Genomic DNA, 57,105 nt, shown 5'->3' with positions numbered 1-57,105 from the left:
CGAAGATGGACGAGGCCGACGACAGCTCGAAACTCAGCCAGGTCAGCGCATAATGCACAAAACCGGCCATCAGAGCCGCGGCCAGAAGCAGACGCGGAATGCGGGTCAGCAGCGGAATATCCACATGCCAGTGACCGCGCCACAAAAGCATGCCGAACAGCAAGGCGGCATTGACCCAGCCGGCAGTGATCTCGGCAATCGCAATGCCTGGGCCGCCGAGACGCGGAAACAGCGTCAGTGCCAGGGAGACATTCACAACCACGGAAACCGCCGCGAAGATCATCGGCGTGCGCGTGTCCTCGCGGGCGAAAAAGCCCGGAATGAAGGCCTTGATCAGCACGAAAGCCGGCAAACCCAGACCATAGATACCGAGGATCTGCGCGACGGTGATGGTAGCCGAAGGTGAGAAGTTGCCGCGTTCATAAAGAAAACGAACGATGGGCTCGGCCATGACAAGAAGAGCCGCCGCCGCAGGCAAGGTCAGGAATAATACGAATTCGACCGAGCGGTTCTGCAGACTTCCCGCCTCCACCATGTGCCCGCCGCGCAAAGCGCGTGCAAGTTCCGGCAAAAGCACGGTGGCCACGGCAATGCCGACAACGCCCAGCGGCAGCTGGTAAATCCGGTCGGCATAAGCAAGCGAGGAGATCACGCCCTCGCCGGCTGACGCAATATTGGTGTTGATCAGAAGGTTGATCTGGGTGATGCCGCCGGTGATTGCCGCCGGCAGGGCAAGAACCAGCAGCCGCTGCACATTTTTCGTTAGCCGCGGCCTACGGAGACCGATCCGCATGCCGGCGTTGCGCACGGCGATCCAGACGATGGCGAGTTGCACCAGACCCGCTGCCATCACCCCCCACGAGAGCGCATAACCCACCTGCAGGGGATCGTAATTCTTCCACCATGCCAAGGCGAGCACGCCGATGAGGATGATATTGAGGAAGACAGGTGCGATTGCCGCCGCAAAATAACGGTGCAGCGAATTCAGCATGCCGCCCATCATCGCCGCGAGCGACATGCAGGCGAGATAAGGGAACATGATGGTGGCGAGGCGGACGGTGTTGTCGAACTTCACCGGGTCTTCCAGAAAGCCCGGCGCGATTACCGTGCGCACGATGAACGGCATCGACAATTCCATCAAAATTGTCAGGGCCAGAAGCACGGTGAAGAGAACGCCGAAAACCTCTTCGGAAAAGCGCCTTGCACCCTCCATGCCGTTCGCCTCGATTTCCTTGGCGAAAAGCGGCACGAAAGCCGAGTTAAAGGCGCCTTCGGCAAAAAGCCGCCGGAAGGTGTTGGGAAATCGGAACGCGGCATTGAAGGCGTCAGCCACCGGACCAGTACCGACGGCAGCGGCCATCAGCGTTTCGCGCAGAAAGCCAAAAATGCGGCTGCCGAGCGTGGCGGTGCCAACGGTGGCGAACTTGCCGATCAGACTCATGGGGATATCAAGCCTTTGCCGTGCGCGCGGCCGGCAGCGCCGCCACGTCTGGATGGGCGATGATGCCGTTCGGCATGCGGTCACGCAATTCGTCTTCCTGCTCGCTCATCACGGCCTTCAGGCGCTGCGCAATGCTGGCCTGCCGGTTGTCATTCGTCACCTTCTGGCCGAACAGATCCGTCACGTAGAAGGTGTCGATGACCTTCTCGCCGAAGGTGGTGATGCGGGCGGAGTGAATATCAAGTGACAGGTCGGCGATGACAGCCGTCATATCGGCCAGAAGCCCCGGCCGGTCGAGGCATTCGACTTCGATGACGGTGAACTTGTTCGACAGACCATTCGAGATGGTGACGGAAGGCGGAATGGTGAAGGCGCTTTTTTTCCTGCGGCTCTTCGTACGCGTGGCGATCATTTCCGGCAGGCGCTGCTTACCGGAGAGGACTTCCTCGATGAGCTTGCCGACATTGGCACCGCGCCGCGTCTCATCTTCGTCGATCGGGAATTCGCGGTTGATGAGGATCGTATCCAGCGCCCGCCCGTCAGAGGTGGTGAAGATCTGCGCATCCGCAATGTTTGCGCCGGCAGCTGCACAGGCACCGGTGATGATCGACAACAGGCGCGGATGGTCCGGCGCCAGCACGGTGATTTCCGTGATGGCGTGGAAGGAATGGGTGCGCACCATTGTTGACAGCGCCTTTTCCTGCTTGTCCGCCTCGCGCATGAAGCGGGTGTGGCGCACCTGGTCTTCCAGCGCCACCGTCAGCAGATAGGGCTCGTAATGCAGCTTGGTATATTTGCGCCGCGCCTTCTGACCCCAGTCTTCGAGAGCATCGTAGAGCGCCTGGCGGGCAATCTGCGCACGCTCCTTGCGCGAGACTTCCGAGAAGCCGCCTGACAGAAGCAGTTCAGTCTCGTAATACAGCGAACGCAGCAACTGCCCCTTCCAGCCGTTCCACACGCCCGGACCAACGGCGCGGATATCGCACACCGTCAGGATCAGCAGCATCTTCAGCCGCTCCATGGACTGCACCTTGTCGGCGAAATCGGTGATGGTCTTGCGATCGTGCAGGTCGCGCGTCTGGGCGACCATCGACATCAGAAGATGCTGTTCGATCAGCCAGACGACGGTCTCGGTCTGCTTGCCGGTGAGGCGGAAACGCTGGCAGAGCTTGCGGGCGACGCGTGCGCCGGCAATGGAATGATCCTCCTGCCGGCCCTTTGCCACATCGTGCAGCAGCACGGCGACATAAAGCGCCTCACGCTCCTCGACGCCCGGCATCAATTGATTGGCGAGCGGATGGGCATCCACGGCGGTTCCCTTGTCCACTTCCGACAGAACGCCGACCGAGCGGATCAGGTGCTCATCCACGGTATAATGATGATACATATTGAACTGCATCATCGCGACAATCTTGCCGAATTCGGGAATGAACTTGCCGAGTACGCCTGCCTCGTTCATACGGCGCAGCGTCAGGGCCGGGTCGCGACGGGAGGTGAGGATCGACAGGAAAAGCCGGTTCGCTTCCTCGTTTTCGCGAAGCTCGTCATTGATGAGCGAGAGAGAGCGGGTGACGACACGCAGCGCATCCGGATGCAGTTCGAGATTGTTGATATCGGCGATGTGGAAGAGCCGGATCAGATTGACCGGGTCGTTCTTGAAAACATCCGGTCTTGCCAGCGCGATGCGGCCCCGGTCTTCCACGAACTCCACCGAGCCCGGAATCTTGCGAACGCGGTGGGCAAAACGGCTGAGAACGCCTGACAGACCCGGCACATCCTTCGCCTGCCGGTCTTCCAGCGCGGCGCAGACGATGCGGGTCAGATCGCCCACGTCCTTAGCCACGAGAAAATAATGCTTCATGAAGCGCTCGACGGCGGAGAGGCCCGGGCGCGGCTGATAATTCAGCGCATCGGCGATTTCGCGCTGAATATCGAAGGAAAGACGCTCTTCCGCCTTGCCGGTGATGAAATGCATCTGGCAGCGGACGGCCCAGAGAAAATCATCGGCCTTTTCGAAAAGCTTCAGTTCGGACCTCGACAAAACACCGAGTTTCACCAGATCGGCCGTATCGCGGACGTGGTAATAATATTTGGCGATCCAGAACAGCGTGTGCAGGTCACGCAGACCGCCCTTGCCTTCCTTGACGTTCGGTTCCACCAGATAACGCGTGTCGCCCGCCTTGCGGTGGCGCTGGTCACGCTCGGCGAGCTTGGCGGCGATGAATTCCGGGCCGGTTCCGGTGACGACTTCCGACTCGAAGCGTTTTTCGAGGTCGTCGGTCAGGGATTTTCTGCCGCAGATCGCCCGCACTTCCAGAATCGCGGTTCGGATGGTCATATCGGATTTGGAGAGGCGAATGCACTCATCCACCGTGCGGGTGGCGTGCCCAACCTTGAAGCCGAGATCCCATAGCAGATAAAGCACGAACTCCACGGCCTTGTGCATATCAGGCGTATTCTTGGCCGGCAGCAGGAACAGGAGATCGATATCCGACCCCGGCGCCAGCGTGCCGCGGCCATAACCGCCGACCGCCGCGACCGCGATCTGCGGCGCATCCTTGGGATAGACATGTTGGCAGGCGAGATCATAGAGCGTTTCGATCAGCCGGTCCTGAAGCCAGGAGATGCGCCGGGCGCAATCAATGCCGCTGCCATCGGCTTTCAGCAGCTCTCTCGCCTTTTCCCGCCCTTCCGTGCTGGCCCTGCGGAAGATCGGCAGCAGATCCGACTTGATATCGGCGATGCGTTTGCTGTCTTCCTTGAAGATAACGTCGCAATCGCGCTTCAGCGCCGATACATCGAGAATGTCGGAAAAATCCAGGTCCTTGATGGCCATCTATGCCGGTATCCATGTCCTGTGGGATAACCCCACCGCTGCGATGGGACTGTCCTATAAAGAATTTTAAAGGCGATGGACAGGCACTGTATCTCTTCAAGCCTTGCCAAGTTCTTTCTTCAACGCATAGAGCGCGTCCAATGCCTCACGCGGCGTCATTTCGTCCGGGTTGAAGCTCTTCAGGGCCTCCTCCACTTTCGATGGCCCCGCCTTGCGGGTTTCCTCGCGGCGGACGGCAATCTGGAACAGCGGCAGATCGTCGATCAGCTGGCTGGCCGGGTTCTTGCGGTCGGCATCCTCGAGCTTCGTCAGCACCTCACGGGCACGCTCCACCACTGAGGCAGGCAGGCCCGCAAGTCGCGCGACCTGAATACCATAGGAACGATCCGCAGCGCCCGGCCCGACCTCATGCAGGAAGATGACATCACCTTCCCACTCCTTCACCCGCATCGTGGCATTGGAAAGGCGGCCGAGTTTTTCCGACAGTACCGTCAGTTCGTGGAAGTGCGTGGCGAAGAGGCCGCGACAACGATTGACCTCATGCAGATGCTCGACGGCCGCCCAGGCGATCGAAAGCCCGTCAAAAGTTGCGGTGCCACGGCCGATCTCGTCGAGGATCACCAGCGAGCGATCCGTCGCCTGATTGAGAATGGCGGCGGTTTCGACCATCTCCACCATGAAGGTCGAGCGTCCACGGGCCAGATCGTCGGAGGCGCCGACGCGCGAAAACAGCCGGTCTACGACGCCGATATGGGCAGCCTCCGCCGGAACGAAGGAACCGATCTGCGCGAGGATGGCGATCAGCGCATTCTGGCGCAGGAAGGTCGATTTACCGCCCATGTTCGGGCCGGTGAGCAGCCAGATTGCACCGTTCTTGCCACCATTGACGGCGGAGAGATCGCAATTATTCGCAATGAACGGCCCGGCAGACTGCCGCCGCAGCGCTTGCTCAACAACCGGGTGCCGGCCGCCCTTGATTGAAAAGGTCATGGAGGCATCGACGATCGGACGGCAATAGGCCTGTTCGGTCGCAAGATAGGCGAGGCTTGAGGCGACATCGATCACCGCAAGCGCCAGAGCCCCGGCCTTGATCGCCTCCGCCTGCTGCACCACGGCCTCGACCATGCGCTCGAAGGCTTCCAGCTCCATGGTCAGAGCCTCGGCCGCGGCATTGGCGATGCGGCTTTCGAGATCGGCAAGCTCCGTGGTTGTGAAGCGCATGGCGCCCGCCATGGTCTGCCGATGGATAAAGCGCGCTTTGGCCTCATCCGTTGCCATCATCACATCGGCATTGCCCGCCGTCACCTCGATAAAATAACCCAGCACGTTGTTATGCTTGATCTTGAGCGACTTGATGCCGGTCTCATCGGCATATTGCAGCTGCAACCCGGCGATCACCCGGCGTGACTGGTCGCGCAGTGCGCGAACTTCGTCGAGTTCGGGATTGGCGCCCTCACGCAGGAAACCACCATCGCGTTTCAGAAGCGGCAGATCGTCGGCCAGCATCGAGCCGAGCATGGCTTCAAGAGCGCCGGGCAGGGCTTTCAAATCCCTGAGAGCTTTCGCCAGCTCATCCGGCAGCAGCCCACCGTCGAGAATGACCGCAATTTTTTCGGCCGAAACCAGACCCTGCCGGATGGCGCCAAGATCGCGCGGGCCGCCACGTTCCAGCGCAAGGCGGGAAAGCGCACGAGGCATATCCGCGACATGTTTCAGCGCGTCACGCAGACCATCGCACAGGGAGACGTCATCGATGAGATAGGCCACGGCATCAAGACGGGCATTGATCCTTTCCGGATCGGTCAATGGCGACATCAGTCGTTCGGCCAGAAGTCGCGCACCGCCGCCAGTGACAGTGCGGTTAAGCGCGTGCAGGAGCGATCCATCCCGGTCGCCGGATAGTGTTTTCACCAGTTCCAGATTGGCGCGGGTGGCGGGATCAATGAAGAGCGTCGATGCCGCACTTTCGCGTTCCGGCGCGCCGAGCGGCGGACGCTCGGCAATCTGGGTCTTTTCGACATAGGCCACGGCTGCTGCTGCGGCTGCCATTTCCACCCGTGAAAACGTTCCGAAACCATCCAGCGTCGAGACGTTGAAATAACGCGCAATACGGCCTTCTGCCACCGCACTGTCGAAGAGGATGGCCGGCTGCGGCACCGCGACACGGCCCAGCACATCGAAAACCGGCCGTAGTTCCTCGTCGTGGAACAGGCTGTCGGCAACGATCAGCTCACGCGGATCGATACGCCAGATATCGGCGAGAAGCCGCGTCAGCGTGGTTTCCGCCAGACGGAAGACGCCGGTGGAAATATCGATCCAGGCCAGCGCGAACTGCGCCTCCGCACTGCCGCGAATACGGGCAAGCGCCATCAGATAGTTGGATTCCGTCGGCGACAGCAGCTTTTCTTCAGTGAGCGTTCCGGGCGTGACGAGCCGCACCACATCACGCTTGACCACGGATTTCGATCCGCGCTTCTTCGCTTCAGCCGGGTCTTCAATCTGTTCGCAGACGGCGACACGGTAGCCGCGCAGGATGAGCTTCTGGAGATAGTCATCGGCAGCGTGAACGGGAACGCCGCACATGGGAATATCGTGCCCCATATGCTGGCCGCGTTTCGTCAGCGTGATACCGAGCGCGCGGGAGGCTTCGACCGCATCGTCAAAGAACAATTCGTAAAAATCGCCCATGCGGTAAAACAGCAGCGAACCGGGATTGTTCGCCTTGATCTCGATATATTGCTCCATCATCGGAGTGGCCGTCGCGCGGCTCTCTTCCGAGATCAGGGAAGCGGTTGTCAGAACGTCCGTCAATGGCCTGCCGATGTCATATCGCGTTGCGGAAAAGGAGCGCCGACACTAGCGGCATTGCCCGCCCCAACACAACACACGCGGCACCGCTGCCCACAGGAACATCCTGATGGCCTCGATCAAAACCCGGTCAGCCGTTGATGCGTTCGGCCTCGCCGCCATAATAGCTGATATAGCGGCCGGCGATGGACGATACCGGCAAAACCACCAGGACGTCGGTGGTGTTGAAAGCATGATCAACGACCGCGCCGGAGCCGAACATGGCGCCAAGACGCATATAACCCTTGATCAGCGGCGGCATGGCATTCAATGCCTTGCGGGTATTGAGCGCCTCGACCGGCACGAGGTCCATTTCATGATAGAGTTCGGGCAAAGCGACCGCTTCCCACTCGCCCTTTGCAAGGCAATTATGGTGCAGGAAGGACAGCGCCAGCGCATGTGCTTCCGGCTGCACGCCGGGGAAGGAAGCGCAGCCGATCATGGCGTCCATGCGGTGTTTTACGGCATAAGCCCAGTTGCCCTGCCACAGAAGCTCGACGGTACGCTTGGTGCGATATTCCGGCAGCACACAGGAACGGCCAAGTTCCATGAAGCGCTTGCCCGGATGGCGCGCGACAAGCCCGGCAATATCGAACTCGCTGGCAGAATAGAAACCATTATTGGCAAGCGCCGTTTCCTGTCGCAGCAGACGATAGGTGCCGACGATCTGGTCCTCGCTATCGCCTTCAATCGACTTGTCGAGCACAAGAAGGTGGTCGCAGACGCTGTCCCAGGCGTCGAAGTCGCGCTTGCGGCGCATCGCTTCGGCAGGAAGGCGCGCCTTCATTTCCTCGACAAAGACCCGGTAGCGCACGGATTGCGCGGCATCGATTTCACGTTCATTTCTGGCAAGCCGTGTTTCCAGCGTGCCGATACGGCCGAAAAGACCCTCATTGTCCTGAGCTGTCTCGGAACGAGGACTAATGACAACATTGTTTTCACAAATGTCGTGATTGAAGATTTCGGCAACCATGGGGAATCGCTCCGCCACCAAAGAGTTTTCCTGTCATAAATCACTAATTCGCGACAGAATAGTGACAAAATGCCGCCAACGCGAGTCTGTCAAGTTATGATGACAACACGCGTTTCGCCTCCAATAGGCGACGGATTTCCTCAACCAGCCGGCGCGGGTCGGCGGGCTTGGCCAAAACAGCACCTGCACCGGCCTTCAGCAGTATCTCGGCGGTCCCGGCACCGGCGTCCCCGCTGAGAATGATGACGGGAATATTTCTTTCATCTTTCAGCTTGCCGAGGAGGTCCGGCAACACGTCGAGGCCCTCACCGCCCGGCATATTAAGATCGGAGACGATGAGATTTGGCAGGCGGGACGCACCCGACGCCACCGATTGCTGGAGGGCCTGAAAATTGTCCACGGCGCGGACGATATAGCCGCTTTTTTCCAGGACAGCCCGGATGATGCGCGCATTGACCGCATCGTCTTCGGCCACGAGTATCTCCACGCCGCTCGCTCTCTCCACCACCCTTGACGAAAACCCCACATCCGGGTGGTTATCGTTGATCGCGTCGCGCCGCTCTATGCCGCGCAGGCGGCCACACAGCACATCGATCAGGGATTTTTCGCGAAGGGGCCGGATCAGCCAGGCGTCGAAGGACGCATGGGTGGTCGAAGCCCGCTCTTCGGGACTGACGAGCAGCGTGCGACGGATCGTCTGCTGCGGCCAATCCCGCAGGGCATCCCTGAATAGTGCCGAGATACGCAGATCGACGATGATGTCGGTGAGATCAGCGGTCCGGCTGACAGGTTCATTCCTCAGCCTGTCCAGATCCTCCGGCTGATGGATGAGAATACACTTGCCACCGAAAGCCTCGATGGCTTCCATCGTCACCGCCGCCGCCACACCCTCCGGCGCAATCAGCAGGACATTGGTGTGCTGCAGGCAATGGCTCCGGCCGGAATCCGGCATCTCGGCGGGAGCCCTGCCCGGGCGGAACACCAGCTTGAAGGTGCTGCCCTCACCCCTGCGGCTCGAAACCGTGAGGTTGCCGCCGAATTCCCGCACGATGCGGGCGGAGATCGCAAGTCCCAGCCCCGTGCCGGCGCTTCGTTGCGACAGCGGGCCGGCCTGCTCGAACTCCCCGAAGATACGCGCCTGCTCCGCCTCACTCATGCCGGGGCCGGTATCTTCGACGGTGATCTGCAATTCGCCGTCGACCATGCGCGCCCGGATAACGACCCCGCCCACCTGCGTGAATTTCACGGCATTGCCGATGAGATTGAACAGGACCTGGCGCAGCCTTGCCGGATCAAAATCGAGATAATCGGGCACGTCAGGCGTGACGAAGGAGGCGATTTCGATGCCCTTTTCATGGGCGCGATGGGCAAGCATCTCCACGATGCTCTCGATCAGCCGCCGCAGGTTTTCCGCGCGCGGGTTGAGCCTGAAGCGGCCGGCTTCCATGGTCGAATAATCCAGGAGATCCTCGACAAGCTGCACCAGCGACTGACCGGACTGTTTCATGCCATCCAGATAATTACGCTGTTCCTGATTGAGCTTCGTCTGCGACAGAAGGTGGTTCATGCCGAGCATGCCGGAGAGCGGCAGGCGGATTTCATGGCTGACCGTGGCAAGCAACCGCGCCTTTTCGGCATCGGCCTTTTCGGCGCGCAGGCGGGCATCTTCCCGTTCGGCAAGCGCAAGCCGTTCTTCGGTCACGTCTCTTGCGATACTGCTGATCATGAGACGGCTGCTTGCGAGATCGCGGGTTACCACATCGTGCCAGGAGAAGATGCGCTGACCGAACGGAGTCGCGATCTCCACATCATAGGCATGGACCCTGTCACCCGGGCGGAAAGCAATGCCGATCTCCTCGCAGCTCAAGCCTTCCGGCGACGTGCAGCCGGTCATTTCGCGAAAGACGCGGTTCGCCTCGACGATGCGCCGGTTCATGTTGCGGATCACGACGATATCGCCCATGGACTCCTGCATTTCGGCAATCAGCGACCGGTTTTGCGTTTGCCGCAGCCGGACATCCGAATAATCTGCGGGCAGCGTGCCGGGAAGCGGGAAAGATTTGCCGAAGAGCGCATAAAACAGGGCACCCATAAGCACCGCGCCAAAAAAACAGGCGAGCACGACGGTGACGGCATAGGGCACCGCAAGTGCGATCAGGGCGGCAGCGAAGGCCCCCACCGATAGCGAAATGGCGACATAAAGCGCAACCGCCCTGACATCGCTGGCATGTTCCTCGTTCGCAAGGCGCGTTGTCTTATCGGCAGGATCCGCCGCTGGGGTGGCCAGACCGAGACCATCTGAAACTTTTTGCCGAAGTCGTGCAAGTTCGCTCATACATAACCGCTACCACGGCAGCGGTTTTGATATGTTTGGCTGAAACGCTAAAATTTTACTTTTTGGCCGCCCGGGCATGCAGAAATTCATCGAGAATGACGCAGGCTGCACCGATGGTTATGAAACTATCAGCCAGATTGAATACCGCGAACGACCATGTCTGCGTGTGGAACAGGATATAGTCGATGACGTGACCGTAAAAAAAGCGGTCGAGAAGATTGCCGGCCGCTCCCGCGATGATGAAGGCAAAACCGAGATGGGCGAAGGTCCGGTCGGCCGCCGTCTTGCGCCAGAGCCATAGAACGAAGACCACGATGACGAGGCGCATGCTGACGATGAACCAGCCGTGCATGTCTTCCAGCATCGAAAAGGCGACACCGAGATTGTAGGTGCGATAAAGCGCCAGAAACGGCGCTACCGGAACCATCTCCTGCAGCGGCAGATAGGCCTCGACCAGCTGCTTGACGATCTGATCCAGCACCAGTGCGGCGGCGATCAGCGTAAAAGCCGGTGCGAATTTCGAGAACAATGCCGCTTTGGCCATTACGTCACCGGTGCCAGTTCGAGGAGATGTCGCCGTGCTTCAAACAGCATGACGGCGGTTGCGATGGCAAGGTTGAGACTATCGGCGCGGCCCTGCTGGGGAATGCGCGCCAGCTGGTCCGCCTTGCCGGCCAGTTCCGGCGGCAGGCCAGACTGTTCGTTGCCCATCAAAATCACGACCGGTTTGCCGGCGTAGTCGATCTTCCGATAATCCACGGAACCGGCAAGATGTGTGGCAACGACGCTGACATGGGCCGATTTTTTCCAGGAGAGGAATTCCTCAACCGACGCGCGGGCGACGGGCGTGGCAAAGACCGAGCCCATGGTGGCACGCACCGTCTCCAGCGAGAAGGGATCGGTGCAATCGCCCACCAGAATGACGCCCGAGGCACCGGCCGCATCCGCCGTGCGGATGATGGTGCCGAGATTGCCGGGATCGCGTACGCGGTCGAGCGCGATATAGGTCTCGCCCTTTTCAGGGCGGATATCCTTCAGCGGCTTCCATTTCTGTTCGAAAATACCGACGACCATCTGCGGATTGTCGCGGCGGGTGATCGAGGCGATGACCTTCTCGCTGACTTCGAGCACCAGACCACCTGACGCAACGGTCTTGACCGCCGCCTGCTCCACCAGCGGCTTACCCTTGGCGGCCTTGGCGTAAACCAGCGTCTTGATCGTCCAGCCGAGTTCGAGCGCGTCGATGACCAGCTTCAGGCCTTCGGCCATGAAGGTGCCGGTCTCTTCCCTGCCCTTTTTCTGGGTGAGCGCCTTGATGTCCTTGATGATGGGATTGGCAAGGCTCGTCACTTCCTTGACCTGGCCAACCCGGCGCGTGATGTTTTCGCGCATGTCCTTCGTCATTTCGGCTCCCAACGGCTGAATAGCGATGTGGAAAGCACGCGGCCCGGCGTCTTGCCGTCAAGCCCCGCCTCGCGAATGACCAGTTCACCGGATGCGACAACACCGCCGGCACCGCGCATGGTTTCGCGCATCAGCTCATGCATCGAATAGAAGCTGGCCCGGATGGAATAGGCCGTCAGCACCAGACCGAGCGCCTTGGGCGACAGGATTTCCCGGCAGATATCAAGCATCAGCGGCAGATGGTCGAACAATTGCCAGACCTCACCGTGAGTGCCGCGGCCGAATTTCGGCGGGTCGGTGAGAATGATGTCGTAAGTGCTGCCACGACGTTCTTCCCGCTGGATGAACTTCATGGCGTCTTCACAAATCCAGCGGATCGGCGCCTGTTCCAGCCCGGCGAGCACCTGGTTCTCCTTCGCCCAGCCGATCGCCTTCTTGGAGGCGTCGACATGGGTGACTTCAGCACCAGCAGCCGCCGCAACCAGCGAGGCGACGCCGGTGTAACCGAAGAGGTTCAGCACTTTCAGCGGCCGGTCGGCAGTCTCCACGGCATTTTTCAGCCATTCCCAATGCACGATCTGCTCCGGAAAGACGCCGACATGCCGGAACGCCGTGAAACGACCGAGAAATTCAACCCCCAGCAGGGAGAGAGGCCAGGTTTCGCCAAGCGCTTCCTTCGGAAAACGCCAGCGGCCCATGCCGTCCTCATCCGTATCGCCGGTAAAAATGGCGTCGGCATTCTGCCATACGCGGTCGGGAACCAACGGCCGCCACAGCGCCTGCGCCTCGGGACGAACGACGCGGTAATCGCCATATTGTTCAAGCTTCAGGCCGTTACCACTGTCGATCAGGTGAAAATCACCCGCGCCGCTCGATTCCAGAATGACAGGGACGTGTTCTGCGGGCAGTTCACCGGTGCGCTGCATAATTGCGCGCGCGGGGACTTGCTCAACGGCAGCCGCTACGACGGTTTTTTCCTTCGGCGCGGCTTTCTGCACGGTGCGCACCGCATCGGGCTCGCGCTTTTTCGGCGCGGCATCCGCGCGGCGCGCCGGCCTTGCGGCATGGACCTGTTTTTTCTCGCTCCCGGCACGCGCACGATTGCCCGGCCGGCTGTCTTTTTTCTTCAATGGAAATCTTTCCGCTTCTGCCCGCGTCTTATTGCGCCAGCAAATAGCATTCCGCGCGCCGCTCGACTAGAGCCGGAACGGCTGTCGCCACCATCACTTTGCCGGGAGTTGTCCCGCATGCGGCAGCTGCCCGGTGGCGGCCGCCTTCTGGCGGTTCGCCTCGTCGTGCCAGCGAACGGCCTCTTTCGCTTCGATACGGGCACGTTTGCGATGTTTGCCCTGCGCGAACCATGTGGCCGCCGAGCCCATGAGAACGCCAAAAATGACCGCCAGAAACAGAAAAACGAAAAACGGCGCGGTGAAGGACAGAACGCCATCGTCCGGTCGGAACGGATTGAGCGCCAGCGTCACGGACTGACGATTGGCCACGCACAGGATGACGAGGATGATCGCCAGCGGAAGCAGGATGATGAGGTTGATGATTTTTTTCGACATCCGACAATACTCCATCGCTGCGGGTGTTCCGCCGGCTCCTTTGCAGTCGCCAGGCGTCAAGAACGATCAATCGTCCTCTTCGTCGCCCATACCCGGGTTCAGGCGCTCGCGCAGTTCCTTGCCCGTCTTGAAGAAAGGCACCCATTTTTCCTCGACGAAAACCGACTCACCCGTACGCGGGTTCCGGCCCGAACGGGACGGACGGTTCTTCACCGAAAAGGCGCCGAAACCGCGAAGCTCGACACGATTTCCCGCCGCCAGCGCATCGGTGATTTCATCCAGCACCGCATTGACGATGTTTTCCACGTCGCGGTGATAAAGGTGCGGGTTACGCGCAGCAACGATCTGCACCAGTTCAGACTTGATCACGGTTGCCCCCTGAAAGAATTGGATTTTTAACGCGGCTCAACCTGCCAAACGGAAACAAGACCGTCAAGAAACAACTTGTCCGCACCGAGCTGGCTGGGGCCTGCGAAGGGAATTAAATCGTCATATCCCAGAAGTTTCGCTATTTGCGCAACACTGAAAAGCGCAAAAGGCGAATTGGAGGACGGCGCGCGCCATTCGACGATCGGCAAATCCTTGGCCACACCACGGGTTTCGAAATAGGCGCGAACTTCCTTTTCGCCGCCGAGCGTGTCGACCAGCTTGTTGGCAAGCGCCTGCCGACCAGTGAAGATCGATCCATCAGCCAGTTTCAACACCTCTTCGCGCGGCAATTTGCGGCGATCGGCGACGAGGTCGACGAACCAGCCGTAGCTGTCCATCACCATGGCGCGGATCATGGTCTTTGCCTCTTCCGGCGCTTCGTGGAAAGGAGAAGGCTCCGCCTTCATCGGTGACGACTTGATTTCCTGAAGCGAAACGCCGAGTTTTTCCATCAGCTGGCCAAGCTGGGGGTACTGGAAGATCACGCCGATCGAGCCGGTGATAGAGGTTTCGCCGGCAACGATGACGTCGCCTGCCGATGCGATCATATAACCTGCGGAAGCGGCGAGCGTGCGTACATCCGAGACAACCGGCTTCTTTTCCGCGACGCTTCGAATAACCTTGAAGATGCGCTCCCCGCCGTAGGTGGTGCCGCCGGGTGAGGAAATCGAGACGATCAGGCCTTTGACATTATCGCTCTTGGCGATCTTGTCGAGCCGCTCGAGAAGTTCGGTATTGTCGGTGATCAGGCCGGAAACCTCGATGCGGGCGATATGGGGTTTTGCGCTTTGCTGCGGGCCTTGCCAGAAAAACCGGTAAAGACCGAAGGCGCCGACGACGAGCAGGAGAACGGCGGCAACCCGCCAGAAAGTCAGCTTGCGGCGCAACCGCCTGCGATCAGCTATCGCCATATTATCCATAGAAACCTCTGTCGTCCGCCCGTGCGTTTCAGGCCATATGGTTCTTCTAACGCGAAGCCGCAAGGAAACAATAAAGAAACCAGAATTACGATAAAATTCGCATTTCCCTTGCACCTCTCCAGACAAAAACCATATTGGCAGGACAAAGCACTCGTGCCAAACACATTTAGATAGAGACACAAGCTTCGATTGTGCGCCTGAATGGCGCCGGGGAAGCATTCGGACCCACTCCTATGCTCGAACGACTCCGTGAACCCGCGCCAGCATTTTCGCTGCCCAATGACCAGAACGGCGCCTATGACACAGCGCTGCGGCATTCCGCGCGTGTAAAGCGGCTGAAGATCATTCTGCCGCTCAGCGCGGCCATCATCTCGCTCGCCTTCATCGCCGTTTCGGTCATCCGCACCTGGGCGCCCGAAAAGGTTTCGCTGGAAAGCGCGCGGATAGAAGACGGCAAGATCGTGATGGAAAAGCCCGCCGTCGCGGGCCGCAACGAAAAGGGTATAGATTATTCCATGAACGCCGACCGCGCGTTGCAGGACATCGCCAACCCCAACCTGATGACGCTCGAAAAGGTGCTGGCCGCCGTGCCTGTCAATGACAGCGTCGCGCAGGTTATCGCCCAGGAAGGCATTTTCGACCGCTCCACCAACACGCTGAAGATGACTGCGCCTTTTGACATCAATCTCAGCAATGGCATACAAGCGAAGTTCCAGTCTGCGGATGTCGATCTGAAGGCCGGCAAAATGAGCAGCAAAGAGCCGGTTTCAATCAAAACAAACGACGGCTCCATTGTTGCGCAATCGATTGACATCGCAGATAATGGCAAGACAATTACATTTTCGGGGCAGGTACGCGCACGTATCGCTGCATCCAATATCAAGAATGAAGGCAAGTGAGAGCCCGGTCCAGATGATGCAAATTTCCCGTCCCGTTTCCCTTGGCAGAACCGCAGGCCTTACAGCCGCAGGTCTCTTTTTTTCCTGTCTTGCAACTGTGGCTTTCGCCCAGAACACGACCAGCAGCATGCAGGGCGTCAAGCTCTCCGGCGACCAGCCGATCGCCATTGAAAGCGATCAGCTCGAGATTCGCGACCAGGAGCGTAAGGCCTATTTTACCGGCAACGTAAAGGTTGTGCAGGGCACGACCACCCTTCAGGCCGGCAAGATGACGGTGAACTACAAGGGTCAGGGCTCTTCGCTCACCAGTGGCGATGCCAATATCGAGAAGATCTTCGTCGACAACAATGTCTACCTGACCTCCGAGACCCAGAAGGCCACGGCCGACCACGGCGAATTCGACATGGCGGCGCAGACCTTCATTCTGACCGGCAAGCAGGTGGTCCTGTCCGAAGGCACTAACGTCTTCACCGGCTGCAAGCTCACCGTTCTGATGAATACGGGGCAGGCAAAGCTCGAAAGCTGCGGCGGCCCTGTTCGGATCATGCTTGATCCGAAATCCCAGAAAAAACAGTAGTCTTTCCTCGTGAAGATACCTTCGATCTCAAAAATTCTCGGCGGCGGACGCAACCGTTCCGCAGACGCCGCCTCACCCGCCGACAAGACCCCTTACCAGGGCACCTTGATCGCACATGGCCTGACGAAAACCTATGATACCCGTCGTGTCGTCAACGGTGTTTCACTGGTCGTGCGCCGTGGAGAGGCCGTGGGGCTGCTTGGCCCGAACGGCGCCGGCAAGACCACCTGTTTTTACATGATCACGGGCCTGGTGCCTGTCGATAGCGGCAAGATCGCCATCAATGGCAATGATGTGACCGGCATGCCGATGTACAGGCGTGCCAGGCTCGGTGTCGGTTATCTGCCGCAGGAAGCGTCGATTTTCCGCGGCCTGACGGTCGAGGAAAACATTCGCGCCGTGCTGGAAGTGCATGAACCGGATGCCGCCAAACGCAATCGCAAGCTCGATGAACTCCTGGAAGAGTTTCATATTGCGCAACTGCGCAAATCGCCTGCTGTGGCGCTTTCGGGCGGTGAGCGGCGGCGTCTGGAAATTGCGCGCGCTCTCGCGACCGACCCGACTTTCATGCTGCTGGATGAGCCCTTCGCGGGCGTCGATCCGATTTCGGTCAGCGACATCCAGAATCTGGTCAGGCATCTGACCGCGCGCGGCATCGGCGTTCTCGTCACGGACCATAATGTCCGCGAAACGCTCGGCCTCATCGACCGCGCCTATATCATCCATGCCGGCGAAGTGCTGACGCATGGACGTCCTGACGACATCGTCAACAATCCGGACGTGCGCCGTCTCTATCTCGGCAATAATTTCAGCCTTTAACGATAGGGCGCGAAAGATTCTTCATCGCGCCCCACCCTGACGCTTGACCAAACAAGATAAAAAAGCAATTTTTGGGCCAAGTTCTGTCTCCTCCGCAAAATTTATGAAAACTGTGGCTATGGAGAAGCTGTAAGGGGAGTTTCGCGTCCGCCATGGCATTGTCTGCCAGCCTTTTGCTGCGTCAAAACCAGTCTCTCGTGATGACACCGCAACTGATGCAGTCCATCCAGCTGCTTCAGATGACGCATTTCGAGCTGACGCAGTTTATCGCGCAGGAGGTGGAGCGCAATCCATTGCTGGAAATTGCAGCAAACGATGGCGATTTGGGCAGCGATACGCCTGTCGACGTCGATAATTTCGGCGACGCTGAAGCTTCGGATGCGGCCGTCAGGGTGACGCCCGACAGCGATGACTGGTACGGGGAGCGCGCCGCAAATCTTGGCGAGCAGCTGGACACGAGCTTCGAAAACGTCTTTCCCGACGATGGCGAACCGAGAAAAGCCGATGCGCCCGAACTCGCAAGCCAATGGAAATCCATGCCCGGGCAGGAGTCCGGAGAAAGCTACGACCTCGACGACTTCGTGGCCGCCCGACAAAGCCTCAGCGACCACCTCAATCAGCAACTGCCGCTCGCCATCTCCGCCGCCGAGGACAGGATGATCGCCGATGCGCTGATCGGCCAGCTCGATGAGACCGGTTATATCGCCGCGGATGCCGTCGACGACGTTGCAGAACGGCTTGGTGCCACACCATCGGCGGTCGAGTACGTTCTGAAGACGCTTCAGGGTTTTGATCCGCCGGGCATCTTTTCCCGTTCCTTGAGCGAATGTCTGGCAACCCAGCTCGCACAGAAGGACCGGCTCGACCCGGCCATGCGAGCTTTTGTCGATAATCTCGAGCTTCTGGCGAAACGCGATTTTGCCTCCTTAAAAAAACTCTGCGGCGTCGATGAAGAAGACCTTCTCGACATGCTGGCGGAAATCCGCACGCTCAATCCGCGCCCCGGCGCGGGTTACGATTCGATGGTTTCGGAAACAATCGTTCCTGATATCATCGTCCGCCCCTCCTCCACCGGTGGCTGGCTGGTGGAGATCAATCCCGACACCCTGCCGCGTGTGCTCATCAACCAGAGCTACTTTGCGGAGGTTTCAAAACATAAGGCGCGCGCAGGAGAGGATCAGGATTTCCTGTCCGAATGCATGCAGACAGCCCATTGGCTGACCCGCAGCCTCGATCAGCGCGCCCGGACGATCATGAAGGTGGCGAGCGAAATCGTACGCCAGCAGGATGCCTTCCTCATCAACGGCGTCGACCAGCTGCGCCCGCTGAACCTCAAGACGGTGGCCGACGCCATCAAGATGCATGAATCCACCGTCAGCCGCGTGACGTCGAAGAAATACATGCTGACGCCGCGCGGACTTTTCGAGCTCAAATATTTCTTCAGCGTGTCGATCAGCGCCGTGGAGGGCGGTGATAGCCATTCGGCGGAAGCGGTACGTCACCGCATCAAGGCGATGATCGCGCAGGAAGCCGCTGAGGCCGTCCTTTCCGACGACGATATCGTCGACAATCTGAAAAAGACCGGCATCGATATCGCACGCCGCACCGTCGCCAAATATCGCGAGGCGATGAATATTCCCTCCTCCGTGCAGAGGCGCCGGGAGAAGAAAGCGATGGCGAAGCTTTCCGCCTTCTGAGCAACGCGGCGATCACGTTTGCGGCGGTTTTTTGCCGCACCATTGACTCTTGTCACGGCAGGGGCTAGAAGCCCGCCGCACACGTCAGCAAGGTCATTTGTAACGGAATAATCTCCTCCGTCCATGGGCGTAAAATTCGAATGAAGGCTTTTTAAGGCCTTCGAAACGCTTGGATGCGCGCGCGGCTTGACGTAAGCTGGTACTCGCAAATCACTACAAAAAGGAAAATTTCCATGAGTGTGCGTGTATCTGGTAAACATATGGAGATCGGTGAATCTTTCCGTCAGCGGATTGAGGACAATATAGGTCTGGCAGTTACCAAATACTTCGATGGGGGGTATTCAGGCCAGGTAACCGTGGAGAAGTCCGGATCGCGTTTTGCGGCCGATTGCAAGCTGCATCTCGATACCGGCGTCGTATTGCATGCGGCGGGTCAGGCGAACGATCCGCAAGCCAGCTTCGATGCTGCCGCTGAGCGGATCGAGAAGCGCCTGCGTCGTTACAAGCGCAAACTGAAGGACCATCACAGTGGTTCGAACGGCGCGCTCCCGGAAATCGCCTATACGGTGATGGATGCTGTTCCCGATGAGGACCACGAGGTCCCCGAGGATTATGCACCCACCATTGTGGCGGAGAGCTCGAAACAGATTAAGACAATGTCAGTCGCCAGCGCCGTGATGGCGCTCGACATGACCGACGAGCCGGTTCTGCTGTTCCGCAGCCCGGGCAAGGAATATCTCAACATCGTTTACCGACGTCATGACGGCAATATTGGCTGGATCGACGCGGAAACGATCAAGAGCTGAACAGTCTGACAAGACGTGGGAGGCAGAGCGCCAAGGCGCATCTGCCTCCTGCATCGTCTCGATGGCATGAAGGAAAAAGAGAATGGCGTTGGCAGATTTGCTGCAACAAGATGCGATTATTCCCGCCCTCAAGGTGAATTCCAAAAAGCAGTTGCTTCAGGAGCTGGCCGCAAAGGCAGCCAGAATTACCGGGGTCTCGGAACGGGAAGTTTTCGACGTCATCCTCCAGCGTGAGAAACTCGGCTCCACCGGTGTGGGTCATGGCATTGCCATTCCGCATGGCAAGCTCAACAGCATTCATCAGATTACCGGCGTCTTCGCACGTCTTGAAACCCCGGTCGATTTCGAAGCTTTGGACGACCAGCCGGTCGATCTGGTTTTCCTGCTGCTCGCGCCAGAAGGCGCTGGCGCGGATCACCTGAAGGCGCTGTCGCGCATTGCGCGGGCGCTACGCGATCCTGAACTGGTGACCAAGCTGCGCGCCACCGATTCCGACACGGCGATCTACGCCTTCCTCAATCAGGAACAGGCGACGGCGGCCTGATCGCGGGCCTATCCTGTCAGTTTAACGACAATAAAAAACGCGCCCTGAAGGCGCGTTTTTTATGACGGAAGGATAAATGCCTCACGCGTCCTTTTCATTAAGAGACGACGTGCCCGGCTCGGCCGATGCGGAGGGTTCAGCCTTCGGGCCGCCCTTGGCGACACCCACCATCGCGGGGCGCAGAACGCGGTCACCGATGGTGAAACCGGCCTGAATGACCTGAAGTACGGTATTGTTGGGAACCGCCGTGTTCGGAACTTCGAACATGGCCTGATGGAAATTCGGGTCGAATTTCTGGCCTTCGGCATCGATCTTCTTCACACCGTGGCGCTCCAGCGTCGACAGCATCGAGCGCTCGGTCATTTCCACGCCTTCGATCAGGCCGTTGAGACCGGCTTCGCCATTGGTCTTGAGTTCGTCCGGAATGGCTTCCAGCGCGCGGCGAAGATTATCGGAAACGGCAAGCATGTCGCGGGCAAAACCGGCCAGCGAATAGGCCTTGGCATCCTTGACGTCACGCTCGGTGCGGCGGCGAAGATTGTCCATCTCGGCTGCAAGGCGGAGGAATTTATCGCGCAGATCGGCGTTCTCAGCCTTGAGCAGTTCCACCGGATCGGGCTCTGCCGTTTCGGCCTGTTCTTCACCTGCCTGGGCAGGATCGACAAACTCTTCCGCGACGTCCGCGTCAGGTCCGGGCTTTTTTGTATCGTCGGTCATGACGTTCTCCAGATTAGACTGTTATTGGGTTGGGCCCGATATCGAGCTTTGACGGGCAAAAATCAAGGCTTGCGGCAAAAAGCTTGCCGCATTCTCTGATCTTGCTGATGTGTCCTATCTCTGTTTGCGGGAAAGGCGCGCCATGATCTGCGCGGTATAATCGACCATCGGTACGATACGGGCATAGTTCAGCCTGGTAGGCCCGATGACGCCGACAGCACCCACGACACGATTTTCCTCATCGCGATAGGGCGCGACGATGAGAGAGGAACCGGAGAGCGAAAACAGCTTGTTTTCAGAGCCGATGAAAATCCTGACCCCTGAACCGCTTTCCGCCAGATTGAGAATCTCGATCAGATTTTCCTTACGCTCGAGATCGTCGAACAACATGCGTACCCGATCGATATCTTCCTCACCAGCGAGGCCCTCGAGCAGGTTGGAGCGGCCGCGAACGATGAGCCGGCCGAGCTTGCCTTCCTCATTGTCGCCCGCCCATATAGCGAGACCACGCTCCACGAGATCCTGCGCCAGCATGCCGAGTTCCGACTGCAACTCCGTACGCTGGGTCTGGAACTGCCCGCGTAACTCCTGCAGCGTCTGTCCGGACAGGTGGGCATTGATGAAATTCGCCGCCTCGGTCAATTGCGAAGAGGAGATGCCGGCCGGCAATTCGATGATACGGTTTTCGACCTGATTGTGATCGCCGACCAGCACCGCGAGCGCCTTGGTGGGCTCGAGCCTGATGAATTCGACATGTTTGAGGATGACATCATTCTTGGCCGTCAGCACGAGGCCAGCCCCGCGCGACATGCCTGACAGCATGCGGCTCGCTTCCGTCAGCAAACCTTCCAGCGATTGTTCGTGGCCGGCAACCGGCCCGATCTGACGGTCGATATTCGCCCGCTCATCGGCAGGAAGATCGCCCACCTGCATGAAGGCATCCACGAAGAAGCGCAGCCCCGTCTGCGTGGGCAGGCGTCCGGCGCTGATATGCGGCGAATAGATGAGACCAAGCTCCTCCAGGTCGCTCATGACGTTGCGGACGGAGGCCGGGGAAAGCGACATCGGCAGAAGCCGCGACAGGCTGCGCGATCCGAGCGGCTCGCCCGTATCGAGATAACCTTCGACGATGCGCCGGAAAATTTCCCGCGACCGCTCATCGAGCAGCGATGCCTGATCTTTTGAAAGCGGTGCTGAAAAACCCATCTTGTCCGTTCTTTATCGTCCAAATCTACTTTACGCCAATATAATGCGTTGCAACGCCGGGGCAAAACGGAAATTGGCTTTGCAAAAGCCCGGAGCGCACCTTAGAAGGCAGGAACCAACATGGAGAGTGGATCATATGCGGCCTTCAGGCAGAAAAACCGACCAGATGCGCAAGGTTTCCTTCGAGCGCAATTTCTCGAAGCATGCCGAAGGCTCCTGTCTCGTGAAATTCGGCGACACGCATGTGCTCGTCACCGCAAGCCTTGAAGAAAAGACGCCGCCGTGGCTGCGCAACAGCGGCAAGGGCTGGGTCACCGCTGAATACGGCATGCTGCCACGCTCTACCAATGAACGCATGAAGCGTGAGGCTGCTTCCGGCAAGCAGGGCGGCCGCACGCAGGAAATCCAGCGCCTCATCGGCCGCTCGCTGCGCGCCGTCGTTGACCTGCAGGCCCTTGGCGAACGCCAGATCAGCATCGACTGCGATGTCATCCAGGCCGATGGCGGCACCCGCACCGCCTCCATTACCGGTGCATGGATTGCCCTGCATGACTGCCTGAAGTGGATGGAAACCCGTAACATGATCAAGGTCGAGAAGGTTCTGAAGGACCATATCGCCGCGATCTCCTGCGGTATCTTCGCCAAGCAGCCGGTGATCGATCTCGATTATCTGGAAGACTCTTCCGCCGAGACCGACGCGAATTTCGTGATTACCGGTTCCGGCGGCATCGTCGAGGTTCAGGGAACGGCGGAAGGTGCGCCCTTCTCGGAGGAAGAGTTCCTGACGCTGCTCGGTCTTGCCAAGGCCGGTTGCAGCGAACTGGTTGCCCTTCAGAAACAGGCAATCGCCTGAGCCGACAGGAAAACGTCATGCGCAAGCTCGATACCAGAACGATCGTCGTCGCCAGCCACAACAAGGGCAAGATCGCCGAGATCGCCGATCTGATCGGGCCTTTCGGTTTCTCCGCCAAATCGGCGGCGGAGCTGAACTTCTCCGAGCCGGAAGAGACGGGTACTACCTTCGAGGAAAATGCCGCCATCAAGGCGCTCGCGTCTGCGAAGGCGTCCGGCCTGCCGGCATTGTCCGACGATTCCGGCCTCGTGATTGACGCGCTCGATGGTGCACCCGGTGTCTATACCGCCAATTGGGCGGAAACGGCCGATGGCACGCGCGATTTCGCCATGGCGATGCAGAAGGTCGAGGATGCGCTGGCCGAGCGCGGAGCCTCCAAGCCGGAAGATCGCACGGCCCGCTTTGTCAGCGTGCTGTGCCTGGCCTGGCCGGATGGGCATGTCGAATATTTCCGTGGCGAGGTCGAAGGCACCGTGGTGTGGCCGCCGCGCGGTACGAGCGGTTTCGGTTATGATCCCATCTTTAAACCCGATGGATATGACACCACATTCGGCGAAATGAGCGCGGATGAAAAACACGGCTGGAAACATGGCGACGCTTTCGCACTTTCTCACCGCGCCCGGGCGTTCAAAAAATTCGTAGAAACCTGCCTGGAGGCATGAACCCGATGGTCGGGGAGCACCAACTTTCTGCCCCCGGCGCATCGCTTCTGCCGGATACGGGCGATCCCGGTTTCGGGATCTATCTGCACTGGCCCTTCTGCGCGGCCAAATGCCCCTATTGCGATTTCAACAGCCATGTCCGCCACCGGCCGGTGGATCAGGAACGGTTTACGGCGGCTTTCCTGCGTGAAATGGAACATATGCGGACGCTGAGCGGCCCGCGCGTCGTCACCAGCATTTTCATGGGCGGCGGTACGCCTTCGCTGATGGACCCACAGACGGTCGGTGCGCTACTGGATGGCATCTCGCGTTTCTGGCATGTGCCTGATGGTATCGAGATCACCATGGAGGCTAATCCTTCCAGCGTCGAGGCAGAACGGTTTCGGGGTTATCGGGCGGCAGGCGTCAATCGTGTCTCGCTCGGCGTGCAGGCACTGAATGACCGCGACCTGAAATTCCTCGGCCGCCTGCATGATGTCGCCGATGCCTTGAAAGCCATTCGGTTGGCGCGGGAGATTTTTCCGCGTATGTCCTTCGATCTCATCTATGCCCGCCCGAACCAGACGGTGGCCGAATGGGACGCCGAACTGAAGGAGGCTGTCTCCTATGCCGTCGACCATCTGTCGCTCTATCAGCTGACGATCGAGGAAGGCACACCCTTTTATGGCCTGCACAAGGCCGGCAAGCTCATCGTTCCGGATGGCGAACATTCGGCCGTGCTTTATGAGGCGACGCAGGAAATCACCGAGCGTTACGGCATGCCGGCCTATGAGGTTTCCAATCACGCCCGGCCCGGCGCCGAAAGCCGCCATAACCTCACCTACTGGCGATATGGCGATTATGCCGGCATCGGCCCCGGTGCGCATGGACGCCTGACGCGTGGCGCTTCCAAGCTCGCCACCGCTACCGAGCGGCACCCCGAGACCTGGCTCGAAACCGTTGAGCGGGAAGGCCATGGCATGGTCGACCAGGAATTGCTCGGTGTCGATGAACAGGCTGATGAATTGCTGCTGATGGGCCTTCGCCTGCGCGAAGGCATCGATCTCGCCCGTTGGAGCGATCTCTCCGGCCGCGACCTCGACCCGGAAAAGGAGGAGTTTCTCCTTCAGCACGGTTTCGTGGAAAGGCTCGGCAATTCCCGCCTGCGCTGCACACCCTCCGGCATGCTTATTCTGGATGCCGTGGTGGCCGATCTCGCCTGCTGAGGCCAGCGCCACCCGGCTGAACCCGATAACGAGAATTCAATAAAAAAGCGGCCCGAAGGCCGCTTTTTTTCATGCGTTGTTTTCGTTGATCAGGCGTTTCAGTAGCTCAACCTCGTGGCCGAGCTTTGTATCGCCGGAAATCAGATCCTCGATCTTGCGCACCGCGTGAAGAACCGTGGTGTGGTCGCGACCGCCGAAACGACGACCGATCTCGGGAAATGAGCGCGGCGTCAACATCTTGGCCAGATACATGGCGATCTGGCGCGGTTTGACGATGACGCGGGTGCGACGGTTGGACACCAGTTCCTGCCGCGACACATTATAGTGCCTGGCGACGATGCGCTGAATATCCTCGATACGGACACGCTTGGCCTCACCGCTGCCAACGAGGTGCGACAGCAGTTCATCGACACGGTCAACCGAGAGGTTCGGCTCGAAAGAGCGTCGGAACATCAGCTGGTTGAAGGCGCCTTCAAGCTCGCGACCGCTCGCCGTCACGCTTTTGGCCACATGGGTCAGAATTTCGTCCGAAATTTCGAAAGACGGATCATCCTGACGCGCAGAGCCCATGCGACGGTTGAGCATTTCGTAGCGCATGTCGTAATCAGGGCCTTCGATCTCGATCGCCATACCGCCCTGAAGACGGGAACGGACACGCGGATCGAGCGACTCCAGCTCCCAGGGCGCACGGTCAGCCGCAACCACGACCTGCTTGGCGCTGTCGAGCAGCATGTTCAGCAGGTGGCAGAATTCGTGCTGGATCATCTTGCCCTGCAGGAACTGCATGTCGTCGATGACGAGAAGGTCGATATTGCGCAGCGTGTCCTTCAGCGTCAGCGCGTCATTGTCGCGGATCGCAGTCGCAAAACGCCACATGAAATATTCGGCCGTCAGATAGACCACGCGCGGATTGCGCGGGCTGTCGATGGCTGCATTGGCAATGGCCTGCAGAAGATGCGTCTTACCGAGGCCGACCCCCGCATGAATGAACAGCGGATTGAAGCGCACGGCGCCAGCGCCAGCTTCGGCGATCGTTTTTGCCGCCGCAAGGGCGACACGGTTGGACGACCCTTCAACAAAGGTATCAAAGGTAAAGCGTGTATCGAGCGGCGAGCCGAACAGCGGCCCGGAACCACCCTGACGCAGGGTCGCCTGCGCCGCCATAGGCTGAGCCGCAGGCGCTGTCGCGGACTGCGACGGAATGAAGGACTTGTTACGCGGAGCCGCACCAACCTCCTGAACGGGCTGCGCCCGTTCTTCGGTCTGCGCCGGGCGAACCGGACGGCTGGCCGAGCGGACAAGAATCTCCACCTTCAGCACATCCGGATCCTCGCTCTGAACGAGGCTGGTGATCAGATCCATGTAACGGTTGTTGATCCAGGACTTCAGAAAGGTCGTCGGAACGGTAAAGCGGACGACGCTTTTCGAAACGGTATGGAGTTTGAGCCGTGCAAACCAGCTTGCATAGACCTCGGGACCAACCTGTGCCTTGAGCCGCGCGCTAAAACGTTCAAACAGCGCATCATGCATCATTGCCGATTTATCCCCTGCCGCTTCTGAGCAAGCTGCATCACATGCCTTTGGTGCGCGGTCCCCATCAGCCACCGCACCCATCGCCAAATTCAATTGCATATTGCCGCCTTTCAAATTGCCAATCATAGCCTGACGATCAAATATCGACCGCCAGGGATCCCCCTCGTTTATTTTGCCCCCAGCGTTCCCCTCGAAAGAACGACAAAGGCGACTACTCGTTTGCGAGTCGGTTATCCCATTTCACTCCCCCTCATGGAGAGACCTGCGACACGCTAAAAACGCTCCTTTCGTTACAACCTTAAGGCGCATTTTTGAGGACAAAAAGCTCCTTCCCGTTCCGAGACCGAAACGGCACAAAAAGCTCCATGACCTGAAAAAACGGATCTCGAAAGATCCGCTAGCAAGAAGGTGAATATCGTCGATATGATCATCGAGATAATCTGTGGACTGAGCTCCGCACCCCTTGTTGGAATGCATTTAGGCAGGATCGTGGGGAGAGATCAATGGCGTTTTTTCTGCAAAAACTCAGATCGGCCATTGACTCACAAAGGCCGTTTTGCATCACCGACGAGGTACGAAGCAGAATCGCTTATGAATCAATGAGATTCAATTTTGGCAATTTTTGAGAGCCGATTTTACCAAAAAAATAAAAATCTGCTTGACTCAAAACTAGCCGCGACTTCCGTAGAGAAAGCTTCCCACCTTCAGGGAGACCTCCAGTAAATGATTGTTTTTATTATGCTTTTCCTGTCGTCCATCTGACATGCATTTGTCACGTTACGGCAGCAATGGTTAATGGGCAGTTAGAATCACAAAAAGCCCGGTCAAAAGACCAGGCTTTTTGAATAGTTAATTGTGATTAGCCGGATTAGGCGGAAAGAGCCTTAACGCGCTGGGCAAGACGCGACACCTTGCGGGATGCGGTGTTGCCGTGCAGAACGCCACGCGTTGCTGCGCGCTGGATCTCAGGCTGAGCTGCCTTCAGAGCTTCGGTGGCGACTGCCAGATCGCCGGTAGCGATTGCTTCCTCGACCTTGCGGATGAAGCCGCGAACGCGCGAACGGCGAGCCTTGTTGACTGCGGTACGGCGAGCGATCTTGCGGGTCGCCTTTTTCGCCGAAGTTGTATTGGCCATGTATGCCTCTCTTCGAATTCAAACCAAATTCCGCAACCAGAGGATCGGGTCGTTCGACGACCTCACGTAACCCAAGAATGCGGGAGTAATTTCGGACAAGCCGGATGGCTTTCCTTAACCGTGGGCGGGCATATACCGCTAAAGCGCACCCCCGTCAACGCGCAAAACGCTTAAAAGCGCCGATATTCCGAATCCTTAGCGATTCCGGAAAGCGGGTTTGCGCTTTTCAACGAAGGCCGCCATGCCCTCCTTCTGATCCTCCGTCGCAAAGAGCGACTGGAAGGCACGCCGTTCATATCTCAGCCCCTCGGCGAGCGGCACCTCGAAGGAGCGGTTGACGCTTTCCTTGGCCATGAGCACGGAAGCACGCGACAGCGAGGCAATGCGGGTCGCAGCTTCCACCGCCACCTCCATGAGATCTGCAGCCGGCACGATACGCGATACGAGGCCGGCGCGCTCGGCTTCCGCCGCATCCATCATGCGGCCGGTCAGAACGAGGTCCATGGCCTTCGCCTTGCCCACCGCCCGCGTCAGCCGCTGCGATCCGCCCATGCCGGGAATGACGCCGAGGGTGATTTCCGGCTGGCCGAACTTCGCCGTGTCCGAAGCGATAATGAAATCGCACATCATCGCCAGCTCGCAGCCGCCGCCGAGCGCAAAACCGGAAACAGCGGCAATAACAGGCTTGCGTGTGGCCGCAACCTCATCCCAGCCACCCAGGAAATCGCCCACATAGGCATCGACGAAATCCAGCCCCTGCATTTCCTTGATGTCGGCGCCGGCCGCAAATGCCTTTTCCGAGCCGGTGATGATGATGGCGCCGATGGAATCATCGGCTGAGAAAGAAGACAGAATGTGCCGCAGCTCTTTCAGAAGCACCGAATTGAGGGCGTTGAGCACCTTGGGGCGGTTGAGCGTGATGACGCCCACCTCATCGCGCTTCTCGACCAGTATCATTTCATAGTCCACGGCAATCTCCCCTTCTCCGTAATTTGCAGCACCGCTATTTCTGGCAGGCGGCGCAATAGAATGTCGAACGACCGGCCTGCACCACCCTTTCAACCGTACCCCCGCAGCCGGGTGTCCGGCAAGGCTGGCCTTCCTGATCGTAGACCGAAAAGGAATGCTGGAAATAACCGAGCGTTCCATCCGTCTGTATATGGTCGCGCAGGGAGGAGCCGCCGGCGGCAATCGCATCGGCGATCACATCACGGATTTTCTCCGTCAGATCGATGAGCTGCGCTTTCGGTTTGCCACGTGTCGTCACCAGCGTTCCCGCCGCCCGCAAGGGAGAAAGATGGGCGCGCCAAAGCGCCTCGCAGACATAGATATTGCCCAGCCCGGCAATGATCTTCTGATCCAGCAGCGTGCTTTTCAGTGGCTGGCTTTTGCCCTCGAACCGGCTCGCCAGATAATCCGCGCTCAGCGCATTGCCGGTCGGTTCGGGCCCAAGCTCGGCAAAGGCGGGATAGAGGTCGAGCTTGTTGCGCTCCACCAGATGCATGAAGCCGAAGCGGCGCGGATCATTATAGATGACGCAGACGCGCTCCTCTCCTTTATCCAGATGAAAGACGACATGGTCATGCTTGCCGTCTTTCGAGCGGGCATAATGAAAGGCGCCGGGCGCTTCGCCGCCCTCTCCCTTTTCCGCCTCGATGCGGAACGAGCCGGACATGCCGAGATGGGACACGATCGTCAGCCCGTCCTCCAGCTCGATGAGAAGATATTTCGCCCTGCGCCCAAGCGAGATGATCGTTTTTCCTTCGATCAGCCCCGCGAAATCCGCTGGAAACGGAAACCGCAGATCCGGGCGGCCAAGATGGAGCTTGCGGACCCTTGCGCCTTCCATGGCGGGTGCGAGGCCTCGTCTGACGGTTTCGACTTCTGGCAATTCTGGCATCTGGCTTATCCGGCAGTTTATCGTTAGGACCATGTGGTCTATACAGTGCACGCGAAATGTCGCGCCCAGGCGATGCGGCAACAGATAGCGTTGCCATGGCGTTTCCGCTATGGTCCGCCACGCAATAAATATGGAGACAGATGATGACTGACGCCCGTACGACCGCAGAAGGTGGCATGGAAACGTCCTATGGCTTTCACAAGGTGGATGAAGGCAAGAAGCAGGGGCTGGTCAATGAAGTCTTCCATAAGGTGGCCAAGCGCTACGACATTATGAATGACGTGATGTCGGCCGGCCTGCACCGGCTGTGGAAGGACGCCATGGTCTCCGCGCTTTCGCCGCGCAAGGATCCTTCCTACAAGATTCTGGACGTGGCGGGCGGCACTGGCGATGTCGCCTTCCGTATCATCGAAGCCTCCAACCGTCTGGCGCATGCCACCGTTCTCGATATCAACGGCTCGATGCTGGCTGTGGGCGAGGAACGCGCTGCGAAAAAGAAGCTTTCCGACAATCTGACCTTCGTCGAGGCCAATGCCGAGGAGCTGCCCTTCGAGGCGAATACATTCGACGCCTATACGGTCGCCTTCGGCATTCGCAATGTGCCGCGCATCGATGTGGCGCTGAAGGAGGCCTACCGCGTGCTGAAACGCGGCGGACGGCTGCTGGTGCTGGAATTTTCCGAAGTCGACATGCCGCTGCTCGACCGCGTCTATGATGCCTGGTCGTTCAACGCCATTCCGCAATTCGGCAAGATGATCACCGGCGATGCCGAGCCCTATCAATATCTGGTCGAGTCGATCCGCAAATTCCCCAATCAGGAGGATTTTGCAACGATGATCCGTACTGCCGGCTTTTCCCGCGTCACCTATACCAATTATACCGGCGGCATCGCCGCCCTGCATTCCGGCTGGAAGCTTTAAGACCATGCCCGGCAGACGCAGGAGACAAGCATAAGCATGAGTACTTTGGGCGCATATTTCCGCCTCGCTAGGGTTGGCTGGGTTCTCGTGCGCGAAGGCGTCGTGCTGGCTTTGCCGTCCGATGACCTGCCTGCCCCGGCACAATTGTTGAAAGCCGCGCTGAAACCTTTCGCCCGCAGCAAGGCAAAACGGGCGCAGCGCAGCGACCGGCTAGCCGTGGCGGTCGAGCGGCTTGGGCCTTCCTATGTGAAGATGGGCCAGTTTCTGGCCACCCGGCCGGATGTGGTGGGCGCCGATTTCGCCGACGATCTTGCGAGCCTTCAGGACCGCATGGCTTTTTTCCCGGCCGCTGCGGCGAAGGCCAATATCGAAGGTTCGCTCGGACGATCAATTTCGGAGCTTTATAGAGAATTCGGCGACCCGATCGCCGCCGCCTCCATCGCCCAGGTGCACCCGGCCATGGTGGATACACCAAAGGGACCGCGCAAGGTGGCCGTCAAGGTCATTCGACCCGGCGTGCGTCAGCGTTTCCAGAACGATCTCGAGGCGATGTATCTGATTGCCGACCTGCAGCAGCGTTTCGTTCGCTCCGCCCGTCGCCTGCGGCCGGTGGAAGTGACACGCACGCTGGAGCAGACGACCAAGATCGAGATGGATCTGCGGCTCGAGGCCGCCGCACTTTCCGAACTTGCGGAAAATACCAGACAAGATCCCGGCTTCCGTGTTCCCGAAGTGGATTGGGAACGCACCGGCCGCGACGTCGTCACCATGGAATGGATCGACGGCGTCAAGATGTCGGATATCGAGGGACTGAAGGCAGCCGGCCACGACCTGAACAAGCTGGCCGATACGCTGATCCAGTCCTTCCTGCGGCATACGCTGCGCGACGGTTTTTTCCATGCCGACATGCATCCCGGCAACCTCTTCGTCGATGCGAAGGGCGAGATCGTCGCCGTGGATATGGGCATTGCCGGTCGGCTCGGCAAAAAGGAACGCCGCTTCCTTGCCGAAATCCTCTATGGCTTCATCACGCGTGACTACATGCGGGTGGCGGAAGTGCATTTCGAGGCCGGTTACGTGCCGGGCCATCACGACAAGGCCAGCTTCGCCCAGGCGATCCGCGCCATTGGCGAACCAATCCACGGCCAGCCGGCCGAGACGATCTCGATGGGCAAGCTCCTGACTCTGCTGTTCGAAGTGACCGAGCTTTTCGACATGGAAACGCGGCCGGAACTGGTGATGCTGCAAAAGACCATGGTGGTGGTGGAAGGCGTGTCGCGCATGCTCAATCCGCGCTTCAATATGTGGAAGGCGGCCGATCCGGTCGTCGGCGGCTGGATCCGTGACAATCTCGGTCCCAAACGCATCGCCACCGATCTGAAGGACGGCGTGAAGGCGGCACTCAAGCTCGCCGAAGCAGTGCCCGAGATCGCCGCCAAGACCGAGAAGCTGCATTCCGAACTGATGTATATGAGCGAAAACGGCCTGCGTTTTGACGCGCAGACGGCGGAAGCCATCGGCAAAGCGGAAGCGCGCCATACCAAATGGGGGCGGATTGCGCTCTGGGTGATTGCGCTGACGCTTCTCTATATTGCCATCCGAATCAGCTAAGAACGTGAAGGTGCCCGGCGTGACCGCCAGGCGCCTCAGTTATCAAAAAAACCGCCTATTAAGCAGACGTAACGACCGCATGCCATGCTCATGCAATATACGAAGAATAGTGACCTGATCTTCTCAACGAAACAGGTGGCCGATGCGATTGTTAACACTTCTGGTTGGCTCGCTATTCTTCAGTCTTCAACCGGTCGCAGTGCCGGAAGCGATGGCGCAACACAGGGTCTACGATCCCTGTACGGACGGTAGCATAAATGATGGAATACCACGCAGTTGCGACGAGGTGAGACGGGAATTGCGACGCAGCGACAGGTATGATCGAAGGGAATGGGACTATTATCGGCCGATGCGGCCACTTCGCACCGATCCATGCAGGGACGGGCGCGTCAGCGACGGGCAACCGCGATCCTGCGGAGAGTTGCATCGCTGGTTGAATGGTAGATGATTGCCGGACGGGAATTGAAATTCATGGCAAAAGCGCAGGTAATAAAACAGGCCCTTTCCTATTCTTCGTGGCCACTCGTATTTGGCGGCGGCCTCGCGGGATCCTATTTCGCTTTCGCGGGCAGCCATCCGATCGCTGCGTTTCTGGCTGTTTACGCCGGCGCGGTTCTGAGCCTGTTTCTTCTCGAGCGCTATATTCCCTATGAAGTCGAATGGCTTGAGGGTGACGGCGAGACCATGACCAGCATCGGTCACACGCTTTTGACGAAGGGGCTCGTGCAGCTCGCTGCCGCCGCCGCGGCAATCTTCCCGATGCTGGCCGCCAATGTGCTGCAGCCGCTGGCGGCCATGCGTTTCGACCTGTGGCCGTCTCACCTGCCTGTCATCGTTCAGGTCGCGCTTGCGGTGACGATTGCCGAATTCGGTCTCTACTGGGCCCATCGCATCGCGCATGAAACCGTGTTCTTCTGGCGCTTCCATGCGCTGCATCACAGCGTCGTGCGGCTCTGGGTCGTAAATACCGGTCGGTTCCATGTGGCCGATTCCCTGTTCAAGATCACGCTCAGCCAGATTCCGCTCTATTTCATGGGTGCGCCGCTTCAGGTCTTCTGGTGGCTGGGTGCGGTGACCGCGTTCATCGGTATCTTGACCCATTGCAACGTCGATATGAAAACGGGGCTGCTCGACTATATCTTCAGCACCCCGCGCCTGCACCGCTGGCACCATTCGAAGCAGCTTCCGGAAGGCAATACCAATTACGGCGAGAACCTCGTCATCTTCGATATCCTGTTCGGGTCCTATCATAACCCCGATAGGCCCTCTTCCACCGATATCGGCATCAAGGGCGAGATCGCCAAGGGGTTTGTGCCGCAACTGTTGCAGCCCTTCACCAAAGAAGGCGTCCGCCAGATCATCGGTAAGGACAAGAAGGTAAGCTGACGGCAAATTATAGGCGGGGCGCGTTATCGATCACGATGCCCAGTTCGCCCCGCAGTTTTTTTGTCAGGCCGGCTGCGACAAGCTCATAGGAGCGGCGCACATAGTGCTCCAGTTCTTCCTGTTCGAGCGGGGAATGATCGCCAATCGATATCCATTTGCGTTTGGCGAAATATGGTGCCTGAGCGATGCCCTCAAGCGAGGTGAGGATTTCAAAACTCTCTTCCGAGCATTTCACCACCAGCCGCCAGTCTTCCCGTTCGCCCAGCACCGCAAAGACCTTGTCGCCCACCTTGGCCACATGTGAATCCCATTGATCGACGAAACGCACGCCCGGCCATTCGCCAAGCACCCTGTCGAATGTCTTGCGATCAAAGAGGGTCATGCGAGTTTCTCCGCGATAAGGGCTGCCAGACGTTTTGCGACTTCCGCCTTGTCGAGATCCGGCCAGGCCTCGACACCATCGGCCGAAATGATCTTCACGCTGTTGCGGTCTCCGCCCATGATGCCGGTTTCTGCCGATACATCGTTGGCGATGATATAATCCGCACCCTTACGCTCCAGCTTGGCGCGGCCGTTTTTCTCCACATCCTGCGTTTCGGCGGCGAAACCCACCACCACCCTGGGGCGCTTTTCATGGTGGCCGACGGTCTTGAGAATATCCGGATTCTCCGTCAGCTGCAGCGCCGGCGGCGCATCGCCCGGCTGCTTCTTGATCTTTTGTTCCGAGGAACCTGTCACCCGCCAGTCGGCAACCGCGGCGACCATGACGGCGATATCCGCAGGAAGCCTAGAGATCACCGCATCGCGCATCTCTTCTGCGCGCTCGACATGGATCGTTGTCACCCCGGCGGGATCGGCGATGGTGACGGGGCCGGAAACCAGCGTGACCTCCGCGCCCAGTGCCGCGAGAGCCGCTGCGATGGCATGACCCTGCTTGCCGGAAGAGCGGTTGGCAATATACCGCACCGGATCGATCGGCTCATGCGTAGGCCCGGAAGTGACGATCGCCGTTTTGCCTTTGAGCGGCTTCGAGCTGCCATCCAGCAGCGATAAGACGGCTTCGACGATCTGCAAAGGCTCCGCCATGCGGCCAAGGCCAGCCTCGCCCGTCTCCGCCATCTCGCCGGCCATGGGCCCGATGAAAAACACGCCATCCCTCTTCAGCGTTTCGACATTGCGCATCGTTGGCTTTGCCGACCACATTTTCGGATTCATGGCCGGTGCAACAAGCACCTTGCGATCCGTCGCGAGAAGGACTGCGGAGGCAAGATCGTCAGCCAAGCCATTCGCCATCTTCGCCATCAGATCGGCGGTGGCGGGCGCCACCAGCACGAGATCGCAGTCGCGCGCCAGCCTGATATGGCCGACATCCTGCTCGTCCTGCCTGGAAAAAATCTCGGTGAAGACATTGCTGGCTGAAAGCGCGCCGACGGCAAGCGGAGTGACGAATTCCTGAGCACCCTTGGTCATGACAGGTGTCACCTTCGCGCCGCGCTCTTTCAGGCGGCGGATGAGATCGAGGCTCTTATAGGCTGCGATGCCGCCGGAGATGATGAGGAGAATATGTTTGCCTGAAAGCGTCATGATGCCGGACCAGTTTCCCGTTTACGGGGAAACTAAGCCCTTGGCATTCAAAGTGCAATCCGGCTGATATCACGCCGCCTTGGCGACGTGATATTCCTTGATGGCGACCATCTTGATTGCCGGAAACCGCTCGGATTCATACCGCAGCGAGAAGGCGTCCTGCGCCAGAAACACCGGATCGCCATCGAGATCGCGGGCGATATCACCACGCTTGACGTTGAGGAACTTGTCCATCTCCGCCGGCTGATCCGACGAAATCCAGCGGCAGACCGAAAAGCGCGACATTTCGAACGAGACCGGCAGGCCATATTCGCCCATCAGCCGTTCCTTCAACACGTCGAGCTGCAGTGCGCCGACGACGCCGACGATGGCGGGCGAACCGTCTTCCGGCGAGAAGAGCTGTACGACGCCCTCTTCCGCCATCTGCTGCAGCGCTTCCTTCAGCTTCTTCGCCTTCATGGCGTCCTCCAGCCGCACGCGGCGCAGGATTTCCGGCGAGAAGTTCGGCACACCCTGGAAGACAAGGTTTTCGCCCTCGGTCAGCGTATCGCCGATGCGCAGCGTGCCGTGGTTGGGAATGCCGACCACATCGCCCGCAAAGGCGGTATCGGCCAACTGACGCTGCGAGGCGAAGAAGAATTGCGGCGCGGTGAGCCCCATCAGCTTGCCGGTACGCGACAACCGCGCCTTCATGCCGCGCTCCAGCTTGCCGGAGCAGATGCGGGCAAAGGCAATACGGTCGCGGTGGTTGGGGTCCATATTGGCCTGAATTTTGAAGACGAAAGCCGTCATCTTGTCTTCTGCCGCATGCACGACGCGGGTATCCGCTACCTGATCGCGCGGCGGCGGGGCGAAATCACCCAGCGCATTGATGAGGTCGCGCACACCGAAATTGCGCAGTGCCGAACCGAAGAACACCGGCGTCATATGACCTTCGAGAAACGCCTGACGGTCGAAAGGACGGCAGGCTTCCAGCGCCAGTTCCGTCTCTTCGACAAAGACCTTGCGTTCGTTTTCCGGCAGACGGTCGGCGACCGCCTGCGGGCCGTTGACCGAAAGGCCGTCCACCTGCGTGTCGTTGCCACGAAAGGTGTTTTCGGCAAGATTGTAAGCGCCACAGAAGCTTTTCGCCCGGCCGACCGGCCAGGTAATCGGCGCGGTATCGAGCGCCAGCTTCTCCTCGACCTCATCCAGAATCTCGAAGGGATCGCGGCTTTCGCGGTCCATCTTGTTGATGAAGGTGATGATCGGAATATCGCGCATGCGGCAGACTTCGAAGAGCTTCAGCGTGCGCGGCTCGATACCCTTGGCGGCGTCGATGACCATGATCGCAGCATCCACCGCCGTCAGCGTGCGGTAAGTATCGTCAGCGAAGTCTTCGTGGCCGGGCGTATCGAGAATGTTGAAGACGCGGTCGTTATATTCGAAGGTCATGACCGAGGTGACGACCGAAATGCCGCGCTCGCGCTCGATCTTCATCCAGTCCGAACGGGTCTGGATGCGGTCCTTCTTCGCCTTCACCTCACCGGCAAGCTGGATCGCTCCACCGAACAGCAGCAGTTTTTCGGTAAGCGTGGTCTTACCCGCGTCCGGGTGCGCGATAATAGCAAAGGTGCGGCGGCGGGAGACCGCCTCGGCAAGTGTTTCGGCCATCTGACAAATCCTGTGAATTGCGGGCTATCTAGCGTTTCAGGCCCGCATTTGCAATTGACCTCGCCGCGATCTCGGCAAACTAATGCCGCATGACCGTTCAAAACGACAATCGACCCCTCCTCCGGCTCGTGCGTCTCGCCAATGGCGCAGACCTCGAATTGCCATCCTATGAAACCCGTGGCGCCGCCGGCATGGACCTGCGCGCCGCAGTGCCGGCCGATGAACCGCTGAATTTGCAGCCGGGCGAACGGGCTCTGGTGCCGACAGGTTTCATCTTCGAAGTTCCGCAAGGCTATGAGGCGCAAATCCGTCCGCGCTCCGGTCTTGCCATCAAGAACGGCATCACCTGCCTCAACTCCCCCGGCACGGTGGACAGCGATTATCGCGGCGAAGTGAAGGTCATCCTCGCCAATCTGGGGCAGGATGATTTCACCATCGAACGCGGCATGCGTATTGCGCAGATGGTGATCGCGCCGGTGACGCAGGTTACTGTGAGCGAAGTGACGGAAACCTCCGAGACGGCGCGCGGTGCCGGCGGTTTCGGTTCGACCGGGGTGTAGCCGACAAGCAGCATGATCGATTGTTTTTACCCGGCAATTTCGGTATTGATCGAGCGGATTTTCCGGGAAAAACGATCATGACGCTGACGACCCTTCTAGCCTATGCCACTGCCCTCTTCATCGCCGCTGCCATTCCCGGCCCCGGCATGACGGCGATCGTGGCGCGGGCGCTGGGTTCGGGCTTCCGGGAAACCTTCTTCATGGGCCTCGGGCTGGTGCTGGGCGATATGATCTACCTGACCGGCGTGATACTCGGCCTCGCCTTCGTGGCACAGACCTTTCAGGAGGCCTTCATGGTCCTGAAATTCGCTGGTGCGGCTTATCTTCTCTATATCGCCTGGAAGCTCTGGACTGCCGGCCTCTTGCCGCAGGACCTGAAGGCGAGAAAAAGCACCAGCATACCTATGTCGTTTCTGTCCGGCTTACTGATCACGCTCGGTAATCCAAAAACGATGCTGTTTTATGTGGCGCTGGTGCCGACGCTGATCGACATCCGCATGATCGGCCCGTCGGAATATGCGACACTGCTGGCGCTGACCTTCGTCGTGCTGATGGCCGTTCTCCTGCCGTACATCCTGCTTGCGGCCAAGGCACGCAATCTCTTGAAACGGCCGAGCGCCTTGACGATCCTCAACCGCACGGCGGCGGGCATTCTGGCCGGAACGGCGACGATGATCGCAATCCGCAGCACCTGAAATAAATTCATACGCCTGCCCCATTTTCCGTAAAATTATTCCGGTCATTTCGCGATATTAGGACGAACGTTCGCTAGCCTGAGAGGGCTATTGCTCCTATTCTGCCGCTCGAACTTGCGGTCTTCATACAGGAGAACATCATGCCCGAAGCCAGAAAGCCCGGACGCGGACGCGTCTATTCCTCAATCACGGAAACAATCGGCGACACGCCGATCGTGAGGCTCGACAAGCTGGCGAAGGAAAAGGGCGTGAAGGCAAACCTGCTCGCCAAGCTGGAGTTCTTCAACCCTATCGGTTCCGTGAAGGACCGTATCGGCGTTGCCATGATCGAAGCGCTGGAAGCACAGGGTAAGATCACTCCCGGCAAGACGACGCTGGTGGAGCCGACTTCAGGTAATACCGGCATCGCGCTCGCCTTTGCCGCCGCCGCCAAGGGTTACAAGCTGATCCTCACCATGCCGGAAACCATGTCGGTTGAACGCAGAAAGATGCTGGCGCTGCTGGGTGCCGAGCTGGTGCTGACCGAAGGCCCGAAGGGCATGAAGGGCGCCATTGCCAAGGCTCAGGAACTGGCAGAGACCCTGCCCGACGCCGTCATTCCCCAACAATTCGAAAACCCCGCCAATCCGGATATTCACCGCAGGACAACGGCGGAAGAAATCTGGAACGACACCGATGGCACGGTCGATATCCTCGTTTCCGGGATCGGCACCGGCGGCACGATCACCGGCACGGGCCAGGTTCTGAAATCCCGCAAGCCCGAAGTGAAGGTGATTGCGGTCGAGCCCGCCGACAGCCCGGTTCTTTCCGGCGGCAATCCCGGCCCGCACAAGATTCAGGGCATCGGCGCCGGCTTTGCACCCGCCATTCTCGACACCGGCGTCTATGATGAAATCGTCACCGTGACCAATGACGAGGCATTTGAAATTGCGCGTCTGGCGGCACGGCTCGAAGGCGTGCCGGTCGGCATCTCCTCGGGTGCGGCACTGGCCGCGGCCATCAAGGTCGGCGCGCGTGAGGAAAATGCCGGCAAGAACATCGTCGTCATCATTCCTTCTTTCGCAGAACGTTATCTTTCGACCGCGCTTTTCGAAGGCCTTGGGCTTTAAGTCAGGTTCTCGCGCACGGTGCTTATGCACCGGTCAATTGATATCCCGATGTGCCGCCCGCCCCGCTGGCGGCACATCGTTTTTTTGCGGTTAAGGCCCGAAGATCAACTTTCTAAGCGGCGACCGTCAGCCTTTCCCCCGCGATGCGGTAGGACACGGCTTCCGCCACATGGATGCGGCCAACCGTCTGCTTACCATCCAGATCGGCGAGCGTGCGGGCGACCTTGAGAATGCGATGATAACCGCGCGCGGAAAACTTCAGCCGCTCGGCGGCGTCGCGCAGCAATTGCAGCCCGGATGCATCCGGTTCGGCATATTTTTCGATCAGCGTCGTTGTACAGCGGGCATTGGTGCGGATGGCAGGAAACCCCGCCGCCGCATAACGTTCCTGCTGGGCAAGGCGGGCCCGTGCGACCCGGGCGGCAACCACCGCACTCGGCTCGGATACGACGGGTCGGATGAGATCGGTCGCGGAAACGGCGGGAACGTCGATGCGAATATCGATGCGATCCAGCAGCGGACCTGAAATGCGGGACTGATAATCGGTTACACAACGCGGACCTCTGGCACAGGTGAAGCCCGGCTCTCCCGCCATGCCGCAGCGGCAGGGGTTCATGGCAGCCACGAGCTGAATTTCGGCGGGATAACTGACGCGATGATTGGCCCTTGCGATGATGCATTCGCCAGTTTCCAGCGGCTGGCGCAGCGCATCCAGCACCTGCGGCGAAAATTCCGGGAATTCATCCAGAAACAGGACGCCGTGATGGGCAAGCGAGGCCTCACCCGGTCTGGCGCGCAACCCGCCGCCGATCAGCGCCGCCATGGTGGCGGAATGGTGCGGTGTGCGGAACGGTCTGCGGTCCGAGAGCTTGCCGCCCGATAATTGGCCGGCAATGGAATGCACCATCGACACTTCCAGCAGTTCCGCCACCTCCAGCGGCGGCAGGATGGAAGGCAGCCGAGCGGCGAGCATCGATTTGCCAGAACCGGGCGGCCCGACCATCAGCAGATTATGGCCGCCGGCGGCCGCGACCTCCATAGCGCGCCGCGCGCTTTCCTGTCCCTTGATATCGGCCAGATCCGGCAGATTGACCGGATTGGCGCGGATGGCGGGTGTGGGGCGCGACAGAAGCTGGGTGCCGCGAAAATGATTGGCGAGCGCAATGAGGCTGCGCGGGGCGAGAATATCGATGCCGGCGCCGGCCCAGGCCGCTTCCGGCCCGCTTTCAGCCGGACAGATCAAGCCCTTGCCGAGCGCATTGGCACCGATGGCCGCCGGAAGCGCACCAGAAACCGTACCAATCGTGCCATCAAGATTGAGTTCACCGAGAACCACATATTGGCTGAGCGCTTCCGCCGGTATGGCCCCCAGAGCAGCCATGAGACCGAGAGCGATGGGAAGATCGAAATGCGATCCTTCCTTCGGCAAATCGGCAGGCGCCAGATTGACGGTGACTTTTTTTGCCGGCAAGGCCAGACCCGAGGCGTGCAGGGCGGCCTGCACCCGCTCGCGGCTTTCAGCCACCGCCTTGTCCGGCAGGCCGACAATCTGGATGCCGATCTTGCCGGGTGCGACCATCACCTGCACCTCGACGGGCACGCCCTCTATGCCCTGAAACGCAACCGTATTGACCCGTGCCACCATGGCCTGCCCCCGCAAACCGGCCGCATCATCGGAACTTCATGTTCCATGGCGGCCACTCGCAAGCAACGTGCCACAGCGCAAAGAATAAAACAAGAACACCTAGAGAACAATTTCTCGCAGGCGATGTATTTTAGTTGTATCGAGTTGCACGCACGGAACAAACCGGGAGCGATTGAAATCGCTTCAGAAATCCTGGGCGTCGCGTTTTTTCTCGATCGCATCCCACAGCAGGCTCGCCACATCGGCGCCGCCGAATTTACGCACTTCGCGAATGCCGGTCGGTGAGGTGACGTTGATTTCCGTCATATAATCACCGATCACATCGATACCGACGAAGAGGAAACCGCGCTCGCGCAGGGCAGGACCGATGCGGCGGCAGATTTCCTGTTCCCGCGCCGTCAGTTCCGTCGGCTCAGGCCGGCCGCCGGCGTGCATGTTGGAGCGGGCATCGTTTTCCGCCGGCACGCGGTTGATCGCACCCACCGGCTCGCCATCCACCAGCAGGATGCGCTTGTCGCCCTTTCGGACATCAGGCAGGTATTCCTGGGCGATATAGGGCTCACGGAACATCTGGCCGAACATCTCCAGCAGGGAGGAGAAATTGCGGTCATCACGCGCCGAATGGAAGACCCCCGCGCCGCCATTACCGTAGAGCGGCTTGAGGATGATATCGCCCATCTCATTGCGGAAGCGGGCGATCTCGGAAACGTCCTTGGTGATCAGCGTCTTCGGCATCAGGTCGGCGAATTCGGTGACGAAAATCTTCTCCGGCGAGTTACGCACCCAGGCGGGGTCATTGACAACAAGCGTCTTGGGATGAATCCGCTCCAGGAGATGGGTCGAGGTGATGTAGGCCATATCGAAGGGCGGGTCCTGGCGCAAATGAATGACATCCATGGTCGAAAGATCGACCCGCTCCGGCTCCGACAGGGAAAAATGATCGCCCTTGATGTCGCGCAGTTCCATCTGCTCGACTGTGGCGTAAATCTTGCCATCGCGCATGGAAAGCCGCTCGGGCGTATAATGGAACAGCCGGTATCCGCGCGCCTGCGCCTCAAGGCTGATGGCGAAGGTGGAGTCGCCGGCAATATTGATGCCGGAGACATGATCCATCTGGATCGCGACGTTCTTGATCTTCGCCATGCACATCTTCCTCTTGCAGTATGCGGACGCTTCGCCGGTCCGCCCTGCCCCTTGCTCGCTTTTCAAGCTTCCCGGCAGGACCGGAAGAGACCCCGGAAATGCTTCAGAAAACCCTGAAGATGTAGGGCAGCGACCATTCAAACGCAACTGCTGCAAGCGATGGTTCGTGTGAGTTTTATTGAACCTTCACAATTGCGCCGGCGGAGCAGCACAGGCCCGCCGGCCGGGGGTGAAGACAGGGTTCACGCCGCCAGCTTATAGGAGCGGCCGGCAAACAGCTTGTTCTTGACGCGATAGGCCAAAGCCAGTGCCGTGGGAAACGGGCGGCGCATGAAGGCGACCTTGCGGACATAGTCGTCCACCCGCCACGTGGCCCAGGTTCCAGCCCGGAAATAGGCGACGTCCCCCACCCTGAGGATGCTGACCGAACCGTCTTCGGCCGTCACATGCACTTCGCCTTCCAGAATATAGACGGTTTCATCCCAGCCGAAAAACCAGCGGAATTCGCCGGCCGTGCAATCCCACATGGCTGTGCTGGAGGCACGGTCGCCACTTCTGGAGTGATCCGCCGCGCGGGCTTGAGGGTTGCCGGAGATGATCCATTCCGGATTGATGGGGGCCGGCTGAAGCCGCAGATCGGTGCAGGAAGCGCTGACGACCGCTTCGTCTTTTTGTCTGCGCAGATAGGCCGGCAATATCGGCACCGTTCGGATTGCCATGGTTGCAGCCGCCGCGAACATCATTTTGAACGACATATGAAAAAACCCCCGTGAAATATTGGAGGTCTTCTATCATCGGGATCGTAACAAAGCGGTTTTGACAATCGGCGCAATTTTAGTCATCGCGCCGATTTCTGCGCTGGGCTCAGGCCGTCGCCATCTGAGCGGACTGCACACCGAGCTGCTCCGCCTTGCCGGCAATGCGCTTGCCGGTTTCGCTGGAGAAGAAATGCAGCTTTTCCGACGCGATCGTGATCGAAAGTGCTGCGGGAACATCGACGTCCGGCGGGAAAGCGATTGTCAGGTTCTGGTCGCCGATCATGCCGTGGATGAGGCGCTGGGAACCCAGTTCCTCAATGTAATCAACCCTGAATGCAAAACCCTGCTCGCCTGCCGCAGCGAGGCGGAAATCCTCTGCCCGCATGCCCACCGTCACCGGCCCGGAGGTGGGCGCGAAACCATTGAGCGCAAACAGCGACGGACCGATGGCGAGACTATCACCGTGCAGTTCGGCATTCAGCAGGTTCATGGCGGGAGAGCCGATGAAGCTCGCAACGAAGGTCGAGGCGGGGGTGTGATAGACATCGAGCGGCGCGCCGATCTGTTCGATGCGACCGCCATTCAGCACGACCAGGCGATCCGCCAGCGTCATGGCCTCAAGCTGGTCGTGAGTGACATAGATGGAGGTGGTGCCGAGGCGCTTCTGCAGACGCTTGATTTCACCGCGCATGGAAACACGCAGCTTGGCATCGAGGTTGGACAGGGGCTCATCGAACAGGAAGGCGGCAGGCTTGCGCACGATGGCGCGCCCCATGGCGACACGCTGCCGCTGACCGCCGGAAAGTGCGCGCGGCTTGCGCTCCAGATAGGGTTCGAGCTGCAGCATGCGCGCGGCTTCGGCCACACGCGCATCGATTTCCGTCTTCGCTGTCTTGCGGTTCTTCAGCCCATATTCCAGGTTCTCGCGCACCGACATATGCGGGTAAAGCGCGTAGTTCTGGAATACCATGGCGATATCACGATCGGCCGGATCGGTCTGGTTGACGACCCGGTCACCGATCTTCACTGTACCCTCGGAAATATCCTCGAGGCCGGCGACCATACGCAGAAGCGTGGACTTGCCGCAGCCGGAGGGGCCGACGAGAACGATGAACTCGCCATCCCGGATGTCGATATCGACGTGATGCACGGCGCGTACGCCGCCATGATAATCCTTGCAGACCTGACTAATTTCTATCGCGGCCATTTCGGTCTCCTTATTTATCGCTTTCGGTCAGGCCCTTGATGAACCAGCGCTGGAAAATGACGACGATCAGCACCGGCGGCAGCATGGCCAGGACGGCAAGCGCGAAAGCTTCGTTGTAATCGGGAATTTGCGAACCGACCCAGACCTGCAGGATCGACTTGATGCCACGCATCAGCGTGAAGAACCTCTCGTCCGTCGTCATCAGCATGGGCCAGAGGTACTGGTTCCAGCCGTACACGAACATGATGATGAAGATCGCCGACATCATCGTGCGGGACAGGGGGATTAATATATCGATGAAGAATTTCACAGGACCCGCGCCATCGATGCGCGCGGCTTCCAGCAACTCCTCCGGAACGGACTTGAAGAATTGCCGGAAATAAAAGGTGCCGGTGGCCGAGGCGAGAAGCGGCACGATGAGGCCGGTATAGGAATTCAGGAGGCCGAGTTTGCTCATCACCTCATAGGACGGCATGATGCGCACTTCGAGCGGCAAGAGCAGCGTGGTGAAAATGATCCAGAAGGCAAGCGTCGCAAACCGGAAGCGGAAATAGACGATCGCATAGGCCGCCGTCATCGACAGGACGATCTTGCCGACGGCAAAACCGATGCCGAGGACCAGCGAGTTGATCACCATGTTGAGACCGGTGACCTGCCCGGTGAAGCCACCCTTCTGCGTCAGGACCTTTTCGTAGGTCTCCACGAAATTATCGCCCGGGACTATCGTCAGACCGCTACGGTGGATTTCCGCCGCCGTGTGGGTGGATGTCATGAAGGCCACGACGACAGGCAATATCAGAAACAGTGCGCCGAGGATCAATACCAGATGATCGAGAGGTCTCGTCTTGTACATGGTCTTCTCCCTCAATTGTAGTGGACGCGCTTTTCGATGAAGCGGAACTGGATGACGGTGAGAACGAAGACGACCAGCATCAGAATGACTGATTGGGCCGAGGAACCACCAATGTCATTGCCGCGGAAACCATCGAGAAACACCTTGTAGACCAGCGTGATAGGATTATCCGCCGCCTTATCCTTCACCATCACGTCGATGACACCGAAGGTATCGAACAGCGCGTAGGTGATATTGATGATGAGCAGGAAGAAAGCCGTGGGCGCAAGAAGCGGCATAATGACGGTCCAGAACCGTCGGAAACCGGAGCGGCAATCGATGGCCGCGGCTTCGCGCACGGAAACCGACACGCCCTGAAGCCCGGACAGGAAAAAGATGAAATTGTACGGGATCTGCTTCCAGACCGCGACAACGATCATGGCTGTGGCGGTATCGAAGTAGTTGAGACCGACCTTCATGTCCCAGCCGAAGACTGCGGCCAATTTGACGAAAGGCCCGATATGCTGGTCGAAAAGCATCATGCCGATAAGACCCGCGACCGGTGGTGCGATGGCATAGACGGAAATCAGCAACGTCTTGTATGTCGAGCTGCCGCGAATGACCGCGTCGGCCTTGACGGCAAGCAACAGGCCGAGCGCCAGCGAAAAGAAGGTCACCAGCACGGTGAAGACAACCGTGAATTTGGCGATGCTGAGATATTCCGGATTGAATATCGCGTCCGAATAATTGGCGAAACCTACGAAGGATGCGGCGAAACCGAAAGGATCTTCGATATAAAACGATGATTGCACGGCCTGAACGGACGGCCAGTAGAAGAAGATGAAGATCACCGCGAGCTGCGGTGCAAGAAACAGATAGGGCACGTAGGACGAGGAGAACTGCACGCGCTTCATGCCGGCTTCAGCGGGCTTGGCGGGTTTTCCAGCCTTTGCGGACCAGCCGGACAAAAACCGGCGTGGTTGAGACGATGTATAGGCCATGCTTGCGCCTCCTTATCCAGAAGCGAGCCTCCCTTCCATCGAAAGGGAGGCTCGACAATGATCATTGATTTCGAAAAGATCGATCAGCCGGCCGTTTTGGCAAAACGGGCCAGAAGGTCGTTGCCTTCCTTCTCGATGATCTCAAAAGCAGCCTTCGGCGTCACTTCGCCCGAGAAGATGCGGTTATATTCACGTTCCATGACGGCGCGGATTTGCGGGTAGAAACCGAGGCGGTAACCCTTGGACCACTCGCCACCCGGCAGCGACAGCTGCTGGATACCAACTTCTGCGACCGGCTTTTCCTTGTAGTAGCCTTCAGTCTTGGCCTTTTCGTAAGCGGCCTTGGTGATGGCGACGTAACCGGTTGCCTTATGGTAGAAGACCTGGATTTCCGGCGAGGTCAGGAACTGGAAGAAGTCGGCCACGCACTTATTTTCGGCTTCAGACTTGCCGGACATTGCAAAGAGAGCAGCGCCGCCAATGAAGGAGTTGGTGCCGGCACCCTTGATGGAGCCCCAATAGGGAAGGAAGGTTGCCGAGAACGGCATGGTCGCCGTCTTCTGCAGGCCACCGAAGGAGCCCGAAGAACCGATCCAGAGCGCGACCTTGCCTTCTTCGAAAGGCTTCTGGTTGTCGTTCCAGCCGGCGCCGTAATAGGCAAACAGGCCCTTGTCCTTCCAGTCCTTGAGCTTTTCGAACATCATGACGAGGTTCGGGTCGGTGACCTTGAGCTTGGTGTCGGTGACGCTGTCGTAACCGTTATTATTGGTGGCGAACTGGATGTTGTTGCGGGAGAAGAAATTCTCCGTGAACTGCCAGGTCAGCTGCGACTGGACGAGCGGGATGTAGCCGGCTTCCTTCAGCTTCGGCGCAACCTTTTCGAACTCTTCCCAGGTCTTCGGTGCTTCGACGCCGGCCTTTTTCAGGGCTTCGTCGTTGATATACATGATCGGAGCGGAGGAGTTGAACGGCATGCCGACGAACTTGCCATCAGCGGCAGCGTAGAAATAACGCACGCCGTTGATGAAGGCGTCACGATCGAACTTGTAACCGGCCTTGTTGATGAGGTCTTCTGCAGGAATGACCGCGCCCTTGGCGTTGATGATGGTGGCGGCGCCGGCATCAAAAACCTGGAGGATGTTCGGCTGTTCGCCCGAACGGAAAGCAGCGATGCCGCTGGCCAGCGCTTCTTCGTACGAGCCCTTGGAAACCGGCGTCAGAGCGCATTCCTTCTGGGCTTCGTTAAACTTCTGGGAAACTTCGTTGATGACTTCGCCGTTGCGTCCCCCCATGCCGTGCCACCAGGTGATGTTGGTCGCAGCCATGGAAGATGTTGCCGAAATGCTGACCGCCACTGCGGCCATGGAAATCTTCTTCAACATTACTAATTCCTCTCCACCATTTATTGGGGTGAGGATGCGAATAGAGCGGTTCGATGACGCCTCTTTGACAGTTCCGTGTCAGATTTATTACACCACGTGCCGACAATCTCAGCCGGCTATACGATTTATGGGTCGGGCGGGATTTCCCACGACCGTTGCACGCGCCGGCACATTGCGCGTCACCACCGAGCCGGCACCGACAATTGCACCGTCACCGATGGTGATACCGGCCAGAATGATCGCTCCGCCGCCGATCCAGACATCACGGCCGATCGTGACAGGCTTTGCAATCTCAATCCCCTGCGCGCGCGGAACCGGATCAAGATGGTGTTCCGCACAATAGATCTGCACGGCGGGGCCGAGCATCGCGCCGTCGCCTATCGCGACCTTCGCAGAATCGAGAATGGTGCAGCCGGCATTGAGATAGGCATTCCTGCCGAGCGTAATGTTGAAACCGTAGGCGCAATGAAAAGGCGCCTCGATGAATGCACCTTCGCCCACGGAGGCAAAAAGTGCGCGCAGCAGCGGCCCGATGGTGCCGCGCTCATCCGGCGGCATGGTATTGTGCTGGTGAACCGCCCGGCGTGAATGCCAGCGCAGCATATCCAGTTCGGCACCCATGCAGCTGTACCATTCGCCCGCGGCCATCTTTTCCCGCTCAGTGGACATTGCCTTCCCCTCCCCTTTAAAATGCGTCGATAAAGTGCTGCGGCAGGCGTCGTGGCAGAACGGCGACAATATCGAAGCGCAGCGAAAAACGGCCGGCATCCCTGCGGCGGGAGAGCCAGAGATCGGCAGCCGCCCGAATGCGCTGCTGCGAATGAAAACCGACGGCATCCACCGCGCTGCCACCGGAAGCGCGCGCCTTGACCTCGATGATGGCGATGAGATCCTTCTTTCGGGCGATGAGATCGATTTCCCCGAGCCGGGTTCGATACCGAATGGCGAGGATGCGATATCCCTTTAGCAACAGATAAAGTGCGGCCCAATATTCGGCGGCATGGCCGCGTCGCTCGGCTTTCCGCCTTTTATTGCTCTGCCCGTCAACGGCCATCCGTGTCCTTCATATCCAGCAGCCTTTGATAAAGCTCCTTGCGCGGCAGGCCCGTCAGCTTCGCCGCTTCGCCAGCAGCCTTGGCGGCGGACATGGTGGCGACGAGATCCTTCAGGAGCTTCTCGACATCCTCGATATCAGGAATTTCATCATAGGAGGGCGGCTCCACCAGCAGCACGATCTCCCCCTTCACCACACGGTCGCCATCGTAATAATCCGCAAGCTCGCCGAGTGTACCGCGCCGGAACTCTTCGAAAGTCTTGGTCAACTCACGGCAGACCACGGCGCGGCGGTCGCGGCCAAGCACTTCCGACGCCACCTTGAGAGACGCGCCGATACGGCGTGGCGATTCAAAGAAGATCAGGGTTGCGGGGATTTTCGCAAGCCCTGCAAAACGGTCGCGCTTGCCGCGATCCTTGACTGGCAGGAAACCCGCAAAGAGGAAGGCATCGCTCGGCATGCCGGACCCGACAAGGGCGGCGAGCGGTGCAGAGGCGCCCGGCACCGGCACAACGCGGTGTCCGGCTTCGAGTGCCAGCTGGCCGAGGCGATAACCCGGGTCGGAAACCAGCGGCGTTCCGGCATCCGATACCAGCGCCACGGATTTTCCGGCCTCCAGCGCGGCGATGAGCTTCGGCCCCGCTTCGTTTGCGTTGTGTTCGTGATAGGCGAGCGGGCGCGTGCGGATGCCATATCGTTCAAGCAGGATGCGGGTGACGCGGGTATCCTCGCAGGCGAGAACATCGGCCGAGGCCAGCGTTTCCAACGCGCGGATGGTGATATCGCCGAGATTGCCGATGGGGGTGGCGACGAGGTAAAGCGCCGGCTCCAGCGGCCGGGCCGGAATGGTGGCCGTGCCGATCCTGAATTCCTTCGCTGCCTGTCTGGCATCGCTGCTCGATATTTCCTGCGTCACACGGCTTCCAATCATTCTGGCCGAACCTTGCCGGCCGGTCGTTCCGGTTTTTCCCTTTATGGGCAATAGAAAACCGGCGAACAAGCTCCATCGGCTGTCGCAACCTGTGGATCATGTTGTATAGCAGCAAAATGAGCCGAGGCAGATGAACTCCGCTCTTGCATTTTCTCCAATAACTCTGCCATTTTGCCCGTCCACATTGTCCGGCTTTTGCCGGTGAAGACTCTTCTTGCCGATCCGGCGGTGGCCGGTTCGCAACGGTTGAAAGCGGTAGCGTCCATGCGTATTACTCTTGAGCGGTCGAACCTTCTGAAATCGCTGAACCACGTCCACCGGGTCGTCGAGCGTCGCAACACGATCCCGATCCTGTCCAACGTTCTGCTGCGCGCCTCCGGCGCCAATCTGGACATGAAGGCGACCGACCTCGATCTGGAAATCACCGAAGCGACCCCGGCCATGGTGGAGCAGGCTGGCGCCACCACCGTACCGGCACACCTGCTTTACGAAATCGTGCGCAAGCTGCCGGATGGTTCCGAAGTGCTTCTGGCGACCAACCCGGACGGCTCCTCCATGACCGTTGCGTCCGGCCGCTCGAAATTCTCGCTGCAATGCCTGCCGGAAGCGGATTTCCCTGACCTCACCGCCGGCACCTTCAGCCACACCTTCAAACTGAAGGCGGCCGATCTGAAGATGCTGATCGACCGGACGCAGTTTGCGATTTCGACCGAAGAGACGCGTTATTACCTGAACGGCATTTTCTTCCACACCATCGAAAGCAATGGCGAGCTGAAACTGCGCGCCGTCGCCACCGACGGTCACCGCCTTGCGCGTGCTGACGTCGATGCGCCCTCCGGCTCCGAAGGCATGCCGGGCATCATCATTCCGCGCAAGACCGTCGGTGAACTGCAGAAGCTGATGGACAATCCGGAACTGGAAGTCACAGTCGAAGTCTCGGATGCGAAGATCCGCCTGGCCATCGGTTCCGTCGTTCTGACCTCGAAGCTGATCGACGGCACCTTTCCCGATTATCAGCGCGTCATCCCAACCGGCAACGACAAGGAAATGCGCGTCGATTGCCAGACCTTCGCCCGGGCAGTGGACCGTGTTTCGACGATTTCTTCCGAGCGCGGCCGCGCCGTGAAGCTGGCGCTAACTGACGGCCAGTTGACGCTGACCGTCAACAATCCCGACTCGGGAAGTGCTACCGAAGAAGTGGCCGTTGGCTACGACAATGATTCGATGGAAATCGGCTTCAATGCCAAATATCTCCTCGACATCACGTCGCAGCTCTCCGGCGAAGATGCGATTTTTCTGCTGGCGGATGCGGGTTCGCCAACACTGGTTCGCGATACCGCCGGCGACGACGCACTCTATGTTCTGATGCCGATGCGCGTTTAAAACCGACCGTTTTCTTCAATTTTTCCAGAAACGCCGGTGGATCGCTTCATCGGCGTTTTTTGATTCGGCGAACAGGTGGCTCTACCCGTAACTGAATTTTCTCAGTTACGACATTTTGCCTTGTTTTTGCGCCAAATGGGATCAACAGTACGTAACAATTTTTTGACAATGACCAATACATCCGAGGGGAATCATGGCACTCAACCTGAAGCAACGGCTTGAACAAAAATTTGAGGAAGAAATCCGCTTTTTCAAAGGTATGGTCAGCCAGCCGAAAAAAGTCGGCGCCATTGTCCCGACATCGTCGATCACGGCGAAAAAGATGGCAAGCGTCATCAATCCCCATTCCGGCCTGCCGGTTCTGGAACTCGGTCCCGGCACCGGCGTCATCACCAAGGCCATTCTGGCGCGCGGCATCAAGCCGGAGAGCCTGACGGCCATCGAATATTCGACTGATTTCTACAATCAGCTGCTCCGGAGCTATCCAGGCGTCAATTTCGTCAATGGTGACGCCTTCGATCTCGATGCGACGCTTGGCGAGCACAAGGGTCAGATGTTCGACAGCGTTATCTCCGCCGTGCCGATGCTGAATTTTCCGATGGCTGCCCGCATCAAGCTTCTCGATGAATTGCTGAAGCGCGTGCCGCACGGCCGACCCGTAGTACAGATATCCTACGGTCCGATTTCCCCGATCGTCGCGCAGCCGCATCTCTACCATATCCGCCATTTCGATTTCATCGTGCGCAATATTCCGCCGGCGCAATTGTGGACCTATACGCGGGCCTGATCGTCCCGCCAGAACAGACGAGGCCGTCATTTCCCAGTCGTGACGAATGGTTAGGGTGTTGATTACCCTCTCCATTGCCTTTGAGGACCGATTGCCATGCATGCGCTCTACATCACCCACCCCCAGGTCAAGATCGACCCGGCTGTTCCCGTTCCCGAATGGGGGCTTTCGGAAAGGGGTGCTGAACGGGCGCGTGAGGCGAGCCGCCTTCCCTGGGCGAAAGCATTGCGGCGCATCGTTTCCAGCGCCGAAACCAAGGCAATCGAAACCGCCCATATGCTCGCGGAAACCTCCGGTGCAGCAATAGAGATCATCGAAGCGATGCATGAAAACGACCGGTCCGCCACCGGTTTCCTGCCGCCGCCGGAATTCGAGAAGGCGGCGGACTGGTTCTTCGCCCATCCTGAGGAGAGTTTTCAAGGCTGGGAGCGGGCAATCGACGCGCAGGCGCGGATCGTCGAGGCCGTCAAAGCCGTTCTCGACCGACACGACGCACGGCAGCCGATCGCCTTTGTCGGCCATGGCGGCGTGGGCACACTGTTGAAATGCCATATTGAAGGCCGCGGCATCAGCCGCAGCAAGGACCAGCCTGCTGGCGGTGGCAATCTTTTCCGCTTTTCCATCGCCGAATTTTCACTTGCAGCGGCCTCCCCCACATGCGACTGGACGGCAATGGAAACATGGCAGGGATAAGACAATGACCGCGCGCGAAAAACTCATCGTCGGGCTGGATGTTCCGACTGTGCAGCAGGCAGAAGACATCGTGTCGAAAATCGGCGACGAGGTCCTGTTCTACAAGATCGGTTATCAGCTGGTATTCGCCGGGGGTCTTGAATTCGCGCGTGACCTCGTCCAGAGCGGCAAGAAGGTCTTTCTCGACATGAAGCTGCTCGATATCGACAACACCGTCGCCTCGGGCGTCGAAAACATCGCCCGCATGGGCATGTCGATGCTGACGCTGCATGCCTATCCCAAAGCCATGCGTGCTGCCGTCAAGGCGGCGGAAGGCTCCGGCCTCTGCCTGCTGGGCGTCACCGTGCTGACCTCCATGGATGACAGCGATCTGGTCGAGGCCGGTTACGCGTCCGACGCGCGTTCGCTGGTGCTGCGCCGGGCTGAACAGGCACGCGAGGCCGGTATGGGCGGCATTGTCTGTTCGGCGGAAGAATCGACCGCTGTGCGTGAAATTCTCGGCCCCGACCTTGCCGTGGTCACCCCCGGCATTCGCCCCGCCGGCGCCGATCTTGGCGATCAGAAGCGGGTGATGACGCCCTATGACGCCATCAAGGCCGGTTCGAGCCATCTGGTTGTCGCCCGTCCCATCGTCAGGGCGGAAGACCCGAAAGCGGCGGCCCGCGCCATTCTGGACGATATGCTGCGCGCGAGTTTTCCGGCCAATCAGTAACGACGACAGGAGGAGATGAAATGGCAAAGGGATATTGGATCGCCCAAGTCGATGTACGCGACAGCGAGCGTTACAAGGACTATGTCTCCACAGCCAAGCCCGCCTTCGAGCGGTTCGGCGCCAATTTTCTGGCTCGCGGCGGTTCGGTGACGGAACTGGAAGGCACGGCGCGTGCGCGCAACGTTGTCATCGAGTTCCCGTCCGTCCAGCATGCGATTGACTGCTACAACTCTCCCGAATACCAGGCGGCGGCGAAAATCCGCCAGGAAGTAGCAGATGCGGAGATGATGATCGTCGAAGGAATTTGACGTCCGTCAACCGCATTTCCCAAACTAGCCTCAAGCCTTGCGACAACCGCTCTTCACGCGCGCGTGGCTTTGGGCTAAGAGACTGAAAAACGCTTTATCGACAGCTTCTGAGGAGCCTCCCATGACCTTGGCCAACCTTCCACCCCTCGTCACCGTCTTCGGCGGTTCGGGTTTTGTCGGGCGGCATGTCGTGAGAATGCTCGCCAAGCGCGGTTATCGTATCCGCGTCGCCGTGCGCCGCCCCGATCTTGCCGGTTTTCTGCAACCGCTCGGCAATGTCGGCCAGATTTCCTTCGCGCAGGCTAACCTCCGTTATCGCGACTCCATCATCAAAGCCGTCGAAGACGCGGATCATGTCGTCAATTGCGTCGGCATCCTGGCGGAAAGCGGCCGCAACACTTTTGACGCCGTGCAGGAATTCGGCGCGAAAGCCATTGCCGAAGCGGCCCGCGACACTGGCGCCACGCTGACGCATATTTCCGCCATCGGTGCTGACGCCAATTCGCAGACCGGTTATGGCCGCACCAAGGGCCGTGCCGAAGCCGCCATCCATTCCGTGCTACCCGGTGCCGTGATCCTGCGTCCGTCGATCATTTTCGGACCGGAAGACGATTTCTTCAACAAATTTGCCAAAATGGCCCGCAACCTGCCGTTCCTGCCGTTGATCGGCGGCGGAAAAACCAAATTCCAGCCTGTGTATGTCGAGGATGTTGCGGAGGCCGTCGCGCGCAGCGTCGATGGCAAGCTGAAACCCGGCGCAATTTATGAACTCGGTGGCCCTGACGTCATGACCTTCCGTGACTGTCTCGAGGCTGTTCTTGCCGCGACCTATCGCGAGCGCTCCTTCGTCAACCTGCCCTTCGGCGTGGCCTCGATGATCGGCAAGCTCGCATCGTTGGTGCCGCTGATTACGCCGCCGTTGACACCGGACCAGGTGACCATGCTGAAAAAGGACAATGTCGTTTCCGCTGAGGCAGAAAAGAAGGGCCTGACGCTGGAAGGTATCGGCATCACCCCCGTTCGCGTCGCTTCGGTTCTGCCGTCCTACATGGTGCAGTATCGCCAGCATGGACAATTCTCGAACGCCGGCAAGGCGGCCTGAGGTCAGGCACGTCATGGAAATCAAAAGCGGGGCCACATCCCGCTTTTTTTATGCTGTCTACCGCAACCAAACCGCTTTCAGTGCATTTTCACTGCCAGATGGGGTGGGGAGGAAAAATCAAAACTGAAACGGCATGGTTAACGGTGGAGCGCTGAAACGGGCAAGCGTGGCACAAGCGCAACTGTGGAAAAGACTTCGCATTAACCCGGTATTCAGCAAGCTCCTTTATTGATATTCGCCACATTCCAAACATATCCCGAACCCTCAATTCACACACGGCGGCACGATCCGCACGAACGAACGTCTGAAAGGCAATCATAAAATGGGCAGATCTATCGCACTCTTTTTTGCGTGTGCGGCTTTGGTGGTTCTGGCGGGTTCTTTCATGGCGCCGGGCACGGTTGCAGCGGGCAAGAGCGGTTGCGCTCCGGCCTATGGCGTCGACCCCTGCGCAACGGCTTCGATCAGCGCCAACTGATCGGCCTTTACAGGTTTAAAAAAAGCGCCGCCGGTTCTCCGGGGCGCTTTTTTGTTTTTCGGTCGATATGAAACTGCGGGTCAGCCGATAACCAGAAGTGCGACGAGACCGAGCGCACCGATGACGATGCGCCACCAGGCAAAGGGCGCAAACCCACGTCGCGACACGAAATCCAGCAGCGAGCGCACGACGAAGAGGCCGGACACGAAGGCGGCCACAAACCCCACGGCAATCAAGGCGCTATCATCGAAGCTCAGCGCATCGCGGTTCTTGTAGAGGTCGAGCACAAACGCGCCAAGCATGGTCGGCATGGCCAGAAAAAACGAAAACTCGGCGGCGGAGCGCTTGTCCGTGCCCATCAGCAGCGCGCCGACAATGGTGGCGCCGGACCGCGAGGTGCCGGGAATCATCGCAAGGCACTGGAAAAGGCCGATCTTGAAGGCGAGCGACGGCGGGTAATCCATAATGTCGGTATATTTTGGTTTCAGCGGCATCCGGTCGACCGCAAGCAAAATGAATCCACCAATGATCAACACGACACAAATGAGCATCGGCGTTTCGAACAGCACCGTCTTGATGAAGTCATGCGCGAGAGCGCCGATCACCGCCGCCGGCAGGAAAGCGACGAGAACCGCCAGCACAAAACGGCGCGCCTTGGCACTTGTCGGCATCGCCACGGCGATCGATACAAGCTTTTGAAAATAAACGAGAAGGATTGCGAGGATCGCACCGAGCTGGATGAGGACGGCAAAGGTATTGCCCGGCGATTTAAAGCCAAGGAAATGCCCGGCCAGCAGCACATGCGCCGTGGAGGAAACGGGAATAAACTCCGTCAGACCCTCGATAATGCCCAGCAAAAGCGCGCTGATGATCGATTGGTCACCCATGAGGTATCCTTCTTTTAAGGGGGAAAGCGTGAATGGAAAGCAATTGCGTTAAACTTGTTTTAAAGTAGCCAAGCTCTTATAGCGTCTTGATGAAGCGAAACTGAAAAAGTTTTCCGGCAAATGCCGATCATGACAACCAATCGTAAAAATTGAGTACCGATGCCAACTCTCTATCACTCCCCGATGTCGACCGCATCCCGGTTCGTTCGTCTGATCCTTGCGGAATACGGCTTCCAGACCGATCTCGTGGAGGAGCAGCCGTGGGAAAGACGGCGGGAGTTTCTGGCGCTCAATCCTGCTGGCACCCTGCCGGTCTATCTCGATGACAATATGCGCTCCCTCAGCGGGCCTTATGTGCTGGCCGAATTTCTGGACGAAACCCATGGGGTTTTGAAGCGCGACCGGCGGCTTCTGGCGGAAGACCCGTTTCAGCGCGCGGAAATCCGTCGCCTGACGGAATGGTTTCTGCAGAAGATGGAAAATGACGTGACCCGGCCGCTGGTGCGCGAAAGGGTCTATAAATTGCAAATGACCGCGGCGCAGGGTGGCGGACCACCGGATTCCAAGCTGCTGCGCACCGCGCGCAACAATATTCGCCAGCACATCAAATATCTGGAGTGGCTGGCCGGTTCGCGCACCTGGCTGGCCGGCGATCGGCTGAGCTACGCCGATCTTGCCGCAGCGGCCGGTGTTTCGGTGCTGGATTATCTCGGCGAGATCAACTGGCTCGAAGCGCCGATTGCCAAGGAATGGTATCAGCGGGTGAAATCCCGCCCCTCCTTCCGGCCGTTTCTCAGCGAACGCATTCCGCGTCTTGCCCCCTCTTCCCACTACGCCGATCTGGATTTCTGAGGTCTGGCCTCCCAGGTTATTTGCTGCGGCGTGCGGCTATAATGAAAGCATGTCGTTTTCCCGAAACCGCTGCACACTTTCGGGTGACATGCACTATATATGCCAGAATAGGCCTCGGGAGACACGACCATCGACGTTGCCGACGACAAGCAGCGAATACGCGCGCGCAAACTGACGGATTTCGTTCGTCAGGAGGCGCTTTTACTCGGCTTCGATCTGTGTCGCATCACGGCGCCCGACAGCATTCCGCTTGCACCGGAGCGGCTGCGGCAGTTTCTCGAGAATGGCTACCACGGCACCATGGCGTGGATGGAGGAAACCGAGGCGCGTCGGGCGGAGCCAAAAACGCTCTGGGGCGATGTGCGCTCCATCGTCATGTTCGGCCTCAATTACGGGCCGGACGAAGATCCGCGTGGCCTGCTTTCGAAACCAGACAAGGCAGCCATTTCGGTCTATGCCCGCAACCGCGATTACCATGACATCATCAAGGGGCGGCTGAAGGAGATCGCCACGCGCTTTGCTGCCCGCGCCGGTGAGGATGTGAAAGTCTTCGTCGATACCGCCCCGGTGATGGAAAAGCCGCTTGCCGCCGCCGCCGGTCTCGGCTGGCAGGGCAAGCACACCAATCTCGTCAGCCGCAGCCATGGCTCCTGGCTGTTTCTGGGCAGCATGTTCACCACCGCCGAGCTCTGTGTTGACGAGGCCGAGAGGGATCATTGCGGTTCCTGCCGCGCCTGCCTCGACGCCTGTCCCACGGCGGCTTTTCCTGCCCCCTATCAGCTGGACGCGCGCCGCTGCATCTCCTATCTCACCATTGAGCACAAGGGACCGATCCCGCACGAATTCCGGCCGATGATCGGCAACCGCATCTATGGCTGTGATGATTGCCTTGCCGCCTGTCCGTGGAACAAGTTCGCGGCCAGCGCCTCCGAGATGAAGCTGAAGGCGCGCGAAGATCTGAAGGAACCATCCATCGCCTTTCTGCTGACGCTTGACGATGCCGCCTTTCGCAGCTTTTTCAGCGGCTCCCCCGTCAAGCGCATCGGCCGCAATCGCTTCATCCGCAATGTGCTGATTGCCGCGGGAAACTCTGCCGACCGGCATTTCGTGGAACAATGCAAGGCACTTG

54 protein-coding genes and 2 pseudogenes (2 of these 56 running past the window's edge) are annotated in these 57,105 nt (G+C 59.0%); 24 read left to right on the top strand and 32 right to left on the bottom strand.

Annotation, left to right across the window (positions count from 1 at the left end; translation table 11 throughout):
- The 11 genes from murJ to sppA all read right to left on the bottom strand — a co-directional run.
- Positions 1–1,441 carry the 5' portion of a murein biosynthesis integral membrane protein MurJ gene (gene murJ / locus ATU_RS01665; RefSeq protein WP_006310192.1) on the bottom strand. 149 nt of this gene lie to the left of the window's left edge, so the window shows 1,441 of its 1,590 coding nt (coding positions 1–1,441); it begins with the start codon at positions 1,439–1,441; its stop codon lies off the left edge, out of view.
- A 7-nt stretch (positions 1,442–1,448) separates the two neighbouring features.
- Positions 1,449–4,277 (bottom strand): [protein-PII] uridylyltransferase, encoded by a 2,829-nt coding sequence (locus tag ATU_RS01660; protein WP_010970834.1) that lies wholly within the window; start codon positions 4,275–4,277, stop codon positions 1,449–1,451.
- A gap of 96 nt (positions 4,278–4,373) precedes the next feature.
- Complete coding sequence (gene mutS / locus ATU_RS01655) at positions 4,374–7,025, bottom strand: DNA mismatch repair protein MutS (protein WP_010970833.1); 2,652 nt, start codon at positions 7,023–7,025, stop codon at positions 4,374–4,376.
- Positions 7,026–7,215: 190 nt separating this feature from the next.
- A complete protein-coding gene (gene olsB / locus ATU_RS01650) occupies positions 7,216–8,097 on the bottom strand; it encodes a l-ornithine N(alpha)-acyltransferase (protein WP_006310189.1) in 882 nt (293 codons plus the stop codon).
- Positions 8,098–8,191: 94 nt separating this feature from the next.
- Complete coding sequence (locus tag ATU_RS01645) at positions 8,192–10,432, bottom strand: hybrid sensor histidine kinase/response regulator (protein ID WP_010970832.1); 2,241 nt, start codon at positions 10,430–10,432, stop codon at positions 8,192–8,194.
- Positions 10,433–10,487: 55 nt separating this feature from the next.
- Positions 10,488–10,976, bottom strand: a complete 489-nt coding sequence (gene lspA, locus ATU_RS01640) for a signal peptidase II (RefSeq protein ID WP_010970831.1) — start codon at positions 10,974–10,976, stop codon at positions 10,488–10,490.
- A complete protein-coding gene (locus ATU_RS01635) occupies positions 10,976–11,836 on the bottom strand; it encodes a TrmH family RNA methyltransferase (RefSeq protein ID WP_010970830.1) in 861 nt (286 codons plus the stop codon). The genes lspA and ATU_RS01635 overlap by 1 nt, the downstream gene beginning before the upstream one ends.
- Positions 11,833–12,966, bottom strand: a complete 1,134-nt coding sequence (locus ATU_RS01630) for a class I SAM-dependent methyltransferase (RefSeq protein WP_035256137.1) — start codon at positions 12,964–12,966, stop codon at positions 11,833–11,835. Before ATU_RS01630 ends, ATU_RS01635 begins: the two co-directional genes overlap by 4 nt.
- 93 nt (positions 12,967–13,059) lie before the next feature.
- The gene (locus tag ATU_RS01625) at positions 13,060–13,401 is read right to left on the bottom strand and encodes a LapA family protein (protein WP_006310184.1); all 342 of its coding nucleotides are present in this window, start codon (positions 13,399–13,401) and stop codon (positions 13,060–13,062) included.
- Positions 13,402–13,467: 66 nt separating this feature from the next.
- Complete coding sequence (locus tag ATU_RS01620) at positions 13,468–13,794, bottom strand: integration host factor subunit beta (RefSeq protein ID WP_219256707.1); 327 nt, start codon at positions 13,792–13,794, stop codon at positions 13,468–13,470.
- A 2-nt stretch (positions 13,795–13,796) separates the two neighbouring features.
- Positions 13,797–14,750 carry a signal peptide peptidase SppA gene (sppA, locus tag ATU_RS01615; RefSeq protein WP_010970827.1) on the bottom strand — a complete coding sequence of 318 codons (954 nt, stop codon included), beginning with the start codon at positions 14,748–14,750 and terminating at the stop codon, positions 13,797–13,799.
- Positions 14,751–14,983: 233 nt separating this feature from the next.
- On the opposite strand from sppA, the gene lptC reads away from it, so the two are divergent.
- From lptC to ptsN, 6 genes are all read left to right on the top strand, one after another.
- Positions 14,984–15,649 carry an LPS export ABC transporter periplasmic protein LptC gene (gene lptC / locus ATU_RS01610; protein ID WP_006310182.1) on the top strand — a complete coding sequence of 222 codons (666 nt, stop codon included), beginning with the start codon at positions 14,984–14,986 and terminating at the stop codon, positions 15,647–15,649.
- Between the two features lie 13 nt (positions 15,650–15,662).
- On the top strand, positions 15,663–16,226 hold the full coding sequence (locus ATU_RS01605) for an LptA/OstA family protein (protein ID WP_010970825.1): 564 nt from the start codon (positions 15,663–15,665) through the stop codon (positions 16,224–16,226).
- A 9-nt stretch (positions 16,227–16,235) separates the two neighbouring features.
- Positions 16,236–17,045, top strand: coding sequence for an LPS export ABC transporter ATP-binding protein (lptB, locus tag ATU_RS01600; RefSeq protein ID WP_006310180.1), 810 nt, complete (start codon positions 16,236–16,238; stop codon positions 17,043–17,045).
- A 152-nt stretch (positions 17,046–17,197) separates the two neighbouring features.
- Entirely contained in the window at positions 17,198–18,742 is a 1,545-nt protein-coding gene (gene rpoN, locus ATU_RS01595; RefSeq protein WP_010970824.1) for an RNA polymerase factor sigma-54, read from the top strand.
- Between the two features lie 233 nt (positions 18,743–18,975).
- A complete protein-coding gene (gene hpf / locus ATU_RS01590; protein ID WP_010970823.1) occupies positions 18,976–19,548 on the top strand; it encodes a ribosome hibernation-promoting factor, HPF/YfiA family in 573 nt (190 codons plus the stop codon).
- A gap of 82 nt (positions 19,549–19,630) precedes the next feature.
- On the top strand, positions 19,631–20,092 hold the full coding sequence (gene ptsN, locus ATU_RS01585) for a PTS IIA-like nitrogen regulatory protein PtsN (RefSeq protein WP_006310177.1): 462 nt from the start codon (positions 19,631–19,633) through the stop codon (positions 20,090–20,092).
- Positions 20,093–20,173: 81 nt separating this feature from the next.
- Here ptsN and grpE read toward each other — a convergent pair whose 3' ends face one another.
- Together grpE and hrcA are read right to left on the bottom strand one after the other, a co-directional pair.
- The gene (gene grpE / locus ATU_RS01580; protein WP_010970822.1) at positions 20,174–20,809 is read right to left on the bottom strand and encodes a nucleotide exchange factor GrpE; all 636 of its coding nucleotides are present in this window, start codon (positions 20,807–20,809) and stop codon (positions 20,174–20,176) included.
- Between the two features lie 114 nt (positions 20,810–20,923).
- Positions 20,924–22,015 carry a heat-inducible transcriptional repressor HrcA gene (gene hrcA, locus ATU_RS01575; protein ID WP_006310175.1) on the bottom strand — a complete coding sequence of 364 codons (1,092 nt, stop codon included), beginning with the start codon at positions 22,013–22,015 and terminating at the stop codon, positions 20,924–20,926.
- A 136-nt stretch (positions 22,016–22,151) separates the two neighbouring features.
- On the opposite strand from hrcA, the gene rph reads away from it, so the two are divergent.
- The 3 genes from rph to hemW are packed head-to-tail and all read left to right on the top strand — an operon-like array spanning position 22,152 to position 24,735.
- Positions 22,152–22,868 carry a ribonuclease PH gene (gene rph, locus ATU_RS01570; protein WP_006310174.1) on the top strand — a complete coding sequence of 239 codons (717 nt, stop codon included), beginning with the start codon at positions 22,152–22,154 and terminating at the stop codon, positions 22,866–22,868.
- A gap of 17 nt (positions 22,869–22,885) precedes the next feature.
- Positions 22,886–23,530, top strand: a complete 645-nt coding sequence (gene rdgB, locus ATU_RS01565) for an RdgB/HAM1 family non-canonical purine NTP pyrophosphatase (protein WP_010970821.1) — start codon at positions 22,886–22,888, stop codon at positions 23,528–23,530.
- Positions 23,531–23,535: 5 nt separating this feature from the next.
- The gene (gene hemW, locus ATU_RS01560) at positions 23,536–24,735 is read left to right on the top strand and encodes a radical SAM family heme chaperone HemW (protein ID WP_006310172.1); all 1,200 of its coding nucleotides are present in this window, start codon (positions 23,536–23,538) and stop codon (positions 24,733–24,735) included.
- Positions 24,736–24,804: 69 nt separating this feature from the next.
- On the opposite strand, the gene dnaA is transcribed toward hemW, so the two are convergent.
- From dnaA to mutM, 4 genes are all read right to left on the bottom strand, one after another.
- On the bottom strand, positions 24,805–26,268 hold the full coding sequence (gene dnaA, locus ATU_RS01555) for a chromosomal replication initiator protein DnaA (protein WP_006310171.1): 1,464 nt from the start codon (positions 26,266–26,268) through the stop codon (positions 24,805–24,807).
- An 868-nt stretch (positions 26,269–27,136) separates the two neighbouring features.
- The gene (gene rpsT / locus ATU_RS01550) at positions 27,137–27,403 is read right to left on the bottom strand and encodes a 30S ribosomal protein S20 (protein WP_006310170.1); all 267 of its coding nucleotides are present in this window, start codon (positions 27,401–27,403) and stop codon (positions 27,137–27,139) included.
- A 195-nt stretch (positions 27,404–27,598) separates the two neighbouring features.
- Positions 27,599–28,360: an enoyl-CoA hydratase gene (locus ATU_RS01545; RefSeq protein WP_010970819.1), complete on the bottom strand. Its 762-nt coding sequence runs from the start codon at positions 28,358–28,360 to the stop codon at positions 27,599–27,601.
- A gap of 46 nt (positions 28,361–28,406) precedes the next feature.
- Positions 28,407–29,303 carry a bifunctional DNA-formamidopyrimidine glycosylase/DNA-(apurinic or apyrimidinic site) lyase gene (gene mutM / locus ATU_RS01540; RefSeq protein WP_010970818.1) on the bottom strand — a complete coding sequence of 299 codons (897 nt, stop codon included), beginning with the start codon at positions 29,301–29,303 and terminating at the stop codon, positions 28,407–28,409.
- A gap of 143 nt (positions 29,304–29,446) precedes the next feature.
- Here mutM and ubiE point away from each other — a divergent pair, with 143 nt between their 5' ends.
- From ubiE to olsE, 3 genes are all read left to right on the top strand, one after another.
- The gene (gene ubiE / locus ATU_RS01535) at positions 29,447–30,223 is read left to right on the top strand and encodes a bifunctional demethylmenaquinone methyltransferase/2-methoxy-6-polyprenyl-1,4-benzoquinol methylase UbiE (RefSeq protein WP_006310167.1); all 777 of its coding nucleotides are present in this window, start codon (positions 29,447–29,449) and stop codon (positions 30,221–30,223) included.
- A 36-nt stretch (positions 30,224–30,259) separates the two neighbouring features.
- Positions 30,260–31,834, top strand: a complete 1,575-nt coding sequence (gene ubiB, locus ATU_RS01530; RefSeq protein ID WP_010970817.1) for a 2-polyprenylphenol 6-hydroxylase — start codon at positions 30,260–30,262, stop codon at positions 31,832–31,834.
- 471 nt (positions 31,835–32,305) lie between these two features.
- Positions 32,306–33,220 carry an ornithine lipid hydroxylase OlsE gene (olsE, locus tag ATU_RS01525; RefSeq protein WP_010970816.1) on the top strand — a complete coding sequence of 305 codons (915 nt, stop codon included), beginning with the start codon at positions 32,306–32,308 and terminating at the stop codon, positions 33,218–33,220.
- A 7-nt stretch (positions 33,221–33,227) separates the two neighbouring features.
- Here olsE and ATU_RS01520 read toward each other — a convergent pair whose 3' ends face one another.
- From ATU_RS01520 to ATU_RS01510, 3 genes are all read right to left on the bottom strand, one after another.
- Entirely contained in the window at positions 33,228–33,602 is a 375-nt protein-coding gene (locus ATU_RS01520) for an MmcQ/YjbR family DNA-binding protein (protein ID WP_010970815.1), read from the bottom strand.
- Positions 33,599–34,804, bottom strand: coding sequence for a bifunctional phosphopantothenoylcysteine decarboxylase/phosphopantothenate--cysteine ligase CoaBC (gene coaBC, locus ATU_RS01515; RefSeq protein ID WP_010970814.1), 1,206 nt, complete (start codon positions 34,802–34,804; stop codon positions 33,599–33,601). The genes ATU_RS01520 and coaBC overlap by 4 nt, the downstream gene beginning before the upstream one ends.
- A gap of 69 nt (positions 34,805–34,873) precedes the next feature.
- Positions 34,874–36,457: a peptide chain release factor 3 gene (locus ATU_RS01510; protein WP_006310162.1), complete on the bottom strand. Its 1,584-nt coding sequence runs from the start codon at positions 36,455–36,457 to the stop codon at positions 34,874–34,876.
- A gap of 89 nt (positions 36,458–36,546) precedes the next feature.
- On the opposite strand from ATU_RS01510, the gene dut reads away from it, so the two are divergent.
- The 3 genes from dut (at position 36,547) to cysK (ending at position 38,821) form a co-directional block, all read left to right on the top strand.
- The gene (gene dut, locus ATU_RS01505; protein WP_010970813.1) at positions 36,547–37,017 is read left to right on the top strand and encodes a dUTP diphosphatase; all 471 of its coding nucleotides are present in this window, start codon (positions 36,547–36,549) and stop codon (positions 37,015–37,017) included.
- Positions 37,018–37,094: 77 nt separating this feature from the next.
- Positions 37,095–37,712 (top strand): LysE family translocator, encoded by a 618-nt coding sequence (locus tag ATU_RS01500; protein WP_010970812.1) that lies wholly within the window; start codon positions 37,095–37,097, stop codon positions 37,710–37,712.
- Positions 37,713–37,852: 140 nt separating this feature from the next.
- Positions 37,853–38,821, top strand: a complete 969-nt coding sequence (gene cysK, locus ATU_RS01495) for a cysteine synthase A (RefSeq protein ID WP_006310159.1) — start codon at positions 37,853–37,855, stop codon at positions 38,819–38,821.
- Between the two features lie 112 nt (positions 38,822–38,933).
- Here the strand turns inward: cysK and ATU_RS01490 are convergent, their stop codons facing one another.
- The 11 genes and pseudogenes from ATU_RS01490 to rsmI all read right to left on the bottom strand — a co-directional run bounded on the left by ATU_RS01490 (position 38,934) and on the right by rsmI (position 48,774).
- Positions 38,934–40,466, bottom strand: coding sequence for a YifB family Mg chelatase-like AAA ATPase (locus ATU_RS01490; RefSeq protein WP_010970811.1), 1,533 nt, complete (start codon positions 40,464–40,466; stop codon positions 38,934–38,936).
- Positions 40,467–40,649: 183 nt separating this feature from the next.
- Positions 40,650–41,609, bottom strand: a complete 960-nt coding sequence (gene gshB, locus ATU_RS01485; RefSeq protein WP_006310157.1) for a glutathione synthase — start codon at positions 41,607–41,609, stop codon at positions 40,650–40,652.
- A gap of 242 nt (positions 41,610–41,851) precedes the next feature.
- The gene (locus tag ATU_RS01480) at positions 41,852–42,364 is read right to left on the bottom strand and encodes a cupin domain-containing protein (RefSeq protein ID WP_006310156.1); all 513 of its coding nucleotides are present in this window, start codon (positions 42,362–42,364) and stop codon (positions 41,852–41,854) included.
- Positions 42,365–42,473: 109 nt separating this feature from the next.
- Positions 42,474–43,574, bottom strand: coding sequence for a sn-glycerol-3-phosphate import ATP-binding protein UgpC (locus ATU_RS01475; protein ID WP_010970810.1), 1,101 nt, complete (start codon positions 43,572–43,574; stop codon positions 42,474–42,476).
- Positions 43,575–43,584: 10 nt separating this feature from the next.
- Complete coding sequence (gene ugpE / locus ATU_RS01470; RefSeq protein ID WP_006310154.1) at positions 43,585–44,427, bottom strand: sn-glycerol-3-phosphate ABC transporter permease UgpE; 843 nt, start codon at positions 44,425–44,427, stop codon at positions 43,585–43,587.
- 11 nt (positions 44,428–44,438) lie between these two features.
- The gene (locus tag ATU_RS01465; RefSeq protein ID WP_006310153.1) at positions 44,439–45,407 is read right to left on the bottom strand and encodes an ABC transporter permease subunit; all 969 of its coding nucleotides are present in this window, start codon (positions 45,405–45,407) and stop codon (positions 44,439–44,441) included.
- An 83-nt stretch (positions 45,408–45,490) separates the two neighbouring features.
- Positions 45,491–46,789: an extracellular solute-binding protein gene (locus tag ATU_RS01460; protein ID WP_006310152.1), complete on the bottom strand. Its 1,299-nt coding sequence runs from the start codon at positions 46,787–46,789 to the stop codon at positions 45,491–45,493.
- A 132-nt stretch (positions 46,790–46,921) separates the two neighbouring features.
- Positions 46,922–47,074 (bottom strand): annotated as a pseudogene (locus ATU_RS26980) (DapH/DapD/GlmU-related protein); the annotation flags it as partial.
- A 222-nt stretch (positions 47,075–47,296) separates the two neighbouring features.
- Positions 47,297–47,437 (bottom strand): annotated as a pseudogene (locus tag ATU_RS26975) (maltose acetyltransferase domain-containing protein); the annotation flags it as partial.
- Between the two features lie 37 nt (positions 47,438–47,474).
- Positions 47,475–47,843, bottom strand: coding sequence for a YraN family protein (locus ATU_RS01450; RefSeq protein WP_010970807.1), 369 nt, complete (start codon positions 47,841–47,843; stop codon positions 47,475–47,477).
- Positions 47,833–48,774 carry a 16S rRNA (cytidine(1402)-2'-O)-methyltransferase gene (rsmI, locus tag ATU_RS01445; protein ID WP_006310149.1) on the bottom strand — a complete coding sequence of 314 codons (942 nt, stop codon included), beginning with the start codon at positions 48,772–48,774 and terminating at the stop codon, positions 47,833–47,835. The genes ATU_RS01450 and rsmI overlap by 11 nt, the downstream gene beginning before the upstream one ends.
- Before the next feature lie 264 nt (positions 48,775–49,038).
- Between rsmI and dnaN the strand changes: the two genes are divergently transcribed.
- The 7 genes from dnaN to ATU_RS26510 all read left to right on the top strand — a co-directional run bounded on the left by dnaN (position 49,039) and on the right by ATU_RS26510 (position 54,237).
- On the top strand, positions 49,039–50,157 hold the full coding sequence (gene dnaN / locus ATU_RS01440) for a DNA polymerase III subunit beta (RefSeq protein ID WP_010970806.1): 1,119 nt from the start codon (positions 49,039–49,041) through the stop codon (positions 50,155–50,157).
- Between the two features lie 193 nt (positions 50,158–50,350).
- A complete protein-coding gene (gene pmtA, locus ATU_RS01435) occupies positions 50,351–50,944 on the top strand; it encodes a phospholipid N-methyltransferase PmtA (protein WP_006310147.1) in 594 nt (197 codons plus the stop codon).
- A 96-nt stretch (positions 50,945–51,040) separates the two neighbouring features.
- Entirely contained in the window at positions 51,041–51,637 is a 597-nt protein-coding gene (locus ATU_RS01430; protein WP_010970805.1) for a histidine phosphatase family protein, read from the top strand.
- Positions 51,638–51,641: 4 nt separating this feature from the next.
- Complete coding sequence (gene pyrF, locus ATU_RS01425; RefSeq protein WP_010970804.1) at positions 51,642–52,349, top strand: orotidine-5'-phosphate decarboxylase; 708 nt, start codon at positions 51,642–51,644, stop codon at positions 52,347–52,349.
- Positions 52,350–52,369: 20 nt separating this feature from the next.
- Positions 52,370–52,657 carry a DUF1330 domain-containing protein gene (locus ATU_RS01420; protein ID WP_010970803.1) on the top strand — a complete coding sequence of 96 codons (288 nt, stop codon included), beginning with the start codon at positions 52,370–52,372 and terminating at the stop codon, positions 52,655–52,657.
- 121 nt (positions 52,658–52,778) lie between these two features.
- Positions 52,779–53,759, top strand: coding sequence for a complex I NDUFA9 subunit family protein (locus tag ATU_RS01415; protein WP_010970802.1), 981 nt, complete (start codon positions 52,779–52,781; stop codon positions 53,757–53,759).
- 322 nt (positions 53,760–54,081) lie between these two features.
- Complete coding sequence (locus ATU_RS26510) at positions 54,082–54,237, top strand: hypothetical protein (RefSeq protein ID WP_006310141.1); 156 nt, start codon at positions 54,082–54,084, stop codon at positions 54,235–54,237.
- A gap of 80 nt (positions 54,238–54,317) precedes the next feature.
- Here ATU_RS26510 and ATU_RS01410 read toward each other — a convergent pair whose 3' ends face one another.
- Entirely contained in the window at positions 54,318–55,124 is an 807-nt protein-coding gene (locus ATU_RS01410; RefSeq protein ID WP_006310140.1) for an undecaprenyl-diphosphate phosphatase, read from the bottom strand.
- A 159-nt stretch (positions 55,125–55,283) separates the two neighbouring features.
- Here ATU_RS01410 and ATU_RS01405 point away from each other — a divergent pair, with 159 nt between their 5' ends.
- Both ATU_RS01405 and queG read left to right on the top strand, forming a co-directional pair.
- A complete protein-coding gene (locus ATU_RS01405; RefSeq protein ID WP_010970800.1) occupies positions 55,284–55,976 on the top strand; it encodes a glutathione S-transferase family protein in 693 nt (230 codons plus the stop codon).
- Positions 55,977–56,105: 129 nt separating this feature from the next.
- A protein-coding gene (queG, locus tag ATU_RS01400) for a tRNA epoxyqueuosine(34) reductase QueG (RefSeq protein WP_085944105.1) crosses the window boundary here: on the top strand, positions 56,106–57,105 show its 5' portion. 152 nt of this gene lie beyond the right edge of the window; only the first 1,000 of its 1,152 coding nucleotides appear in the window; its start codon is at positions 56,106–56,108; its stop codon lies beyond the right edge, outside the window.

It is taken from the genome of Agrobacterium fabrum str. C58 (assembly GCF_000092025.1).
In the GTDB taxonomy this organism is placed as follows: Bacteria; Pseudomonadota; Alphaproteobacteria; order Rhizobiales; family Rhizobiaceae; genus Agrobacterium; species Agrobacterium fabrum.
This window is presented reverse-complemented; position numbering and strand designations above follow the sequence as displayed.

Bases quoted from the DNA above. Each gene is read 5' to 3' on its own strand.
- ATU_RS01660 (WP_010970834.1), bottom strand. From the start codon at position 4,277: ATGGCCATCAAGGACCTGGATTTTTCCGACATTCTCGATGTATCGGCG.
- mutS (WP_010970833.1), bottom strand. From the start codon at position 7,025: ATGATGGAGCAATATATCGAGATCAAGGCGAACAATCCCGGTTCGCTG.
- olsB (WP_006310189.1), bottom strand. From the start codon at position 8,097: ATGGTTGCCGAAATCTTCAATCACGACATTTGTGAAAACAATGTTGTC.
- ATU_RS01645 (WP_010970832.1), bottom strand. From the start codon at position 10,432: ATGAGCGAACTTGCACGACTTCGGCAAAAAGTTTCAGATGGTCTCGGT.
- lspA (WP_010970831.1), bottom strand. From the start codon at position 10,976: ATGGCCAAAGCGGCATTGTTCTCGAAATTCGCACCGGCTTTTACGCTG.
- ATU_RS01635 (WP_010970830.1), bottom strand. From the start codon at position 11,836: ATGACGAAGGACATGCGCGAAAACATCACGCGCCGGGTTGGCCAGGTC.
- ATU_RS01625 (WP_006310184.1), bottom strand. From the start codon at position 13,401: ATGTCGAAAAAAATCATCAACCTCATCATCCTGCTTCCGCTGGCGATC.
- sppA (WP_010970827.1), bottom strand. From the start codon at position 14,750: ATGGATAATATGGCGATAGCTGATCGCAGGCGGTTGCGCCGCAAGCTG.
- lptC (WP_006310182.1), top strand. From the start codon at position 14,984: ATGCTCGAACGACTCCGTGAACCCGCGCCAGCATTTTCGCTGCCCAAT.
- ATU_RS01605 (WP_010970825.1), top strand. From the start codon at position 15,663: ATGATGCAAATTTCCCGTCCCGTTTCCCTTGGCAGAACCGCAGGCCTT.
- rpoN (WP_010970824.1), top strand. From the start codon at position 17,198: ATGGCATTGTCTGCCAGCCTTTTGCTGCGTCAAAACCAGTCTCTCGTG.
- hpf (WP_010970823.1), top strand. From the start codon at position 18,976: ATGAGTGTGCGTGTATCTGGTAAACATATGGAGATCGGTGAATCTTTC.
- ptsN (WP_006310177.1), top strand. From the start codon at position 19,631: ATGGCGTTGGCAGATTTGCTGCAACAAGATGCGATTATTCCCGCCCTC.
- grpE (WP_010970822.1), bottom strand. From the start codon at position 20,809: ATGACCGACGATACAAAAAAGCCCGGACCTGACGCGGACGTCGCGGAA.
- hrcA (WP_006310175.1), bottom strand. From the start codon at position 22,015: ATGGGTTTTTCAGCACCGCTTTCAAAAGATCAGGCATCGCTGCTCGAT.
- rph (WP_006310174.1), top strand. From the start codon at position 22,152: ATGCGGCCTTCAGGCAGAAAAACCGACCAGATGCGCAAGGTTTCCTTC.
- rdgB (WP_010970821.1), top strand. From the start codon at position 22,886: ATGCGCAAGCTCGATACCAGAACGATCGTCGTCGCCAGCCACAACAAG.
- hemW (WP_006310172.1), top strand. From the start codon at position 23,536: ATGGTCGGGGAGCACCAACTTTCTGCCCCCGGCGCATCGCTTCTGCCG.
- dnaA (WP_006310171.1), bottom strand. From the start codon at position 26,268: ATGATGCATGATGCGCTGTTTGAACGTTTTAGCGCGCGGCTCAAGGCA.
- rpsT (WP_006310170.1), bottom strand. From the start codon at position 27,403: ATGGCCAATACAACTTCGGCGAAAAAGGCGACCCGCAAGATCGCTCGC.
- ATU_RS01545 (WP_010970819.1), bottom strand. From the start codon at position 28,360: ATGATACTGGTCGAGAAGCGCGATGAGGTGGGCGTCATCACGCTCAAC.
- mutM (WP_010970818.1), bottom strand. From the start codon at position 29,303: ATGCCAGAATTGCCAGAAGTCGAAACCGTCAGACGAGGCCTCGCACCC.
- ubiE (WP_006310167.1), top strand. From the start codon at position 29,447: ATGACTGACGCCCGTACGACCGCAGAAGGTGGCATGGAAACGTCCTAT.
- ubiB (WP_010970817.1), top strand. From the start codon at position 30,260: ATGAGTACTTTGGGCGCATATTTCCGCCTCGCTAGGGTTGGCTGGGTT.
- olsE (WP_010970816.1), top strand. From the start codon at position 32,306: ATGGCAAAAGCGCAGGTAATAAAACAGGCCCTTTCCTATTCTTCGTGG.
- ATU_RS01520 (WP_010970815.1), bottom strand. From the start codon at position 33,602: ATGACCCTCTTTGATCGCAAGACATTCGACAGGGTGCTTGGCGAATGG.
- coaBC (WP_010970814.1), bottom strand. From the start codon at position 34,804: ATGACGCTTTCAGGCAAACATATTCTCCTCATCATCTCCGGCGGCATC.
- ATU_RS01510 (WP_006310162.1), bottom strand. From the start codon at position 36,457: ATGGCCGAAACACTTGCCGAGGCGGTCTCCCGCCGCCGCACCTTTGCT.
- dut (WP_010970813.1), top strand. From the start codon at position 36,547: ATGACCGTTCAAAACGACAATCGACCCCTCCTCCGGCTCGTGCGTCTC.
- ATU_RS01500 (WP_010970812.1), top strand. From the start codon at position 37,095: ATGACGCTGACGACCCTTCTAGCCTATGCCACTGCCCTCTTCATCGCC.
- cysK (WP_006310159.1), top strand. From the start codon at position 37,853: ATGCCCGAAGCCAGAAAGCCCGGACGCGGACGCGTCTATTCCTCAATC.
- ATU_RS01490 (WP_010970811.1), bottom strand. From the start codon at position 40,466: ATGGTGGCACGGGTCAATACGGTTGCGTTTCAGGGCATAGAGGGCGTG.
- gshB (WP_006310157.1), bottom strand. From the start codon at position 41,609: ATGGCGAAGATCAAGAACGTCGCGATCCAGATGGATCATGTCTCCGGC.
- ATU_RS01480 (WP_006310156.1), bottom strand. From the start codon at position 42,364: ATGTCGTTCAAAATGATGTTCGCGGCGGCTGCAACCATGGCAATCCGA.
- ATU_RS01475 (WP_010970810.1), bottom strand. From the start codon at position 43,574: ATGGCCGCGATAGAAATTAGTCAGGTCTGCAAGGATTATCATGGCGGC.
- ugpE (WP_006310154.1), bottom strand. From the start codon at position 44,427: ATGTACAAGACGAGACCTCTCGATCATCTGGTATTGATCCTCGGCGCA.
- ATU_RS01465 (WP_006310153.1), bottom strand. From the start codon at position 45,407: ATGGCCTATACATCGTCTCAACCACGCCGGTTTTTGTCCGGCTGGTCC.
- ATU_RS01460 (WP_006310152.1), bottom strand. From the start codon at position 46,789: ATGTTGAAGAAGATTTCCATGGCCGCAGTGGCGGTCAGCATTTCGGCA.
- ATU_RS01450 (WP_010970807.1), bottom strand. From the start codon at position 47,843: ATGGCCGTTGACGGGCAGAGCAATAAAAGGCGGAAAGCCGAGCGACGC.
- rsmI (WP_006310149.1), bottom strand. From the start codon at position 48,774: ATGATTGGAAGCCGTGTGACGCAGGAAATATCGAGCAGCGATGCCAGA.
- dnaN (WP_010970806.1), top strand. From the start codon at position 49,039: ATGCGTATTACTCTTGAGCGGTCGAACCTTCTGAAATCGCTGAACCAC.
- pmtA (WP_006310147.1), top strand. From the start codon at position 50,351: ATGGCACTCAACCTGAAGCAACGGCTTGAACAAAAATTTGAGGAAGAA.
- ATU_RS01430 (WP_010970805.1), top strand. From the start codon at position 51,041: ATGCATGCGCTCTACATCACCCACCCCCAGGTCAAGATCGACCCGGCT.
- pyrF (WP_010970804.1), top strand. From the start codon at position 51,642: ATGACCGCGCGCGAAAAACTCATCGTCGGGCTGGATGTTCCGACTGTG.
- ATU_RS01420 (WP_010970803.1), top strand. From the start codon at position 52,370: ATGGCAAAGGGATATTGGATCGCCCAAGTCGATGTACGCGACAGCGAG.
- ATU_RS01415 (WP_010970802.1), top strand. From the start codon at position 52,779: ATGACCTTGGCCAACCTTCCACCCCTCGTCACCGTCTTCGGCGGTTCG.
- ATU_RS26510 (WP_006310141.1), top strand. From the start codon at position 54,082: ATGGGCAGATCTATCGCACTCTTTTTTGCGTGTGCGGCTTTGGTGGTT.
- ATU_RS01410 (WP_006310140.1), bottom strand. From the start codon at position 55,124: ATGGGTGACCAATCGATCATCAGCGCGCTTTTGCTGGGCATTATCGAG.
- ATU_RS01405 (WP_010970800.1), top strand. From the start codon at position 55,284: ATGCCAACTCTCTATCACTCCCCGATGTCGACCGCATCCCGGTTCGTT.